The 41,151-nt window shown below is 56.0% G+C and carries 44 protein-coding genes, 1 tRNA gene and 1 CRISPR repeat array; of the genes, 18 read left to right on the top strand and 27 right to left on the bottom strand.

Annotated features, from left to right (window positions below):
• Positions 1 to 45 precede the first annotated feature (45 nt).
• Positions 46 to 738: a CRISPR direct-repeat array (repeat unit 37 nt; unit sequence GTCTCAAATTCCTTATCCCGGTATGCGGGATTGAAAC).
• A 31-nt stretch (positions 739 to 769) separates the two neighbouring features.
• Complete coding sequence (gene ntcA / locus NZ705_08800; GenBank protein MCS7293049.1) at positions 770 to 1,441, bottom strand: global nitrogen regulator NtcA; 672 nt, start codon at positions 1,439 to 1,441, stop codon at positions 770 to 772.
• Between the two features lie 148 nt (positions 1,442 to 1,589).
• On the opposite strand from ntcA, the gene fabI reads away from it, so the two are divergent.
• Genes fabI through clpB form a run of 4 tightly spaced genes read left to right on the top strand, consistent with a single transcriptional unit; the run spans position 1,590 to position 7,148 of the window.
• The gene (fabI, locus tag NZ705_08805; GenBank protein ID MCS7293050.1) at positions 1,590 to 2,381 is read left to right on the top strand and encodes an enoyl-ACP reductase FabI; all 792 of its coding nucleotides are present in this window, start codon (positions 1,590 to 1,592) and stop codon (positions 2,379 to 2,381) included.
• Positions 2,382 to 2,418: 37 nt separating this feature from the next.
• Positions 2,419 to 3,501 carry a hypothetical protein gene (locus NZ705_08810; GenBank protein ID MCS7293051.1) on the top strand — a complete coding sequence of 361 codons (1,083 nt, stop codon included), beginning with the start codon at positions 2,419 to 2,421 and terminating at the stop codon, positions 3,499 to 3,501.
• Positions 3,502 to 3,546: 45 nt separating this feature from the next.
• On the top strand, positions 3,547 to 4,470 hold the full coding sequence (locus NZ705_08815) for an AEC family transporter (protein ID MCS7293052.1): 924 nt from the start codon (positions 3,547 to 3,549) through the stop codon (positions 4,468 to 4,470).
• Between the two features lie 53 nt (positions 4,471 to 4,523).
• Positions 4,524 to 7,148 (top strand): ATP-dependent chaperone ClpB, encoded by a 2,625-nt coding sequence (gene clpB / locus NZ705_08820; GenBank protein ID MCS7293053.1) that lies wholly within the window; start codon positions 4,524 to 4,526, stop codon positions 7,146 to 7,148.
• On the opposite strand, the gene NZ705_08825 is transcribed toward clpB, so the two are convergent.
• The 8 genes from NZ705_08825 to pheA form a co-directional block, all read right to left on the bottom strand.
• Positions 7,095 to 7,553, bottom strand: a complete 459-nt coding sequence (locus NZ705_08825) for a phosphate-starvation-inducible PsiE family protein (GenBank protein ID MCS7293054.1) — start codon at positions 7,551 to 7,553, stop codon at positions 7,095 to 7,097. The genes clpB and NZ705_08825 overlap by 54 nt on opposite strands.
• Before the next feature lie 11 nt (positions 7,554 to 7,564).
• Positions 7,565 to 9,391 (bottom strand): NAD(P)H-quinone oxidoreductase subunit F, encoded by a 1,827-nt coding sequence (locus NZ705_08830; GenBank protein MCS7293055.1) that lies wholly within the window; start codon positions 9,389 to 9,391, stop codon positions 7,565 to 7,567.
• Positions 9,392 to 9,438: 47 nt separating this feature from the next.
• On the bottom strand, positions 9,439 to 9,984 hold the full coding sequence (locus NZ705_08835) for a hypothetical protein (protein MCS7293056.1): 546 nt from the start codon (positions 9,982 to 9,984) through the stop codon (positions 9,439 to 9,441).
• 426 nt (positions 9,985 to 10,410) lie between these two features.
• Positions 10,411 to 11,370, bottom strand: a complete 960-nt coding sequence (locus tag NZ705_08840) for a hypothetical protein (GenBank protein MCS7293057.1) — start codon at positions 11,368 to 11,370, stop codon at positions 10,411 to 10,413.
• Between the two features lie 52 nt (positions 11,371 to 11,422).
• A complete protein-coding gene (locus tag NZ705_08845; GenBank protein ID MCS7293058.1) occupies positions 11,423 to 11,896 on the bottom strand; it encodes an MEKHLA domain-containing protein in 474 nt (157 codons plus the stop codon).
• Positions 11,893 to 12,534 carry a uracil-DNA glycosylase gene (locus NZ705_08850; protein ID MCS7293059.1) on the bottom strand — a complete coding sequence of 214 codons (642 nt, stop codon included), beginning with the start codon at positions 12,532 to 12,534 and terminating at the stop codon, positions 11,893 to 11,895. Before NZ705_08850 ends, NZ705_08845 begins: the two co-directional genes overlap by 4 nt.
• Positions 12,535 to 12,547: 13 nt before the next feature.
• Positions 12,548 to 14,152, bottom strand: a complete 1,605-nt coding sequence (locus tag NZ705_08855) for a mechanosensitive ion channel (protein ID MCS7293060.1) — start codon at positions 14,150 to 14,152, stop codon at positions 12,548 to 12,550.
• A 42-nt stretch (positions 14,153 to 14,194) separates the two neighbouring features.
• Positions 14,195 to 15,043 (bottom strand): prephenate dehydratase, encoded by an 849-nt coding sequence (gene pheA / locus NZ705_08860; GenBank protein MCS7293061.1) that lies wholly within the window; start codon positions 15,041 to 15,043, stop codon positions 14,195 to 14,197.
• 41 nt (positions 15,044 to 15,084) lie between these two features.
• Here pheA and NZ705_08865 point away from each other — a divergent pair, with 41 nt between their 5' ends.
• Positions 15,085 to 15,660, top strand: a complete 576-nt coding sequence (locus NZ705_08865; GenBank protein MCS7293062.1) for a DUF1997 domain-containing protein — start codon at positions 15,085 to 15,087, stop codon at positions 15,658 to 15,660.
• Here the strand turns inward: NZ705_08865 and NZ705_08870 are convergent.
• Entirely contained in the window at positions 15,633 to 16,226 is a 594-nt protein-coding gene (locus NZ705_08870) for a ribonuclease HII (GenBank protein ID MCS7293063.1), read from the bottom strand. The two genes, NZ705_08865 and NZ705_08870, sit on opposite strands and share 28 nt — an antisense overlap.
• 24 nt (positions 16,227 to 16,250) lie before the next feature.
• On the opposite strand from NZ705_08870, the gene NZ705_08875 reads away from it, so the two are divergent.
• Entirely contained in the window at positions 16,251 to 16,871 is a 621-nt protein-coding gene (locus NZ705_08875) for a DUF1997 domain-containing protein (protein ID MCS7293064.1), read from the top strand.
• Here NZ705_08875 and NZ705_08880 read toward each other — a convergent pair.
• The 3 genes from NZ705_08880 to NZ705_08890 form a co-directional block, all read right to left on the bottom strand.
• Positions 16,829 to 18,181: a heterodisulfide reductase-related iron-sulfur binding cluster gene (locus NZ705_08880; protein MCS7293065.1), complete on the bottom strand. Its 1,353-nt coding sequence runs from the start codon at positions 18,179 to 18,181 to the stop codon at positions 16,829 to 16,831. The two genes, NZ705_08875 and NZ705_08880, sit on opposite strands and share 43 nt — an antisense overlap.
• Positions 18,182 to 18,247: 66 nt before the next feature.
• Positions 18,248 to 18,457, bottom strand: a complete 210-nt coding sequence (locus NZ705_08885; protein MCS7293066.1) for a hypothetical protein — start codon at positions 18,455 to 18,457, stop codon at positions 18,248 to 18,250.
• On the bottom strand, positions 18,454 to 19,206 hold the full coding sequence (locus NZ705_08890) for a hypothetical protein (GenBank protein MCS7293067.1): 753 nt from the start codon (positions 19,204 to 19,206) through the stop codon (positions 18,454 to 18,456). Before NZ705_08890 ends, NZ705_08885 begins: the two co-directional genes overlap by 4 nt.
• A 206-nt stretch (positions 19,207 to 19,412) precedes the next feature.
• On the opposite strand from NZ705_08890, the gene lnt reads away from it, so the two are divergent.
• Together lnt and NZ705_08900 are read left to right on the top strand one after the other, a co-directional pair.
• Positions 19,413 to 20,903 carry an apolipoprotein N-acyltransferase gene (lnt, locus tag NZ705_08895; protein MCS7293068.1) on the top strand — a complete coding sequence of 497 codons (1,491 nt, stop codon included), beginning with the start codon at positions 19,413 to 19,415 and terminating at the stop codon, positions 20,901 to 20,903.
• Between the two features lie 5 nt (positions 20,904 to 20,908).
• Positions 20,909 to 22,048 carry an aminotransferase class V-fold PLP-dependent enzyme gene (locus NZ705_08900; protein MCS7293069.1) on the top strand — a complete coding sequence of 380 codons (1,140 nt, stop codon included), beginning with the start codon at positions 20,909 to 20,911 and terminating at the stop codon, positions 22,046 to 22,048.
• On the opposite strand, the gene NZ705_08905 is transcribed toward NZ705_08900, so the two are convergent.
• Genes NZ705_08905 through NZ705_08945 form a run of 9 tightly spaced genes read right to left on the bottom strand, consistent with a single transcriptional unit; the run spans position 22,037 to position 28,255 of the window.
• Positions 22,037 to 22,159 (bottom strand): photosystem II reaction center protein J, encoded by a 123-nt coding sequence (locus tag NZ705_08905; GenBank protein MCS7293070.1) that lies wholly within the window; start codon positions 22,157 to 22,159, stop codon positions 22,037 to 22,039. The genes NZ705_08900 and NZ705_08905 overlap by 12 nt on opposite strands.
• Before the next feature lie 35 nt (positions 22,160 to 22,194).
• A complete protein-coding gene (locus tag NZ705_08910; GenBank protein MCS7293071.1) occupies positions 22,195 to 22,311 on the bottom strand; it encodes a photosystem II reaction center protein L in 117 nt (38 codons plus the stop codon).
• A 12-nt stretch (positions 22,312 to 22,323) separates the two neighbouring features.
• A complete protein-coding gene (psbF, locus tag NZ705_08915) occupies positions 22,324 to 22,458 on the bottom strand; it encodes a cytochrome b559 subunit beta (GenBank protein MCS7293072.1) in 135 nt (44 codons plus the stop codon).
• Complete coding sequence (psbE, locus tag NZ705_08920; GenBank protein MCS7293073.1) at positions 22,455 to 22,718, bottom strand: cytochrome b559 subunit alpha; 264 nt, start codon at positions 22,716 to 22,718, stop codon at positions 22,455 to 22,457. Before psbE ends, psbF begins: the two co-directional genes overlap by 4 nt.
• A 47-nt stretch (positions 22,719 to 22,765) precedes the next feature.
• The gene (gene holA / locus NZ705_08925) at positions 22,766 to 23,767 is read right to left on the bottom strand and encodes a DNA polymerase III subunit delta (GenBank protein ID MCS7293074.1); all 1,002 of its coding nucleotides are present in this window, start codon (positions 23,765 to 23,767) and stop codon (positions 22,766 to 22,768) included.
• A 2-nt stretch (positions 23,768 to 23,769) separates the two neighbouring features.
• Positions 23,770 to 25,350, bottom strand: coding sequence for an NAD(P)/FAD-dependent oxidoreductase (locus tag NZ705_08930; protein MCS7293075.1), 1,581 nt, complete (start codon positions 25,348 to 25,350; stop codon positions 23,770 to 23,772).
• 22 nt (positions 25,351 to 25,372) lie between these two features.
• Positions 25,373 to 26,272 carry an indole-3-glycerol phosphate synthase TrpC gene (trpC, locus tag NZ705_08935; GenBank protein MCS7293076.1) on the bottom strand — a complete coding sequence of 300 codons (900 nt, stop codon included), beginning with the start codon at positions 26,270 to 26,272 and terminating at the stop codon, positions 25,373 to 25,375.
• Positions 26,269 to 27,711 carry a dihydrolipoyl dehydrogenase gene (lpdA, locus tag NZ705_08940; protein MCS7293077.1) on the bottom strand — a complete coding sequence of 481 codons (1,443 nt, stop codon included), beginning with the start codon at positions 27,709 to 27,711 and terminating at the stop codon, positions 26,269 to 26,271. Before lpdA ends, trpC begins: the two co-directional genes overlap by 4 nt.
• Before the next feature lie 13 nt (positions 27,712 to 27,724).
• Entirely contained in the window at positions 27,725 to 28,255 is a 531-nt protein-coding gene (locus tag NZ705_08945) for an aspartyl/asparaginyl beta-hydroxylase domain-containing protein (GenBank protein ID MCS7293078.1), read from the bottom strand.
• A gap of 270 nt (positions 28,256 to 28,525) precedes the next feature.
• Between NZ705_08945 and NZ705_08950 the strand changes: the two genes are divergently transcribed.
• From NZ705_08950 to leuB, 4 genes are all read left to right on the top strand, one after another.
• A complete protein-coding gene (locus tag NZ705_08950) occupies positions 28,526 to 28,651 on the top strand; it encodes a hypothetical protein (GenBank protein MCS7293079.1) in 126 nt (41 codons plus the stop codon).
• Entirely contained in the window at positions 28,648 to 29,298 is a 651-nt protein-coding gene (locus tag NZ705_08955; GenBank protein ID MCS7293080.1) for a hypothetical protein, read from the top strand. The genes NZ705_08950 and NZ705_08955 overlap by 4 nt, the downstream gene beginning before the upstream one ends.
• 187 nt (positions 29,299 to 29,485) lie before the next feature.
• Complete coding sequence (locus tag NZ705_08960; GenBank protein ID MCS7293081.1) at positions 29,486 to 31,198, top strand: fumarate reductase/succinate dehydrogenase flavoprotein subunit; 1,713 nt, start codon at positions 29,486 to 29,488, stop codon at positions 31,196 to 31,198.
• Between the two features lie 41 nt (positions 31,199 to 31,239).
• Entirely contained in the window at positions 31,240 to 32,328 is a 1,089-nt protein-coding gene (gene leuB / locus NZ705_08965) for a 3-isopropylmalate dehydrogenase (GenBank protein MCS7293082.1), read from the top strand.
• 229 nt (positions 32,329 to 32,557) lie between these two features.
• Here the strand turns inward: leuB and NZ705_08970 are convergent, their stop codons facing one another.
• Positions 32,558 to 33,244: a hypothetical protein gene (locus NZ705_08970; protein ID MCS7293083.1), complete on the bottom strand. Its 687-nt coding sequence runs from the start codon at positions 33,242 to 33,244 to the stop codon at positions 32,558 to 32,560.
• A gap of 61 nt (positions 33,245 to 33,305) precedes the next feature.
• A tRNA-Phe gene (locus NZ705_08975) sits at positions 33,306 to 33,378 on the bottom strand.
• A gap of 77 nt (positions 33,379 to 33,455) precedes the next feature.
• Here NZ705_08975 and NZ705_08980 point away from each other — a divergent pair.
• A complete protein-coding gene (locus NZ705_08980; protein MCS7293084.1) occupies positions 33,456 to 34,697 on the top strand; it encodes a 4-hydroxy-3-methylbut-2-enyl diphosphate reductase in 1,242 nt (413 codons plus the stop codon).
• Here NZ705_08980 and purE read toward each other — a convergent pair.
• Positions 34,651 to 35,154: a 5-(carboxyamino)imidazole ribonucleotide mutase gene (gene purE / locus NZ705_08985; protein MCS7293085.1), complete on the bottom strand. Its 504-nt coding sequence runs from the start codon at positions 35,152 to 35,154 to the stop codon at positions 34,651 to 34,653. The two genes, NZ705_08980 and purE, sit on opposite strands and share 47 nt — an antisense overlap.
• 43 nt (positions 35,155 to 35,197) lie before the next feature.
• On the opposite strand from purE, the gene NZ705_08990 reads away from it, so the two are divergent.
• Positions 35,198 to 35,605 (top strand): DUF4359 domain-containing protein, encoded by a 408-nt coding sequence (locus NZ705_08990; GenBank protein MCS7293086.1) that lies wholly within the window; start codon positions 35,198 to 35,200, stop codon positions 35,603 to 35,605.
• 39 nt (positions 35,606 to 35,644) lie between these two features.
• The gene (locus NZ705_08995; protein MCS7293087.1) at positions 35,645 to 36,148 is read left to right on the top strand and encodes a TIGR02652 family protein; all 504 of its coding nucleotides are present in this window, start codon (positions 35,645 to 35,647) and stop codon (positions 36,146 to 36,148) included.
• On the opposite strand, the gene thrC is transcribed toward NZ705_08995, so the two are convergent.
• Positions 36,145 to 37,206, bottom strand: a complete 1,062-nt coding sequence (thrC, locus tag NZ705_09000) for a threonine synthase (protein ID MCS7293088.1) — start codon at positions 37,204 to 37,206, stop codon at positions 36,145 to 36,147. The genes NZ705_08995 and thrC overlap by 4 nt on opposite strands.
• A 3-nt stretch (positions 37,207 to 37,209) precedes the next feature.
• Positions 37,210 to 38,634, bottom strand: a complete 1,425-nt coding sequence (locus tag NZ705_09005; protein MCS7293089.1) for a TldD/PmbA family protein — start codon at positions 38,632 to 38,634, stop codon at positions 37,210 to 37,212.
• Positions 38,635 to 38,706: 72 nt separating this feature from the next.
• Between NZ705_09005 and ndk the strand changes: the two genes are divergently transcribed.
• The 3 genes from ndk to NZ705_09020 all read left to right on the top strand — a co-directional run.
• Entirely contained in the window at positions 38,707 to 39,159 is a 453-nt protein-coding gene (gene ndk, locus NZ705_09010) for a nucleoside-diphosphate kinase (GenBank protein ID MCS7293090.1), read from the top strand.
• A gap of 27 nt (positions 39,160 to 39,186) precedes the next feature.
• On the top strand, positions 39,187 to 39,942 hold the full coding sequence (gene tatC, locus NZ705_09015) for a twin-arginine translocase subunit TatC (protein ID MCS7293091.1): 756 nt from the start codon (positions 39,187 to 39,189) through the stop codon (positions 39,940 to 39,942).
• Positions 39,943 to 39,982: 40 nt separating this feature from the next.
• A partial coding sequence (locus tag NZ705_09020; protein MCS7293092.1) for a pyridoxal phosphate-dependent aminotransferase occupies positions 39,983 to 41,151 on the top strand: 1,169 nt, incomplete at its 3' end.

Consider the following 41,151-nt stretch of genomic DNA (forward strand, 5'->3'; position numbering starts at 1 on the left):
GGATTGAAACCAGCCTCCGCAGGCGGGGTCGTGAACACCAGCATCGTCTCAAATTCCTTATCCCGGTATGCGGGATTGAAACGCACAAGGAAAAGCACGCGATGGCCCGACAGTACCAGTCTCAAATTCCTTATCCCGGTATGCGGGATTGAAACAAGGGCATAGGGCGGGCGCTGGCAAGAGCGATAGGGTCTCAAATTCCTTATCCCGGTATGCGGGATTGAAACTTTGCCAGCGCTCTTGACAATTCGACAAATTTGTGCTGTCTCAAATTCCTTATCCCGGTATGCGGGATTGAAACTTTACAATTACATGCAAAAACTTTCTCAAATTGACTGTCTCAAATTCCTTATCCCGGTATGCGGGATTGAAACATCCCGTGGAGCGCCACCACGGTTAGCCTTAATGGTCTCAAATTCCTTATCCCGGTATGCGGGATTGAAACGACCAGGCCGCCACATCCCGCATGTTGGCCAAGGCGTCTCAAATTCCTTATCCCGGTATGCGGGATTGAAACCTGAAATTCGCCATTTTCCGGGCAGCGATTAACCTTGTCTCAAATTCCTTATCCCGGTATGCGGGATTGAAACGTAGTGGTGCACCAGGAAGGCGAAGAGCCACACCGGCGTCTCAAATTCCTTATCCCGGTATGCGGGATTGAAACGCCGTCGTTGCCCACCCGCACTTGCCCGAAGGCATCAGTCTCAAATTCCTTATCCCGGTATGCGGGATTGAAACACATTGTCAGCGGTAAATTCCCCATTAAATCTCAAGTAAACTGCTGGCTTAGACTCATCGGGTCGTGTACGGTAATTTTTTTCTTGTTAATCGAAATCATGCCGCTCTGGCGCAAATCCCCGAGAAGTCGCGTGACGGTCACCCGTGTAGAACCGATGGCTTCGGCAATCGCTTGGTGAGACAGTTTTAAGTCAATCATCACGCCGGCGCTGGTTGGTACGCCAAAGTCTCGACACAGGATGAGCAGGAAACTGGCCAGCCGCGCTCCCATATCGCGATGGGCTAACGTTTCAATCATCATTTCGGTTTGCAAAATCCGGGACGCCAGCCCCCGCAATAGGATCAGCGATAGCTCTGGGTCACTTTTGATGAGCGCTTCCACTTGTTCAATGGGTACCGAATAAAGCTGGGTGGTGGTAAAGGCAACGGCGTGATAAAAGCGGTCCGAGCGATGACCCGTGATGAACGATAGCACGCCAAAAAAGCTATTTTCCCGCAGCAGGGCAACAGTAATTTCTTCACCAGATTCATACACCCGCGAGAGTTTCACTGCGCCTTTAATCAAAAAATAAATCCGTTCTGCCGGATCGCCGGGAAAGAAAATGGTTTTGCCCCGCTCAAAGGTCTCCACGCCTTGGGGAAATGTGCCATGGGATAACCGGTGCAACAGGCCATAAAGGGGTTTGTCCTGCAGTACAGCCATTGGCAGAAAGCGACCAAATACTAATGTTCCACGCTATGGGAATGCTGCTAGCTCAATTGTATTCTCTATAACTATTTGTGCCCGCTTGTGCTGGGGAGCATTCCAGGCTAGGGTGGAGACAGTGTCCATACATGCCGGTGGGAGCGATATGTTGAGCTTGCAGGGAAAAAAGGCACTGGTGCTGGGAATTGCCAACGAATACTCGATTGCCTGGGGGATCGCCCAACAACTGCACCAGGCGGGCGCGACGCTAGGGGTCACTTATCTACCCGATGAAAAAGACCGTTTCAAGCAAAAGGTGGCCCAGTTGACCGAACCCCTGCATCCGGAACTTTTTTTGCCTTGCGACGTGCAGAAAGATGAACACATCCGCGACCTGTTCCAAGCTGTTCGAGAGCGCTGGGGCACCTTAGATGTGCTAGTGCATTCCCTGGCGTTTGTCCCCAAGGAAGGGCTAGAAGGGGATTTCAGCCAGATTTCGCGGGCGGGGTTTGCCCAGGCGCTCGACGTGAGCACTTACTCATTGATTGCCCTGTGCCGGGCGGCCAAACCCTTGTTCAGTCCGACGGCGTCGGTCATTACGTTGACGTACTTAGGGGGTGTGCGGGTCGTGCCGAACTACAACACGGCTGGGGTGGCTAAAGCTGCTTTGGAAGCCTGCGTGCGCTATTTGGCCTATGAGCTGGGGCCGCAGGGGGTGCGCGTCAATGCCATTTCCGCTGGGCCAATTAAAACCCTGGCGTCGTCAGCAGTGGGGGGGATTCGCGACATGATTCAACACGTGCGGCAAACGGCTCCCCTGCGTCGGTCCGTCACGCAACTGGAAGTAGGCAATACAGCGGCCTTCCTGGCGAGCGACCTAGCTAGCGGCATCACCGGGCAAGTGATCTACGTGGATGCAGGCTACGAGATTATGGGGATGACAGCGCCAGCGGATTGATATACCCTGAAATTGTCCCACGGCCCACCAGCAGTCAATGGCTCCGTTACACATCGCGGTCGAAGCGCCGGCCCACATTCTCATCGGCCTGGCAAGCGGTGAATTGGAACGCATCGGCGGCGTGATACGGAATGCCCAGACCAAACAGGTGGTGATGTGGCTGCGGGATGCAGGAGCGACACCAGCCCAGGCATTTTTGGGCATGACCACCGCAGCCAGTTGGTTGAATTTGGGGGTCGCAGCGGTTGGCTTTGCGCTTGTGATTGAAAAACTCAATAAACTAGAAAAAGCCCTGCAAAGTTTGCAACAGATTACTAAAGAGATCAGCGACAAAATTGACCTGAGTTTTTATGCCAACTTCCGGGCGGCAGTTGATTTGGCGCAAAACGCTTTTCGGATGCAGCAAACGCACAACCGGCGAACGAGTGCGATGACTGCGATTAATCGCTTTTTGGAAGCCCAACACATTTATAGCGACCTAGCGCGGCAGCAACTTCCTTACAAAACCAAAGCGATTGCCGCCTATCTTCACACGCTGTATCTAGCCTACGTAGTAGAAGCACGGTGTTATTTAGAACTGGAAGAACTAGACACGGCCAGACAACGTTTAGAAGCAGGCTACCGAGAACTGAACCAGCTCCTGCGCCAGTATGTGGATATTCTCTTGACGGACAGGCCGGTGATTTATCTCCATCCCAAACTCTCGCCCCAGGTGGATTTAACTCGTTTAACCCACATCTTCCGTTGGAAACATCAAAATTATCGTCTGACTGAAAACGAAGTGTTTGAGTTGCTACGCCGGACATGGCTTTTGAATGAGAACTACGATATTCATGTGGGTTACTGGATTGACAACTTACCCCCTGCTGTTATCTCCCAAACCGAAATTGACCGCAACTTGTTTGGTGTAACTCCGGCAGGTCGGGAGAAAGTGTTTCAGCGTCTTGCCGAAACCGTCAATCATATCGAGTCGCTGCTGGAAACGGACCAGCGGTTTCTAGGGTATCAGTTGGAGGTACAAGCGCTCCAGCAACAGGGCCTGAGTTTTCGGGCGTTTCAAGACCTAAAACCTGAAGGGACTTCCCTACCGCCAGTGGTCTATATTTATCCAGAATCCTGAGACGGTTGCCCCTATACTGGAAACGTTTGTCCCTGGCGCGGTGGAATGTCGCCTGAATCGCAACGGCTGGTTGAACTGTATATCACTTTGTCAGTTTGTACAGGTCTGGGCTGGCTGGTGGGGCCTTACGTGGGGCCGAAATTACTCGACCGGGTTGGGCAATGGCTGTTTTGGGTGGGCATGCCCCTGAGTGTGCTGGGTTTTGTCCTGAATGTGCAACTGACGCTGGATGTCTGGTGGGCGGGATGGGTGGCGCTGCTGGCATTTTGGGGAGCCTGGGGACTGGGTGAACTGTGGCTACGCTGGCGGGGCGCGCACTGGTCACTGCCACAGCGGGGGAGTTTCCTACTGACCGCTATGGCCGGCAACACAGGCTATGTGGGCTATCCAGTGTGTTTGTTCCTGGTCGGGCCGTCCTATTTCGGCTGGGCAGTGGTGTTTGATTTGATGAATACCCTGGCGGGTTCCTACGGGTTGGGTGTGTGGCTGGCGGCGAAACTGGGGGGACGACGGGCCAAACCCTGGCTGGCGCTGGTGCGTAATCCGATGCTGTGGGCGGCGTTGCTGGCGCTAGCGTTGTACCAGGTATCCCGTCCGGCTTGGCTCAATGTCAGCTTAAAAACGATTGCCTGGAGTATGGTCGTGGTTTGCCTGGTGCTGATGGGGGTGCGCCTGCGGCAAGTGCGGCACTGGGGGAAATTGAAGTCCGTCGCTGCCAGCTTGGGGATTAAGATGCTGGTGATCCCGCTGCTGGTGGGGCTGCTATTGCAAGGGTTCGGGGTACCAGCGCCGGTACGATTGACACTGGTGCTGCAAGCAGGGATGCCACCAGCCCTGGCCACTTTAGTTTTGACCGAGGCCTACGGCCTGGAACCAAGTTTCACCGTTAGTGCGATTGGGCTGGGGTTGGGATTGCTGCTGGTCACGTTGCCCCTGTGGTTAGCGCTGTTCGGTGGGGGCATCGGCTAGGGTCGTTAGAATTGATATGAAGTACTACATTGATGGCGAGCGATTGACCGTCTGTGCAACCAACTGACCCCAATAAATTCACCGAAAAAGCCTGGGAAGCGATTGTCAAGTCCCAAGACATTGCCCGCCGGTACCGCCAGCAGCAACTGGAAGTCGAACATCTCATGCTGGCGCTGCTGGAACAGAATGACTTTGCCGTGAAGATGCTGGTGCAAAGCGGCTGTGATCTAGTGCAATGTACCCAGCAGTTGGAGATGTTTGCGCGGCGGCAACCCCAAGTCAGCGCAGCCAACGGGCAATTGTACCTGGGGCGGTTTTTAGACATTTTGCTGGACCGCGCCGAAGCCCAACGCCTGACCTGGAATGACGCTCTGATCTCGGTGGAACACCTGTTACTGGGGTTTAGCGAAGATGAGCGCCTGGGACGCCGCCTGTTCCAAAACCTAGGGGTCACCACCGAGCAACTGATTACTGCTATCAAGACCATCCGGGGACACCAACGGGTACAGGACGCCACACCGGAAGCCCATTACCAGGCTCTGGAACGCTATGGCCGGGATTTGACCGAACAGGCGCGGGCGGGTAAATTAGACCCCGTCATTGGGCGAGACGAAGAAATCCGGCGGGTGATCCAAGTCCTGTCGCGGCGCACCAAAAATAATCCCGTGCTCATCGGTGAACCGGGCGTTGGGAAAACGGCCATTGCCGAAGGACTGGCGCAACGGATTGTCAATGGCGACGTGCCGGAGTCCCTGAAAAATCGCCGCCTGATTTCCCTGGATGTGGGGAGTTTAGTCGCCGGGGCGCGTTACCGGGGCGATTTTGAGAAGCGCTTGCAGGCGGTGTTGCGGGAAGTAACGGAAGCCGCTGGTCAAGTGATTTTGTTTATTGACGAACTGCACACCGTTGTTGGCGCCGGGGCGACTACCCAGGGTGCGATGGACGCGGGCAACTTGCTCAAACCCATGCTGGCACGGGGCGAGTTGCGCTGTATTGGCGCCACCACCCTTGACGAATATCGCAAGCACATCGAAAAAGACGCAGCACTCGAACGACGGTTTCAACCCATTCGCGTGGAAGAACCCAGCCAAGATGACACGGTGGCCATTTTACGGGGATTAAAAGAGCGCTACGAAGTGCATCACGGGGTAAAAATTGCTGACGCGGCATTGGTGGCTGCGGTACGCTTGTCTGTGCGCTACATTCCCGACCGGTTCTTACCCGACAAAGCCATTGATTTGATTGACGAAGCCGCCGCCAAGCTCAAGATGGAAATCACATCGAAGCCGGAAGAATTAGAAGTGATTGAGCGGCGGTTGATGCAACTGGAAATGGAGCGGTTATCGCTGGTAAATGACCGGGATGCCGCCAGTCAAGAACGCCTGAAAAAAATTGAACGGGAAATTGCGACCCTGAGTGCGCAACAACAGTCGCTCAACCAGCAATGGCAAAGTGAAAAACAACTGCTCGAAGCCATTAAGGCGCTGAAACAGGAAGAAGAGCAAATCCGCGTGCAAATTGAGCAAGCCGAACGGAACTACGACCTGAACCGGGCCGCCCAACTGAAATACGGTCGCCTAGAAGCCCTACACCAAGAGTTAGAAGCCAAGGAAGCAGCCCTGGCGGAAATTCAATCGCACAATGCCACGCTTTTGCGCGAACAGGTCACTGAAGCCGATGTCGCCGAAATTGTGGCCAAATGGACAGGGATTCCGGTGCGGCGGTTGTTGGAATCCGAACGGCAAAAATTGCTCCATCTCGAAGAATACCTGCATCAAAGGGTGATTGGGCAAGAGCAAGCGGTCAAAGCTGTTGCTGCGGCCATTCGCCGGACACGCGCTGGTTTGAAATCTCCCCGTCGTCCTATCGGTTCATTTCTATTTCTCGGCCCTACAGGCGTTGGCAAGACGGAACTGGCCCGCACCTTAGCGGAAGCCCTGTTTGACAGTGAACAGGCGTTGGTGCGTTTAGACATGTCCGAGTACATGGAAAAGCACAGTATTTCCCGGTTGTTGGGCGCGCCGCCGGGTTACGTGGGCTATGAAGAAGGGGGGCAATTGTCAACGGCCATTCGCCGGCGTCCCTATGCCGTGGTCTTGCTCGATGAAATTGAAAAAGCCCACCCTGATATTTTCAATGTGTTGTTGCAAATTTTGGACGATGGGCGGGTGACGGATTCCCAGGGGCGCGTGGTGGACTTTCGCAACACCATTATCGTCATGACCAGCAATTTGGGGAGCGAATTGATCTTAGAAGGCACCGAAACCCCCGCCTTTTTAGAACCCAAAATCCGGCAATTGCTAGCGGCTCACTTCCGGCCTGAATTCTTGAACCGCATTGATGAAATCATCATTTTCCACTGTCTCAACCGCGACCAATTGCGGGCAATTGTGCAATTACAAATCCAACAACTCCAGCAACTGTTATCCGAGCAACAAGTCACCTTGGACGTCACTCCTGTAGCGGTGGACTACTTAGTGGAAGCGGGTTACGACCCAGCCTATGGCGCGCGACCCCTGCGACGTGCGATTCAGCGGGAGTTAGAAAACCCCCTGGCCGACTTTCTCCTGGCGCAAGCGGCTGGTGGTCCGATGAAGGTCAAGGTGGATGTGCGCGATGGACGGTTAGTGCTCACGCGGCGCATGGGAACGCCGAATGATCCAATAGCTCACCGATAGCGCCAAAACGGCTGCGGCCAGGCCAATCAGGCTGAGACCCGTGGTTTTTTCCAAATCTAGAATGATAATTTTCCGGGCCACTGCAATCAAAGATGTCACAATCACCAACTCTACCTGCAACACATGCCGCTGCAAATAAGCCGTGATATTTTCCAAAATTTCTAGAGCAATCAACACATTCAAAAACGCCCCAAAAATGGTGAATAAATTTTGACCGAAAAATCCCTTGGGTTCGGTGTTCAATTCAATGACCAATAGCCGAATTAAATCAATGACGGCCACAAAAATAACCCCAATCATCGCCAGGGAGAGAAACCGGGCGACCCAGGATTCAACCGTAGCGACGCCTGCTAGGAAACGAGTTTCTTCCCCCACCTGTCCCAGCCAGCGCCACAGCCACTTCATCTTTTTTTGCCTTACCAACCGTTACCGAGAAACCACAGTCCGACCAAAACCACACCACCCAAAATAGTCAGCAGATAAATTTGGGACTTGCCACTGACACTGTATTTCAATAACTGACCGCTAAAAATTGTGGAAACCCCTACTAAATGCACCAACCCATCCACCAGATAACGGTCAACCCAGGCGGTTAAACGGGACATCACCCGCACCAGTTGCACCACTGTTGCCTGATAAACCGGTTCGATGTAAAAGTCGTAGGCGAGAAAATCTTCACCCAACCGCCACCAGCGCTGCGCTGAACGCACGCCCCGCCGTTTCAGTTCCAACGCTGCCCCTGCTCCTATACCCAGTGCGCCTGACGTGATGAGGAGTAGCACTTCTCCCCGTTGCCACGGACCCCACACCGGCGACAATTCCCACTGCCTGAGCACCACCGGCGTTAGTAAGGTGATAAAAATCATGGCAACCATCGGCACTGCCATTGGCCAGGCCACTTCCGGGGTGCGGCGAGTTTTTGGTTGCACTGGCCCGAGAAACACCAGACGGAACACGCGGGTCAGGTTCAACGCGCACAGGAAATTGATCACCAACACCAAGCCCAGCACCCACGTCGGCATTGTTACAAACCAGCGACAAAAGACCCAGAACATGCCCAAGGGAAATAGTCCCACTAAGCCCAAAGACCCAACCACAAAACTGGTGATGGTTACCGGCATCCGTCGCCCAATACCCCCCATTTCCGTAATATCTTGGCTAGATGTAGTAATGGTAATCGCGCCGGCACTCATAAACAACAAGGCTTTGGCGACCGCATGGGCAAATAACAACCAGAAAGCGACATCGGGCTGTTGCAAACCCACTGCAATAAAAACCAGTCCTAAGTACGCGCTCGTGGAGTGAGAAAGCGTCCGTTTCATATCAATTTGCGCTAGGGCCATCAAAATGGTGCCGACGGCTGTCATCGTGCCTAAAATGACAAGTGCATCGAGAGCGACCGGCGAGCGAGACAAGACCGGCTCTAATTTAATCAGCACGTAAGCCCCTGCCGCCACCACAATCGAATTACGTAAAACAGATGCTGGATTGGGGCCTTCCATCGCTTCGTCTAACCACAAATGCAAGGGGAATTGGGCGCATTTGCCAATGGGTCCAGCAATCAATGCCAAACCCAGTAACGTCCAAACTGCTGGCGGTAAATCGGCGGTTGCGGCCCAAGTGGCAATCTCTGGAAAGGTCAATCCTGACCCCAATCCCGACAGGGCTACCACGCCCATTAAAAACACTACATCCCCAACCCGTTTCGTTAAAAATGCATCCCGCGCTGCTTTTACCACCAAAGGTTGGGCATACCAAAAACCTACCAATAAATAGGTCGAAAGGGTGAGCATTTCTAGCAGCATATAGCTTAGAAATAAAGAGTCGCTTAAGGCAATCCCCCCCAACGCCGATTCAAAAAAGCCAATTAACCCATAAAAACGCGCCAGCGACCAGTCTTTTTCCATATACCCCAGCGCGAATAACTGGGCCAGCAGCGTAAAGCTATTCACCGTTGTGAGCGCCAGGAGCGACGGCACCGATAGATGCAGCGCCAGCGTCAAGTCCAAATCCGCAACGTGCAACCAGTGAAACATCAACTCCTGGGGAAGCTGTTCCTGTCCTACGAGCAACGCCGCCCCACTATGCAAAAACGCCAGCAGGGACGCCAGCATATTCAAATAAGCCGCTGGTCGTTGACCTGTGCGTTGAATCAACCCCAGAGACCACGGCAACGTGACAATCGCCCCTAGCAACCCATAGACAGGGCTAAACCAAACCGTATCGAAAATCCACTGCGGCATGGTCATCACCAGGAGTCACGCCGTACTTGATTGTCCCATGTCCGGCGCTACCAGTAGCAACCTTGTTCAACAACTTGACAATTCGGTGGGACTTCCTGGGGAGCCGGTCGTACCCAGTGTTCATTATATAGCTGCTGAAAAAAGGGCCGTTCATCCCATCGTTTACCTTTGATGCCGAATAGAATTTGCGTCGCTCCCCGCAGATGAATCACTTTTTTGCCTAGACGTTTTACATAAGCCGCTAAAGGTAATCCGTAAGCACCTGCTCCGATAATGGCAATATCAAATTCGATTTTGCTCACCTTGTCACACATCCAATCCAGCGCAGCAAACCCACAGTCATTGCCAGCAATAGATTGCACCGCCTTTAAGGTTTTCAACTCAAACTCGGGTAAAACATCAGGATTTTGAAAGAGTAATTCGCGCTTCTGATACTGCTGTTGAATCGTATCGGCAAAGGGATGGATAACTAACACAACTTTCCCCCGCAATGCCACTGACCATGGCTGTTCATGGTAATAGGGTTCTAAGTCTTCCAATTTCACTTTCACTGCTTGGGAGATGACGTCCCTAAAAAGTTGTTCATCGGGCAACCAGGAACCTAGAATGTCTATGAGGGGCCTGGAGTATGCGTTCACAAAAGCGCTCCAAATAGGGCGGTTCCGCTGGGAAAAATCCCGCATTGTAACGCATTTTTTGCCTAATCTTAGTATCCCACCAGAAAGGCCCTGATTGACCAGTAATGTAGCGCCAACTTTTCTGCAAAGGAAATGCATTTTTCTGGTGAATTCTGTAGTAGTGGACAAGCGCCCCTAGTTCCACTCCCCCAAATCGGGCAATCATGCAAGGTTCAGGCGCGAGAACTTTTGCTTTGATCACGTCACTGGCGGCCTGTCCAGAATAATCAACTGGCGGTCGGGATGGGGAAGTGTCAGTTAAGGTGAGTTTCTTACCCCAGCTATAAACGCGGCGACCAGTATTCAACAAGCGAATTACCAAAGGATGAACCGTCATTAACATCACCAATAAGCTTTCACGCGACCAATTTTGGGTGGAACTTCGTGGGGAGCTGGTCGCACCCAGTGCTCATTATACAGTTGCTGGAAGAAGGGCATCTCATCCCAGCGGCCCCCTTTGATGCCGAAAAGAATTTGAGTTGGCCCACCCAGATGAATGGCCTTTTTACCTAGACGTTTTACATGGGCCGCTAAGGGCAATCCATAAGCACCTGCGCCGATGATGGCAATATCAAACTCAATCTTGCTGATGGCTTCGCACATCCAGTCAAAGGCGGCAAACCAGTCAGGAAACCCGCAATCATTACCGGCAATAGATTGCACCGCCCTTAAGGTCTTTAGCTCAAACTCAGGTAAAATATCAGGGTTCTGAAATAACATTTCGCGTTTCTGATATTGTTTCTGAATCGTATCTACAAAAGGGTGAATCACTAGCACTGTTTTACCCTGGAGTGCTTTGGACCAGGGATGTTCATGATAATAGGGTTCTAGGTCACTAAAACGTATCAATTTGGCCTGGGTTAAAAAATGTTGGATTTGCCGCACGAAATAGTCCTGTTTCCCTTCCCAAAACGCCAGGACATCAATGAGTTGCATATCGGCAATCATCCGTTCCCCAAAACGTTCTAAATACGTGGGTGTCGCTGGAAAAAAACCCGCATCCATCCACATGGACTCCTGGGCGCTCTGGTCCCACCAAAAATGATGAATCTGACCGCGAATATAGTTCCAGGATTTTTCTCCCCAATACTGGGCATGGCGACGGATGTGATAGGCTCGCAAAGTTGCGTTTAACTCCACATTGCCAAAGCGGCAAATCATGCAGGGGCCAGGCGTTTCCAGGATTTGCTGGATGTAGTCACTTGCTGCTTGACCTGCGTAATGAACTCGAATGGGGGGTGCTGTCGCTGGATGGATTACCCCATAAATACGGCGTAATAATTTGAGCAGTAGAACACTCAACCGCTGCAAAATTGGCCCCCTGGAACCGCCATTGACTGGGATTCATCATATCTCAATCGAGCCACGTCCACTCACGAAACATGGCCGCTTGCCCGTAGTACTGTCCCTGGTCATCGAGCACGTTCCACACAATGGCATTTTGAAACTGAAACCGGCGCCCTTTGCGACTAATGCGCACACCCCGGTAACCCTGCGCCCAACCTTGCGTCTTGACCTGCTGTAACAACTGCGCGCGCTCCGGTTGATATTCATTAGCGGCGGACAGCCGTGACGGTAGGCCAATCCATTGATCCCACGTGGTTTCCCATAAATCTAGGGCAGCTTGATTACCGTAATTGAAACAGGGGTCAGGCTGAGTGTCGTGGGAAACCAGAACCCAGGGTGCATGAAATAAACCATAGGCTAAGGCTTCTAAATCAAGGCTTGCATCCATCAAGCGCTGCCCTGTCCAGTGGCGAAAACTGCTAATGAGTCGTTGGCTGTGGGTTTGCACATCAGGGCGTTGCCAAGGAGAAATGCCGCTCATGCCTTAGTTAATTGGTCCAGCCTGGCCCGCACGGCTTGAATGTCTTGCCACATGAGCCATTTGGGGCTGCCGACTTCCCGCGAGGGGTTGCGCAATAAAAAGGCCGGATGGAAGATGGGCATACATTCGTATCCTTGCCACTCAAACCATTGGCCCCGAATTTTTGTAATGCCCCGTTTGTCGCCCAAGATGGCTTGCACAGCGACCGCTCCCGCTAACAGGATAATTTTGGGATTGACCAATCGGATTTGGGCGAGCAGATAGGGTTTGCAGGCGGCCACTTCATCGGGTTCCGGGTTGCGGTTGCCAGGCGGACGGCATTTGATCACGTTGCAGATATACACGTCCCGCTCGCTGTCGAGATTGACAGACGCCAGGATTTTGTCAAGCAATTGTCCAGCTTTACCCACAAACGGTAAACCGGTTTCGTCTTCCTGTTGCCCTGGCGCTTCTCCAATCACCATTAAGGACGCCTGGGGATTGCCCCGACTGACCACCACATGGGTGCGGGTCTCCGCTAGACGACATTTCTGACAGGTTTGACAAGCGCGGTTTAATTCATCCAAACTGGCGTAATCCACCGGCGGGGGCGCAGGTTCAGGTGCGAGTTGAAATAAATCCATTTGTTCGCCGGCCATGGCTTTGCCCTATCTACGCCGCACTATTCATACCCGCCGCGCCATGGGATTCTGGGGACGGAGGGATAATCTTTTCCAACCCGTGGATATGCACGTCTCGCTGTGGGAATGGCACCTTGATATTGTACTTTTGAAAGCTCTCCACAATCCGGTAGTAGAGATCACTTTTGATACGGTACTGCTCGCGGGGTTCGCAAATCCACACCAGCAGGTCAAACATCATGGCGCTTTCGCCGAAATTCACCAACCACACCTGGGGCGCCGGATTGGCCAGGACATCCGGGTGACGGCGGGCGGCTTCTAGTAACGCAGTACGCACCGTTTCCACCGGCGAACCGTAGGCAACTCCCACCGGTACATGCAGGCGCGAGACTGGACTGCCCAAACTCCAGTTAATCACCTGGTTGTCCACAAACCGGGAATTGGGCACGATGATAGAGACGCGGTCCAGGGTGCGAATTTCCGTGGTGCGGGTGCCAATCCGTTCCACTGTGCCTTGCAAATCCCCGACGTTGATAAAATCTCCCACCTGAATCGGGCGCTCCAAGGTAATAATTAAACCGCTGATGAAGTTGTTGGCTGTGTTTTGCAACCCGAAGCCAATCCCCACCCCCAGGACACTGGCTAACAGGGTCAACGAGGTTACATCTAAGCCCCAAATTTGCAACAGAATGATTGACCCCAGCAACACCAGTGTGTAACGGGTTAAAACGGCGACCACTTCCCGTACCCGCTGGTCAGCACCGGCTACTTGTAGTACGCGAGATTTGAGAAGTCCGGCGACCGTGCCCGATAGGGTCCACAACAGCACAAATAAGACGAGAAATGTGAGTAGGTCGAGTAACGAATAGCCCCGATTTCCCAGCGTGACAATGGGTGTGGTTAACCCCACCACTAAAGACCGCACCAAGTAGTAACGGGCAATGCGAATGGTGGGGAATAAATCGGTGAGATAGAGCAAAACAGCCAGCCATATCCCACTCTGGATGCCAATAAATCCCATCTGGCTAATCAGGCGCAGGGTGCCTTCTAGATGGGGAGCGGTGGCATGGGTTAAACGAGTGAGATACCGCACAAACCAACGGCGGGCGGCGCTCAGCACAATATGCCCCAGTCCCGCTAGCACCAGGGTCACCACTGCAAAGACTAGCGCTTGGGAGTGATAGGCCGGTGTGCGCTCTAAACGCGCTTGTTGCAGGGCATTTTGAATTTCCTGTTGCCAGATTTCCGCTTGCACCCGCGCAGACCGACCGCCTTGGCCAATATCTGCCTGAGTCACAGTGAGGAGATGCTGGTCGTTGAGGCGCAAGGTCCACTGATTGGTACTCGGGTCGGCGACAATTTGGACGACAGGGGGTTGCTCGGGGTTGGCTTGCCACTGGTCAATGGCTCGAGCCAAAAGTTGGTTAGCCCAGTCGGCTCGCTCTACGCCACTCAAGCTGCCCGAATCCCGCAGGTCAAACAGGGGCCGACCATCCACCACCACTGCCGCGACGCGCCGGGACAACCACTGGGGTACAGGCCGAAGTTGCGCGTTCACGGGCGTCGCCATCAGGAGCCACCACACGCCTACCACTACGGTCGCTACCGCCAACCAGCGACGGATTTGCCCCACCATGATGGACGGTTGTTATCAAACGCACGTTATTCCCAGTGTAACCTAGCCGGTTGCGGCTGCTGGTATCTCGACGGTGGTAATGGTATAGCTGCCGTAATTACACAGGCGACTGGTTTCGGGCAACAGAGCGCGAATCGCTTCCTGGATGACGGGTTGGGTTAGGGAACCTTCCAAATCGACCGAAAAAAAGTACTCCCCTAGCCCCCGCCGTGTCGGGCGTGACTCAATCCGGCTGAGATTGATCCCCCGCTGGGCAAAATGCGTCAAGGCCCGCACCAAGGCCCCTGGCCGGTTCTCCGGCACGCTAAAGGCCAAGGTGGTATGGCTGCCCGCCGTCTGAAACTGGGAACCCACGACCCAAAACCGGGTGAGATTGTCGGCTGCTAAATCGGTTGCCAGGATGGGTAAATTGAGGGACTGGGCCGCCCGTGGCGAAACAATAGCTGCCGCTTGGGGGTCTTTCTCCACGTACTGCAAGGCTTCGGCGGTGGAACGTGTCGGCAACCAGGGGATGTGGGGCAAATGGTCTTCCAGCCAGTACTGGCATTGACCCAGCGCCTGGGGATGGGAGTACACCCGCTGAATCTGTTCAAGCTGGGCGCAACGGCTGACCAGGACATGCAGGATGGGCAAGATTAACCCCTGCTGGATGTACAGGTTGGGAAGTTGCCAGAGCATGTCCAACGTGATGCTGACGCTGCCTTCCAGGGAGTTTTCCACTGGCACGACCCCATAATCGGCTTCCCCCCGCGCCACGCTGTGCAACACCTGGGCAATGGTACTGGTGGCTAACCACTGGGGTTGGGGCCACTGCTGACCAAAGGCGTGGGCAACCGTTTCGCTGTTGGTGCCCGCTGGACCGAGATAGGCAATGCGGGGGGAGAGAACCATTAGTGTTAAGATAAGTTACAACATCACCGGTCAAATGACCTATGCTAGTCCATTTTCAGGCGCAAGAATCCGTGACGATACCGGTGCCCCGCCAGCCGATTCCGATTGAACACTACCTGCGGCAACCCCAGCGGCTGGTCTATGCGATTGCCGACCCGCGCCAGGTGGAGGAGTTGGGAGAGCAAATCTATCGCCTGAAGATGCGCCCCCGCAATTTTTTTTCGTTCACGATTCAGCCAGTGGTGGATGTCCGGGTGTGGACGGAGCCGTCGAATATCCTGCGGTTGCAGTCGGTGGGGTGTGAAATTCGGGGCGTGCCTTACATTGACCGGCGGTTTCGCCTGAATTTGACAGGGACGTTGCAGGCGGTGCGTTCATCCCGCTGTTCGTCGCTGGTGGGTCACGCCAACTTGCAGGTGGATGTGGATGTGCCGCCCCCGCTGAACCTGATGCCCAAGCCGATGGTGGAAGCCGCGGGCAACAGTCTGCTCGCCAGTGTGCTGGGTCTCATCAAGCAGCAATTGACGCGCCAGTTGATGGCCGATTACCAGCAGTGGGTGGCTAGCACAATGCAGGCAGAAGCAGAAGCTCACGGGACGTTGGCCTGGGAAACCTGACAGGGGCGAAACGACAGCCGGTGGATGCTACTGGGGCCATAACGCTGCAATGCCCGGCGATGGGTGGGACTGGCATAGCCTTTGTTGCGGGCTAAGTCGTAGACGGGGTATTCGTGGCTCAACTGGTCCAAGTGCTCATCGCGCCAGACTTTGGCAAGGACACTGGCGGCAGCAATGGGAATTTCCGTCTGGTCACCGTCTACGACTGTCTGCTGGGGATAGGGCAGGTCGGGAATGGGGTGGTTGCCATCCACTAGACAAATCGCGGGCGCGAGGGAAATGGCCATGACTGCCCGGCGCATGGCTAACAGCGTGGCTTGCAGGATGTTGAGAGTGTCAATTTCCCAGGGGTCGGCCCAGGCAATGTGCCAAGCTTTAGCAATTCGCTGAATGCGGGGAACCCAAGCCTGTCGCTGGCGGGGGGAAAGTTGTTTACTTTCGCGCAGTCCCAAGCGGCGGAGTTCGGCTTCCCCAGCGGCATCCAGAACCACCGCTGCACAGACCACCGGACCGCAAAGGGCACCCCGACCGACTTCATCCACGCCCAGGCGCAGGTGGGTTAGCATGGGGCACAGCGACCCGTCCAACGTATGAGTGAGTTTACCGCCTTTCACAGCACGTTTAGCGACTGTATGCCCATGTATGCGCCAGCGGCGGTGGTGGGGAGGTATTTGGACGCGCATCAAGCCTGGTTCCGGCGCTGTGCTGACCCTATGCAAGCGGAACCCATCGGCCAAACCGGTTACGCCCTGAAATTAGGTCGCTTTGGTGCGCTGGGTTACGAGCTGGAACCTTGCATTGGGTTGGATTTACTGCCAGCAGACCAGCAGACCTACCGCATTCGCACCATCCCCGTGCCAGGCTTTGAACCGGAGGACTACCGGGTGGATTTTCAGGCCCGTTTGACGCTGGTGGAAACGCCAGTGCCTGCGGATGTGCAAGCAGAATTGCCCAATCTAACTGTGATGACGCGGGTGGAATGGGTGCTGGACCTAGGCGTGGAGGTGCGCTTCCCCCGCTTTATTCAGGTGTTGCCAGAATCCTTGATCCAACGGACGGGCGAGGCGCTGTTGCGGCAAGTGGTGCGGCAAATTTCCCGGCGATTGACCCGTCGGGTTCAGGAGGACTTTCACCGCAGCCAGGGGTTGCCCATGCCCCGTCCCGTCCATCAATTCCGCTGGTATCGCCGTCGTCCAGCACCGACCCGTTGAGACAGTTCCAGCGGTTGGTTGCGAATCGCGTGGTCCAGCAACTGCACAGGATGATAAACGGGTGTGGTTGCCCCTCGTTCCCGCAAATAGTGTTGAATCTGTACCGTGCAACCAATGTTGGCAGACGCTATGACCTGGGCGCCGGTGTTGAGTAAATTCGTGACCTTTTGGCGACCCAATTCCGCTGCGGTTTCCGGTTGCAAAAAGTTATAGACGCCAGCGCTCCCACAACACAAAGCAGCATCGAGCGGCTCGCGCAATTCGATGCCTGGAATGCGGCGCAACAATTGCCGGGGTTGCAGGCTGATTTTTTGACCGTGAATCATGTGGCAAGCGTCTTGGTAAACGACGGTCAGGGGTTGGGAACTCAGTGGGTGCAAGGGCACTGGAAATTCGATGGTTGCCAAAAACTCCTGGACATCCTTGACCTTGCCACTAAAGGCAGCGGCCACGTTGCGGTACTCCTGGTCCTCGGCTAGAAGCCGCCCGTATTCCTTGAGCGTGTGCCCGCACCCCGAAGCGTTAATCACAATGGCGTCCAGGTCGTAGGGGCGGAAGCAGTCAATCATCCAACGGGCCAGGGTTTGGGCTTGGCGGGTTTCCCCCTGGTGACAGGGCAAAGCGGCGCAACACCCCTGCTGCGGCGGAATCACCACTTCACACCCAACCGCTTGCAACACCCGCACCGTCGCCGCATTGACCTCCGGGTTGAATAACCGCTGCACACAACCTAGGATCACGCCCACCCGGTAACGCCGTTCCCCTTGCGCCGGTAGCACGGTGGGCCAAGGCCGGGGCAACAGTTGATGGAGCGTCAAAGGCGGTAATAGTTCGGCCATCGCCGCCAGTGAAGAAGACACACGGCGCAACCATTGAGGCAACCAGCGGTTCAATCCCAGGCGTTGATACAACCACAGGGCCGGAGCCACTAGCCGTAGTCGTTCTGGGTAGGGCAACAGTTGAAAGAGCACTGTGCGCACCAATCGTTCCGACCAGGGCCGCCGGTAGTTGCGCTGGATTTGCGCCCGCGTTGCTGCGATTAACTCGTCATAACGCACCCCCGATGGGCAAGCCGTGACACAGGCAAGACACCCCAAACAACTGTCGAAGTGACCAACGGTTGCAGTTTCTAAAGCAATCTCCCCTTGAAGAATGACATTCATCTGGTAAATGCGCCCGCGCGGGGAGTCCATTTCCGTTCCCAGCACCCGGTAACTCGGGCAAGTTGTCAAGCAAAACCCGCAGTGAACACAAGTGTCAATGATGGCCTGCGATGGGGGATGCTGGCTGTCAAAACCGGGGGATGGCATTAGCAAATAACGCAACCGTGTCTTCTTCCGTTGTACCTTGCCCCCGGCGGCAGCGCTAGGAAAAGTTCAGCCTTTGATGTAGACCACGTGGGCGCGATAGAGCAGAAAACTCTCCTGCTGACCCGTGACCAGCCGGAAATAGTGGGGGTCTTGCCAAACGATTTGACCGTGGAGAAGGTCGCCGGTCGTCAATTTCACTTCCACGCTAGTTTTGTCTTTGATAAATGCTTGTACCTGCCGCACGCTGGGCAAGCCGGTGTCCAATTCGTTGGTCATTGGGATTCCACCACCACTTGGAAACCGCGAGCACGCAGGTACTGCGCCAGTTGTTCCGCTCGGCTCCGCTCGTGGAACCGTCCCACCTGCCACAACAATTGCCCACGATACATAGCCCGGAACGCTTCGGGCACCAATTGCTTGAGGACCTCTTCCTTGTGGGCAGGAATGGCCGGTCGCACAAAAACTCGCACCGTAGGCCGGTGACTGGGCATGGTATTTTGCCGCAACGATTGCCAGGTGGCGATGCGCTCTAGGTCCCCCAGTTCACTGCTCTGAGCTGGCGGACTCAACACCATTTGCACCTGAGCGTCGCGCTGCGGGTTCACAGGTCCCACGACTTGGGCGGGCAATCCATTCTGTCGGAGCTGAGCCGCAAACTGTTCAGCTTCCTGAAGCGACTGAAAAACGCCTGTTTGCATAGCGATTTGCCCCTGATGTCGCACGGGAAACGCCTGGGGAGCCAGTTGCCGTAACACGTGCAGGCGAACCGGATGCATCCCCACCACCAACACGCGATAAGACTGCTCAGGATTCACCAGCGCCCCAGGGGCTGGCGGTAAAGGGCTGCCTTGACCAATGGGGGCCATGCCTGGAACCGGAAGCGGGCGATGCTGAGGAGGCACGGCGCGCCGCTGCTGGCGTTGTTGCCAATCCGCCGGCGGGGGTAATTGCGTACCCAACTGCGCGAAAACCGGCGTTGTCCAAAGCGTGAGTATCAAACCCAAACTTGGTAGTGTGTGTCGCATCGTTCCACTCTTCAGCTTGCAATGGTAGGCAAACACCTATAGGGATAACTTTGGGGTAAGCCAGTCTCGTATCTGTCCAAATCAAGCTGCGGCAAACCTTACCCCTGGGAGCGAATAGTTCAGCCAGCCTGACACCTTTACAATAAACAGGTTCGGCGGGGATGTCAACCCGCAGGCGGCTGTGCTTGAATAGGAAGCCGTTGGCCATGGCAAAACAGCGGTTATCTCCCCTGCTTGTGGGGCTATCGGGACTGGCGCTGGGTGGAAGTCTGGGGGAAAGCTGGGCTTGGCCCTTGGCTTGGGTGGGACTGGTGCCCCTGTGGTGGGTGACGGAACGACGAGACGCCTGGAAATGGGGGATGCTCTGGGGTGCGGCTTACCACGGCGCGGCCTTGTCCTGGCTGGTGCACCTGCATCCCCTGACGTGGCTGGGCATTCCCTGGAGCCTGAGTTTGGTCATTGCCCTGGCCATCTGGCTGTTTGTGACGCTATGGGGCGCTGTGGGCGTTGGTCTCTGGGCGGGACTCACTAGCCGGGTGATACAACCCTGGGTGCGTTTATGGGTTGGCCTTGCCCTGTGGTGTGGGGGAGAAACGCTAGCCACTCGCACCTGCCTGTGGTGGAGTACGCTGGCGCTCACCCAAAGTCCTGGCAATCCCACGTTTTTGCACTTGGGACAACTGTCTGGGCCGGTCACGCCGGTGGCCTGGCTGTTGCTGGTCAATGGGGTGCTGGCGTTGGCGATTCGCTATCCACTGCCAATCGTTTTACCCTTGGCGCTGGGGTTGTTTGGCCTGGGACACAGCCTGGGGTGGTTCTTGCAGGTGACGGCCCCGCCGGAAGGGTTTTTGGCGTCGCTCACCGTGGGCATTGTTCAACCCAACATCCCCAACCCCGTGCGGTTTACGTCCCAGGGGCAGGCGCAGATGCTGGAACGGTTACAGGCCGGTTATACCACCTTGGCGCAACGGGGAGCGGATATGGTGCTCACGCCGGAAGGGGCGCTAGGAGGGGAGTTTTCCCCCAATCATGCCTTGGTAGGGTTGGTGCAACGCTGGCGCATTCCCCTGGTGCTAGGAGCCTATGGGCGACGCCAGGGACGCTTGACCAACAGCTTGTTTGTTTTAGACGGGCACGGGCAGGTTGTCGGGCGCTACGACAAAGTAAAGATAGTGCCGCTGGGGGAATTTATCCCGGGGGAACGCTGGCTAGGGCCGTGGGTGCGGCGGATTTCCGCATTACCAGAATCCCAAACCCCTGGCCCCCTGTCCCAATCCGTCCAGACCAGGATGAGTCCCGTGATAGCCGGCATTTGTTACGACTCAGCGTTTGCGCCGGTGTTTCGGGAACAAGCGCGCCGGGGGGGCGAATGGATTCTCACAGCGGCCAACAACGACCCCTATCCCCCCCGCATGATGCGCCAACACCAGGCTCAGGATGTCTTGCGCGCGATTGAGACCGACCGTTGGCTAGCACGGGCCACCAATACCGGCATTTCTGGCGTCATTAGCCCCCGTGGTCGCATCGTTTGGCAAGCGCCGCCCCGTACAAACGTGGTACATTTGGCGCGTATTTACCGCCGTACCCACTTGACGCCCTACGTCCGTTACGGGGATTGGTTAACGCCTCTGTTACTGGGAATCAGCGGTTTAAGCTGGTGCATGGACGGACGGTTGGCGCAGCCTAGAAACGGTTAGCGAAGATGGATATTCACACCCAACGGCAGCATTTTCCGGCGTTGGCCAACAAAATCTACCTCAACTTTGGGGGGCAAGGGCCATTGCCAACGCCGGCGCTCACCGCTATGATGGCAGCCTATGAGCAGGGGCAAATCAAGGGGCCGTTTAGCCGGCAGGCATTGACCTGGGTAGAGGAACAAGAGCATCTGACCCGCCAGGCGTTTGCCCAGTGTTTGCAGGTGGCTGTTGCCGACATCACGTTAACCAGTTCCACCACCCAGGGCTGTGCGATTGTGCTGTGGGGATGGCCGTGGCGTGGGGGTGAGCATCTCCTGCTGAGCGACGGGGAACATCCCGGCGTGGTGGCGACCGTTGCCCAATTAGCCCAGCGCTTTGGTTTGACCTGGAGCACCTGTCCTCTGAGCGACCCAACCGCCGACCCCATCACCGTTCTGGAACAACACGTCCAACCCCACACGCGGATGCTGGTGCTCAGTCACGTGCTCTGGCATACAGGACAAGTCCTTCCCTTAACTGACATTGCCGCCTTCTGTCAGCAACGGGACATTCGCTTGCTCGTGGATGGGGCGCAATCGCTGGGGGTTTTGCCGTTGGATTTAACGGGCGTGGATTTCTATGCCGCTACCGGGCACAAATGGCTGTGCGGCCCAGCAGGTTTGGGTGTTCTGTACATTCACCCGCAGTATCGGGATGTCATTCAACCCACCCATTGCGGCTGGCGGGGTTTACAGGGATTTCGGCAGCAGCGCCCGTGCTGGTCTGACGATGGTCAACGCCACGAGATTGCTACGACCGCTTGGGAACTGGGGGCTGGGTTACGGGCTAGTCTGGCGCTGCACGATGCCTGGGGAACTCCCGTTCAACGGTACGAGCGCCTGGTGCAACTGGCTCAAGACCTCTGGCAGCAATTGGGTGACCTCCCCTACCTCACCCGCCTGTTGCCGGAACCGCCCCGTTGCGGCCTTGTGAGTTTCCGTCACGCTTCGGTTCCACCAGAAACACTCGCCCAGCAATTGGAACAGCGAAACATCCTCGTGCGGTCGGTGGCTGCGGGTAATTGTGTACGGGCGTCTATCCACTATCTCACCGACCAGGACGAACTCACTCAGTTAGTGCGGGCGCTCAAGGAACTACAGGGATGAGCCGATGCCCACGTAAGACCCCCAGAAAAACAGCCCCACCAGCGCAATCACGCCAATTCCGACTACTGTGCCCACTAACCACAGGGGAATGCGGCCCGAAGACATGTTCATTTTTGCTCACCTCCCAACAACAGCCTTGGTTGCCATTAGTTGAAGAAATAGCTAGAGAACAGAATCGCCAGCACAAAAATCAACAACAACCCCAGAAACAGGGATGTCCGATTTAACTCCACGGGCTGGGTATTGGGATTTTTACCCGTCATGGTCAAACCTCCCTAACGACGAATAAATTGCATCGCGGCGATGGCACCCAAGAAAAACACCGTGGGAATCGCCAAGGTGTGTACCGCCAACCACCGCACGGTGAAAACAGGGTAAGAGACTGGTTCGTTCGGACGATTGGTCGTCATTGCTTCGCTCCTAACTGTTGTTCAAAGGCTTCGATTTGTTGCCGTGCTTCATAGCGTTGAGTCACGACCGGCGGTTTTTCCTGCGCAGGTGCGAAATAGCTATCGGGGCGCGGCGTACCGAACACATCGTAGGCCAGGCCCGTACTGACAAACAACCAACCCGCGATAAACAGCGCCGGAATCGTAATGCTGTGGATGACCCAGTAACGGACACTGGTGATAATGTCCGCAAAGGGGCGTTCTCCCGTGCTACCAGCCATCGAACCAACCTCCTCTCAAGGATGCGTTTCCACGTGTCGAACTGCTTCTATTGTGCCGGTAAACGCCCCCGACTGTACAGGCGACATAGGGAAATAATCAGGCCAGGCACGAGAACCGCCGGCGATGCGCCCTGCTTGATCCCCATCTCCAGCCGCCACAGGAGTTCTAACGTTTGCGTCAACGTCGCTAGCGGCACACCCTGCACTTCTTTGACCAAGAAATACAAGCGTTTGGGGTTGCCCAAGTTGGTCATTGCGGCGACTTTTTCCGGTGTCACGTGCGGGTCTATTTGGGACAACTTCACCCACAACCACAAGCGGAATTGACTCACCAGCGTCGCCGTGATCCGCAGCGGGGGTTCCGCCATCGCCAGTAGGTCGTGCCATAGCTGGAGCGCCTTCTCCACGTGACCTTGCCGGATGGCTTGCGCCAGGGCCAGGCTGGTTTGAGTGGTGGGGGGCACCAGGGGTTGAATTTCCGCCGCTTGCAAGGGACGGGGGTCCTCCGGTCGCAACAGGGCAATTTTCTGCAACTCCTGCTCCAGGCGATAACGGTCGTTGCCCACTGCTGCGACTAGGTAATTCACTGCGGCTTCGCTCAGCGCGACCGGAATTTCTGCGGCCATTTCCCGCACCATCTGGGCCAATTCCTCGGTTTTCCAAGGGGGAATCGGGTTGAATTCTCTGACCACGCCATATCTTTGAAACAACTGGCCCAGGGGCGATTTAGTAGGTAACGGGTTGGCGTTGGTAAAGAGCACATGGGAGCTATCGGGTAAATGGGGAATTGTGTCTAGCAAAAGTTCTAGTAATTCGTCAGGGCATTGACTCCCCAGCGGCGCATCTGTAATCCAGGTCAACCGGCCACCGGTGCCAAAGGGCAAGGTGCGACTTTCCGCCAGCGCATTTTCTATCGCTTCTAGAGAATCACCCGCGACTTTTTGATAGTTAAAACTCAGCCAGTTCGGGTCAACTACCTGCTGGACCAAACGCTGGACTGCTCGCTGAATTTGATGCGTATCGTCCCCCCAGTAGTAATAGACCGGCATGGTTATGTCTCTCGATAATCCAACCCGCTACCGTAGCGATATTGTTCTCGTCGCCGCGCTTGCCAATAGTTTTCTGCTTTATGGGTAGGAGCGTGCTGGGCCAAGAAGGTATAGAGCGCCAGCATCCCGTAATGCCCCGTCCAATCCACCAGTGAACCAAGGCCTAAACGTTGCATCACACGCAGGATTAAACCCGGATTTTGGCGCATCATTCCCAGCAGGATGTGACTCAAACTTGAAAACTGGATGACATCTTGCAAAAAGGGTTTCATCACCGCATCGCCGGCTGCAGCCATCACCTCAAACGCCGTTCCCAAAACTTCATTCACTTCATTGGGGGCCATATCGGCAGCGAGCGGCACCCGCATCACCTGTTGAAACAGCCATGTCACCGACAGATTGGGTTGATAGGGTTGCAATAAACGCAAACTATCGCGGTCTAGCGCGTCCCACTGCAAGGCCTCCGCAATGCCCTGGACCAAGCGGCGCAGATGACGCAAAAATGTCCCAAATCCCCCAAAACTTAAGGGTGACTGCATCCCACTGCTATCGCCGACCGGCAAGATACGGGGCCAATGACTCCCCAAGGGACTGCGGCGATAACTCGGGAAAAACCCAAACACAAACCGTTGCCAGGTTAACTGCTCTAAATCCACCCCCTGATAGGCCGGCAACTGCTCAAAATAAGTGGCAAATAAATCGGTTAAGGCCGGGCGCTGGGGATGGCAATCCACATAGGTAAACAGATACGTCGTGCGACCATCCTGGGCCGGAAACGCCTCCCAAAAATACTGGCAATGGTTAATGATAGGCGTAGTTGTGGCCATTAAGTCACCATATTCCCTGGCCGGAAAACCTTGAGCGCATCCCCCAACCACGAGACAAATGCCATCCGGTTTTTCGCCCCGTCGTGCCAGTTGGGTCAAGGGGGAAAAATGCCCCATCATGTCAATCAACAACCGGCCAGTGTAGTGGGATTGGGCCGTGATCACTTTAACTCCGTCTGGGGCAATTTCAATCGCTTGAATAGCTTGATGTTCACCAATGTAGCCCCCGTTATCTGCAAACTTTTGTTTGCATATCTCCAGCAGTAGATCCGGCCGCACCCCCAGATTCAGCACATCCCGTGTCCACCACTCCCCCACCTGATGCAACGCGATGCGCACCGGGTTATATTCCGTGACAATGACCTGGGTCAATTCGGCTGGGGTGAGCAGTTCCAAGTCCACTAAAACCTGCAATTCCACCCGCGAGATATTCCACTCTTGGCGTCGTCCTTGCACCGGTCCCCGTTCCAGCAGCGCCACCCGATACCCCCGTCGCCGCAAACCCCACGCCAGCAACAACCCCAGCGTGCCACCGGCCACTACCACGTCCCAATCCACCGGCCCGACAGCATTGGCCGTCTCCGTGACCTGAATCGCTGGACGTCCGACTTGCCAAGTGCCTTTGCCAGCGCCGCCCACGGGTATTGCTTGCATTGCCTGTCCCTGGCGCAGGGCCGCCCATGCCCGTTCCGCCCGTTGCAACTGTTGCCAAAGGTCGTCGGAAACCTGGCGCAATCGTGCTTCAACCTGCTGCACGGCTGTAGGGAAAAAACCGGCTCTATTCTAACGACTCGTCAACCCCCGTGAGCAAATGCCGCACCGCCTGTTCCACATCCGGTTGTTTCATCAAAGATTCCCCCACCAAAATGGCGTGAGCGCCGGCGTGTTTGACCCGTAAAACATCCGCTGGCGTATGGATACCCGATTCACTCACAATAACTATCTCGCGCTCTTGCAGGGCAGTTAATTTTTGTGCCAATAGCGTTTCGGTCACCTGCAAATCCGTGTGAAAGTCCTGCAAATTGCGATTGTTGATACCTACCAAACGCACCCCTGGAATTTGCAGCACCCGCTCCAATTCCCCCAGCGTATGCACCTCCACCAGCGCCGTCATCCCCAACCCCTGAACGATTCGCAAAAAATACCGCAAATCCTGGTCCGATAGGATGGCCGCAATCAGTAAAACAGCATCCGCCCCATGACACCGGGCCAGGTAGATTTGGTAGGGATAAAGGATAAATTCCTTGCACAACAACGGCAGCGAAACCACCTGGCGAATTTGCCGCAAATACTCCCAACTACCCTGGAAAAATTCCTGGTCGGTTAGCACTGATAAACAACGAGCACCAGCGCGGGCGTAGGCTTGGGCAATGGCGACTGGGTCAAAATCAGCGCGAATCACCCCTTTGCTGGGCGATGCCTTTTTCACTTCGGCAATTAGCGCGGGATGGGGGGGAGATTGCAACGCGGCTAAAAAATCACGGGGTGGGGGCGCGGTCAAGACTTGCTTTTGCAACTCCGGTAGGGGCGTCTGTTCCCGCAGCCGTTCCACCTCGGCCTCCTTGGCCCAGACAATCGCTTCCAGGATGTTTTGGGCACGGGCGTCTGGGTCGTTCAAGTGATACCCCAAGCGAGCCAACTGTTGCGAAAACGGCGCATTGCGACGAACCGGCGTCATGGTTGATGGCGTGATTTCATGACATCTAAACTTGCCCGCTTAAACGCTTCGTCCAACACCTCGGTGAGCGTGGGATGGGTATGCACAATGTCTGCGAGTTGATGCACAGGCGTTTGGGTGGCAATGGCCGCTGCCGCTTCCTGGATCAAATCCGCCGCGTGTGGCCCAATCACATGCACCCCCAACAGTTCCCCCGTATCGGGCCGGTAAATCACTTTCGCTAACCCCTCCGCTTCCCCCTCGGCAATCGCTTTGGAATTGGCCTTGAAATAACTGCGCACCGCCTTGACCGGGAATTGTTCTCTTTCCCCTAATTCCTGCGCCTGCGGTTCCGTCAAGCCCACGAAACTGATTTCGGGATGGGTAAAGGCCGCCGCGGGAATCGCCCGGTAGTTCACCGTTTTACTGGCCCCGACCATGTTTTCCACCGCCACCCGTCCTTGGGCTGCCGCCGCGTGGGCCAGCATCATCGTCCCAATCGCATCCCCAATCGCCCACAAGGTGGGAATTGGCTCCCCATTTTTCAATACATTAAAGTGTTCATTCACCGGAATAAAACCGCGTTTGTGGCGCTCGATGCCCAGGTTTTCTAGGCCTAGATTGTCTGTAGCCGGCAAGCGTCCTGTCGCCACTAGCGCTGCATCCACTTCCAGGACTTCTTTGAGTTCTTTGGTCTGGGCGTCGGCCAGTTCCACCACCACTGGGCGTCCCGGCGTGATTTTTTGGGCCAGCATCCCCACACGGGTGTCCACATCGCGCTCCTCCAGTAGCACCCGTTGCGCCAGGCGGGCAATATCCGGGTCAAAGGTGGGCATCAGGCGGTCGAGCGCTTCAATCATCGTCACTTCGCACCCCAGCGCCGTGTAAATGTCGGCAAATTCCAGCCCGATGTAACCGCTGCCGATGATGGCAATCCACGGGGGCAACCACCGCAGTTGCAGCGCGTCATCACTGGTGAAGACCGTTTCGTGGTCAATCTCAATCCCCGGCGGCACCCAGGGGTAGGAACCGGTAGCCAGCAACACATGCCGAGCGGTCACCACCGTCTCTTGCCCCCCTTGGGTCACGCTTACCTTTTGCGGTTCCAGCACCTTTCCCCAGCCGTGCAGTATGGTGACGCCCAGCCGTTCTAGCGAGCGTGTCAAATCCCCCCGAATTTTCGTTACGATTTGCTGAGCGTGCTGTGCCATCCCTTCCCGGTCGACCTGCACCTGGGATACGGAAATCCCCAGCGCTTTTAGGGTCTGGGCATCCTGCAATTGCCGTAACCGTCCCGCCGCCGCCAGCAACGCCTTGGATGGAATACAGCCGCGGTTGACGCAGGTGCCCCCCATCTCGGCAACTTCTACAATGGCCGTCTTTAGGCCCAGTTCCACCGCCCGCAGAGCCGCCCCATGACCGCCGACACCGGCGCCGATAATTACCAGGTCAAAGTCCATAACCTCTATTTTCTCACCGTTGCCACCATTGCCACCAGCGTTTCTGGTTTTTTGGTGCTTGGGGCTGGGGATAGAAATCCAACAGCAAAACCAAACGCCGCTCCTGGCCGCGATGCCAGACCTCGTGTTCCACCGTGTCATCGAAAACCAGGCACTTGCCCTCCTCCCAGGTTCTGATTTCATCGCCAACCCGGATGGCGCAACCAGCGCAACCGGCCAATGCCAGGTGACAGCGCAGAACACCGTCGTTATAGCCGGTATGGGGAGCAATGTGTGTCCCCGGTTGCAGCGCCGAAAAACCCGCCGTCACTAGACCGGGAATATCCCGCACTAGGCGAGTGGTTTGGGGACAAAGGCGCGTATTACCAGCAATTTCGACGCCAAAGGCAAACAGGCCAAAAACTTCCCAACCCTTGTCGTAGAGATGCTTTTCCGGCCAGGCCAAAAATCGCTTATTTTCGAGCGCTAGCGCCTCGTCCCGGATCACCCGCCAGTTGGCTTCCAAAACCGCCGTAAAAGGAAAATCCTGCGGTCGCTTGAACACCTCCTACCCTCGCAGCGCTCGCCCAACCAGGATGGTGATAGTTCTCCCCAGCGCCCGACCAATGCCACCGATACCCCCCATCTGGCCGAGCAATTGTACGAAAAACACAACTCAATGCCAGGCCTTGACGACTTCTGTGCCAATACCTCTGCCGAAGCCGCGCATCTTTGGTGTCCTAATTGGCCCAAGGGGTCATTAATGCCCTGAACTGTGAACGCCAGGCAAGCAGGTCAGGCTAGAATGCTGTAGGAGCCAATATCCAACCGCGTCATGCAGCCCCAACGCCGGCGACCCTCCAACTTCCCCTATATCCGCTGGTTGGCCGTCCTTGGTCTGGCGTTTGTACTAACGGTTGTCGCCACCGGGCGGGCCATTCTCGCAGGAGCTGGGCGATGATGGTTCATTCAAGTGTGAGTGTGCCGTTCAACCGCCTGCTGCAGAAAGGGTTGATTGCCGTCTCAGGACTGGTTGGGGTAGGGTTTTTGCTATTTCACCTGGGGGGCAATTGGCTGCTGCTGGATGCGCCGGGGAAATATAACCAGCTAGCGGCGGCATTAACCAGCTGGCGGTGGTTGTTTCATAGCGTGGAAATTCTGTTGTTGCTGCTTTTATTGATCCATATTGGCTTGAGCATCCTAATTCGCCTGTATCAACGCCCCCTAGCACTGCGCTACCAACACCGCCCCCAGCACCGGCGCTGGCTAGTTTCCTCGACTTCCCGCTGGATGTTGTTCACCGGGCCACTGATTTTGTTATTTCTCATCGTGCATCTCCAGAATTTTCGTTTTCAGGGAGCAGAACGGAATTTGGAACATCTGGTGTACCAGTTGTTTCACTCACCGTTCTGGGTCGGTTTTTATGAATTGGCCTTGATCCCCTTGGGGTTGCACTTGGCACATGGGGTGGGGAGCGGCTTGCAATCCCTGGGTTTGGGTCATCCCAACCTAACTCCTTGGTTACCCCGGTTGAGCGTCCTGGTTGCGCTCCTGCTGGTTGCGGGGTATGCTCCCATTCCTATCGCTATTTATCTGCAATCGCGATGATGTTTCCCCACAGCATTCCCATTCCGAGTGGCCCTTTGCCCCACAAGTGGGATGAATTCAAAAACCACTGTCGCCTAGTGAGTCCGGCCAATCGCCGCAAATACACGATTTTGGTGGTGGGCACCGGACTGGCGGGGGCTTCGGCGGCAGCTACGTTGGGCGAATTGGGGTACAACGTGGTGGTGTTTTGTTTACAAGACACGCCCCGACGCGCCCACAGCATCGCCGCTCAGGGGGGATTAACGCTGCTAAAAACTACCAAAATGACGGGGACAGTGTCTGGCGCCTGTTCTACGACACGATCAAGGGGGGCGATTTTCGCGCGCGGGAAGCCAACGTTTATCGCCTGGCCCAGGTGAGCACCCAGATCATTGACCACTGCGTGGCTCAAGGGGTGCCATTTGCGCGGGAGTACGGCGGGTTGCTAGCGAACCGGTCGTTTGGGGGCACTCAGGTGTCTCGCACGTTCTATGCGCGGGGGCAAACAGGTCAGCAGTTGCTCTTGGGGGCTTACGGAGCGTTGCTGCGCCAGGTTCATCGGGGCACGGTGACGCTCTTGCCGCGCCGGGAAATGATGGATTTGGTGCTCATCGGCGGCCAAGCGCGGGGCCTCATCGTGCGCAATCTGGTGACGGGGGAACTGGAGCGCTACGCGGGCCATGCGGTGGTGCTAGCTACCGGCGGCTATGGGAACATCTACTACCTGTCCACCAACGCCAAGAGTGCCAACGCGTCGGCGGTCTGGCGCTGTCACAAGCGGGGAGCGTACCTGGCCAATCCCAGTTTCGTGCAAATTCACCCCACCTGTATTCCAGCGACGGGGGAAGGCCAATCCAAGCTCACGCTGATGAGTGAAAGCCTGCGCAACGACGGGCGCATCTGGGTGCCGAAAATTCCTGGCGACCCTCGCCCGCCCCACGCGATTCCCCCCGAAGAACGGGATTACTTTTTGGAGCGGCTCTACCCCCGCTACGGCAACCTGGTGCCACGGGATATTGGGTCGCGGGCCATCAAGCGTATCTGCGATGCAGGCTACGGCATTGGACGTTCGGTGTACTTAGATTTTCAGGACAAGTTGGCGCACAATCGCGCAGAAATTGAGCGCAAGTACGGCAATGTCTTTACCATGTACCAACGCATCACGGGCGAGAATCCCTACGAAACGCCCATGCGCATCTATCCAGCGGTGCATTATGTGATGGGGGGTCTGTGGGTGGACTATGGCTTGATGAGTACGATTCCAGGGTTGTTTGTGCTGGGAGAAGCCAATTTTTCGGACCACGGCGCCAACCGGTTGGGGGCCAGCGCGTTGATGCAAGGGTTGGCCGATGGGTATTTCATCTTGCCCTATACGCTGGGGCATTTCTTGGCTGGTTTCAAGCCCGACCCCCTGACCACCGACACTCCCGAATTTGTCCAGGCGCACCAGCAAGTGCGAGAGCGGCTGGAAGCGCTGCTGGCTATCCAGGGCAACACGACTGCCATGACGTTGCACCGGGAATTGGGGCTGCTGCTGTGGGACCAGGTGGGGATGAGTCGTTCAGCCCAAGGGTTAAAGACGGCGCTGGAGAAAATCCGGGACCTGCGCAAGCGTTTCTGGGAGGAGGTGCGGGTGCCAGGGACGCTCACGGGCTGGAACCAAGCGCTGGAGTACGCAGGACGTGTGGCCGATTACTTAGAACTGGCGGAAGTGATGGTGTGGGATGCCCTGTTGCGGGAAGAATCCTGCGGGGCGCATTTTCGGGAGGAGTACCAGACGCCTGACGGCGAGCCACTGCGGGACGATGAACGCTTTTGCCATGTGGCGTTGTGGGAGTGGCGCGATGGCGAAACACCCGTGCGTCATGTGGAACCCTTGCAGTTTGAAGCCGTTCGGCCCAGCGTGCGAGATTATCGCTAGTTTTCTGATACAATCCCTGTGCCGACGTTGCGGGAGGGGGCATGACCCGTCGTAGCTATCAAATCGCTGTGTTGCCAGGGGATGGCATTGGGCCAGAAATCATGGCTGTGACCTTGACGGTTTTGGAGAAATTGGGGCAAAAGTTTGGCATTGATTTTGTGTTTCAAGAGGCTTTAATTGGTGGTGCAGCGATTGACCAGATGGGCCAGCCCTTGCCTCCCGAAACCCTGGAATTATGCCGCTCCAGCGATGGGGTTTTACTGGGTGCCGTGGGGGGACCCCAATGGGACGAATTGCCCAGCCATTTGCGCCCAGAACAGGCGTTGTTGGGGCTGCGCTCGGGATTGGGGTTATTTGCTAATTTACGTCCGGCCAAGGTGTTTCCGGAACTGGTGAATGCTTCCCCTTTGAAGCCAGAAATTGTCAGCGGCGTGGATATTCTGGTGGTGCGGGAATTGACGGGGGGTGTTTATTTCGGACAACCTAAGGGCATTTTTACCACCGAAACCGGCGAGCAGCGAGGTGTGAATACGATGGCCTACCGGGCGAGTGAAATTGACCGGATTGGGCGGGTAGCCTTTGCCGCAGCGCAAAAACGCCGGAAACAACTTTGCTCTGTAGATAAAGCCAACGTTTTAGAAGTCTCCCAACTGTGGCGGCAACGAATGAATTTACTTGCCCAAGCCTATCCAGACGTGACTCTCACCCATTTATATGTGGACAACGCAGCGATGCAGTTGATTCGCTGGCCTAAGCAGTTTGACGTCATTGTGACCGAAAACTTGTTTGGCGATATTTTGTCTGACGAAGCAGCAATGTTGACTGGCAGCATCGGGATGTTGCCGTCAGCCAGTTTGGGTGAAAGCGGGCCAGGCGTCTTTGAACCTGTGCACGGGAGCGCCCCAGACATTGCCGGTAAAGACATTGCCAATCCCCTGGCACAAATTCTGAGCGCTGCGATGCTCCTGCGTTACGGATTAAACGAGCCGGAGGCCGCCGATGCCCTGGAAACTGCCGTGTCCTGCGTTCTGCAGCAGGGGTATCGCACCAGCGACATCTATACGGAAGGCACCCAGCGCGTCGGGTGTCGAGCCATGGGCGAGCAGGTTGCCGCCGCACTTTCCGTATAACCTGCCAAGATTTTACAAAGGTTTAACCCCTTCTTAGCCTGAAAAGGGCTGGGGCAGCTAAACTGGAGGTACTCCGCGCCTGAGGTTGGCCTATGTCTCCAGACACGACGGAACCGCCGGTTTTATTGGAGCCAGAAGCCCTGAAGGCTGCCCGCAGCGTTTATCGAGACTACCAAGCTCGCCGCAGCTATAGACCCCTGGTGGGCGTGGCCGTTAACTGCGATACCTATCACACGACGCTGATTTTTTCTCGGAAACCGGTGCTCTTACCGTGTGAGTTTTTTGTGCCAGGACAGTTGTTGGGTGGAGAGGCAAGGTGAATTTCCTCACACTCCCGAAGGATGTAATTCAATCCCCCAAGTACGGTGGCCATGTCGCTAAGCGCGTATAAAGAAGTTTCATAAACGGTGTTGTGGGTAGTGAGTCTGTAATACTTCCATCCTTCGCCGTTGGTTACCACCCCAAAAATATCAAAATCTTTGTTTGCCTGCCAGTTTTGCCATTGGCACACATGCATTTCTGTAAGACACTGGGCTAAACCCTGCAAGAAGTCATCCCGCTTCGCTTCCACGACACAAACCATGGGGGTATCCAGATAGGCCTTATCTTCGGCAACGAGGTAGTCTACGACCCCTTGAAATTCGTTGCTTTCTAGGTTGACCCCCTTCCATATCTTGAGCTTGGGAAATTCGGCAATGACTTCCAGCAAGATGGCATCAATGATTAATTTCCTGCTCTCTTCTGAGCTTTGGAGGTCAAAACGCTGCAATCGCTCGAAGTGCTGCTGCAAGAACTGGCTGGGGGACTTCGGAACGATGGGCAATTCCCAGGGTTGCAGGTGGGTAATGCCAAGACGCCGAAAGACCTCAGTGTAGGTGACGGTGGAAAAACTTTTTTTCTTGGATTTCAGCGTCATGGTGTACGGGTAACTGCAATAGCGCTTCCCCTAGTGTAGGAAACCCGCAAACACCACTTAGTGCCAGGAGCCAGACTTGAACTGGCGACACGGGGATTTTCAGTCCCCTGCTCTACCAACTGAGCTATCCCGGCAGGCGATAAACCATTATAACCTACCCCAAAGGGGGTCAACTCCATTATCATGCAGAGTGTAGTCATTCCCTAAACCCATGGACCCCCGCACCCTCCGGCAAACGTTGCGTGATTCCGACCGTTACTTCCGCATGGGCTTCGGGCGAGAAGCGGAGGTTGAACCAGTTTTGCAAAAGGAGTACCAAAGCGCCCTGATCCAGCGCATCCGCAGCCAGGGCAACACCCTGACCCAAGGAGACGTGACCATTCGCTTGGCGAGCGCCTTTGGGTTTTGCTGGGGGGTGGAACGAGCGATTGCCATGGCCTACGAAACCCGCCGCCAGTTTCCGGACGCCCGCATTTGGATCACTAACGAAATCATCCATAACCCGTCAGTGAACGAAAACCTGCGCCAGATGCAGATAGAATTTGTGCCGGTCGGCAAAGACGGCAAAAAAGATTTCAGCCCGGTAGAGCGGGGTTCTGTTGTGATTCTGCCGGCGTTTGGGGCCAGTGTTCAGGAAATGGAACTGCTTTATCAAAAAGAATGCATTATCGTAGATACGACGTGCCCCTGGGTGTCCAAGGTCTGGAATCGCGTGGGCAAGCACCGCAAGGGGGGCTACACCTCGATTATTCATGGCAAGTATCAGCACGAGGAAACGATTGCCACCAGTTCCCATGCGGAGCGATATTTGGTTGTGTTAAACCTGGAGGAGGCCCGCTATGTGGCCAATTACATCCTGCACGGGGGCAATAAAGAAGAATTCCTAGAAAAATTCCGCAATGCCTGCTCCCCTGGCTTTGACCCGGACAAGCACCTAGAGCGCATCGGCATTGCCAACCAAACCACCATGCTCAAGGGGGAAACGGAGGCGATTGGCAAATTATTTGAACACACGATGTTGCAAAAGTATGGGCCAGTGAATTTGCATGAGCATTTCCTAAGTTTTAATACAATTTGTGATGCCACTCAGGAACGGCAAGATGCCATGTTTGAGCTGGTGAAACAGCCGTTGGATTTGATAGTGGTTATCGGCGGGTTTAATTCGTCGAATACAACCCATTTGCAAGAAATTGCCATTGAGCATGGGATTCCTTCCTACCACATTGACAGCGCCGACCGGATTGGGCCAGGCAACCGCGTGCAGCACAAACCTCTCGGTCCGGATTTGCATCGCCTAGAGGTGACCGAACCCTGGTTGCCCGAGGGACCCATTACCGTGGGCATTACCTCGGGAGCGTCCACGCCTGATAAGGTGGTGGCGGATGTGATTGAAAAAATCTTTGCCCTCAAGGGGGTAAGCGCCAACCCTGTTGCTGAAGCTGTTCCTGCTTAGCAAGGACCTGCTGGCTCAAAGCTTGCCGATAGTCCTGGACCCGGCGTAGGAGTGCAGGGTCGTGACTGGCGAGGATTTGCACAGCAAGCAACCCAGCGTTGGTGCCATTGCCAATGGCGACGGTGGCGACAGGAATCCCCTTGGGCATTTGCACGATAGAGTACAGAGCATCCAACCCCTGCAGATGCGCGGTGGGAATCGGCACGCCAATCACCGGTAAGGGGGTCAAGGCCGCGACCATGCCAGGTAAATGGGCGGCTCCGCCAGCGCCAGCAATAATCACCCGCAAGCCCCGCTCATGGGCCGATTCGGCGTAAGTGACCATGCGGTGGGGGGTGCGATGGGCCGAGACAATCGCCAGTTCGTAGGGCACGTCAAAGTCAGCGCATACCTGGGCGGCCTGCTGCATCACCGGCAAATCCGAATCGCTGCCCATAATGATCCCAACCTGTGGCACTTGGTTCCTCAACGCAGCGTCTTCATCATACTGGATTGGTAGCATGGGTCTGACGGGCGTGCAGGGAAATCCAGCGGTGGTCAAGGTCGGTTGGGGCGTATTAGCAACTGTGGGACTTGCCGCAGTGGGGTTGGCGGTCACCAATCCGTCGGAGCAACAGTTTCTGGAATACGCCTACAACACGCTGCGACAAGAACTGTGCCCCCGTTTGCCGGAAATGCTCAAGGAAGCCAGGCAGGAAGACAAACTGCTGCAATTTTTCACGCCTTACTTGCAGCAATCCTGTAGCGAGCTGCTGTTAGCTCTCAAGGAGCCGACCAAGGAATTTCTCCGCCGCAATACGAAAGTACAAAATTACCTGGTGTTTAGCATCTATACGACGGATTTGTTTGGCACTCGTTATCGCACCCTGGGCGTTGCTCGCCAGTTGATCACCATCCCACCGCAGTAGCCCGCTACAATGGCAGTAAAGGCGAGAGAATGAGTACCGGTGGTGGCACCCAGTTGGCAATATCCCATCTTTGGCCCGGAGATTCCCTGCCCCCATTGCCGGCAGATGATTCCGGCGTTGACGTTGACGGATACCTATTTGTGTCCGCGTCACGGGGCGTTTGAAGCCAACCCAGAGACGGGGGAACTGGTGCATTTGCAATCGGGACGACGCTGGCGCCAGTGGCAACAACAGTGGTACCGGCAACACACCCACCCGGACGGCATTCGCTTTGAAATTCACGAAGCCCTGGACCAGCTCTACAGCCAGGGGTACCGGGCGACGAAAGTGACGATTGCCCAGCGCTATCAGGAGTTAATGACGGGATACCTAGAAAAAACCACTCGCCCAGGGGAAGATGGCTGTCACTATCGCCTGTACGGGTTGCCAGTGGTCTTTAGTCCTCACCCCAGCGAAGACCCCTGCTGGGAAGTGATTAACTTTGTCCTAGACAAGGAACCAGGGACGCCGGTGCGGTATCCCTACCTGCGGTTGTTTGATTAATGCTCCAACCCCATCGCCTGCGCTAGGGCTGTACGTTCCGGGGGAATGCCTTGGGTGAGATGGTGTGCATCGCTGTGCAGGGCGTTATCCGGGTCCTTTAACCCATTGCCAGTAAGGACACAGACGATAGTGGCGCCTTCAGGAATCTGGTCTTGCAGGTGAAACAAACCCGCAACCGATGCTGCGCTTGCTGGTTCACAGAAAATGCCCTCTTCCCGCGCCAGCAGATGATACGCCTGCAAAATTTCCTGGTCGCTGACGGCGTAAAATCCCCCTTGACTGGCGTCCCGCACGGCTAGAGCGCTTTGCCAATTCACCGGGTTACCAATGCGAATGGCGGTGGCGATGGTTTCCGGGTGTTCAATCGGGGTTCCCCGCACCAGGGGAGCTGCGCCCGCCGCCTGAAACCCAAACATCCGGGGTAGGGTTTGACATTTCCCGTGCTGTAGGTACTGGCAAAACCCCATCCAGTAGGCGGTGATATTGCCCGCGTTGCCCACCGGGATACATAACCAATCCGGCGCCCGCCCCAGTTGGTCCACCACCTCAAACGCCGCCGTTTTTTGGCCCTCTAAACGATAGGGATTGAGTGAATTCACCAGGGTAATCGGGTAGTGCTCGGCCAATTCCCGCACCAGCGCTAGGGCCTGGTCAAAGTTGCCTTGAATCGCCAGCACCTGCGCCCCGTACATCAACGCCTGGGCCAGTTTCCCCAGGGCCACATATCCATCGGGAATCAGTACAAACGCTTTCATTCCGGCGCGGCGGGCATAGGCGGCAGCAGATGCGGATGTATTGCCCGTGCTGGCGCAAATCACCGCTTGGGAGCCCTGTTCTTTCGCCTTGCTGATGGCCACCGTCATGCCCCGGTCTTTGAAACTACCGGTGGGATTCAGGCCGTCAAATTTCACCCACACCTGCACGTCTTTTTTACCTAAGTAACTGCTGATGCGGGGGACTGGAATCAAGGGTGTGTTGCCCTCATACAACGTGACCACCGGCGTGCGTTCGGTGACGGGCAAATACTCGCGGTAACCATGAATCAAGCCTTGCCACATGGGTCAACCGCCCCCAAAAACGTCCACGTTGGCAAACACAGCCACTGGCGACCCATGTCCCACCCGAATGGCCTGGTTGGGTTCTCCCTTACCGCAGTAGGGTGAGCCGTACATTTCCCAGGTTTCCGGGCCACCCACCCGCACCAGATTGCGCCAGAACTCCAGCGTCACTCCCCGGTAGTTGGGATTTTTCAGCGTTTTGGTGAACCGGCCATTTTCAATCAAGCGGGCATACTCGCACCCAAACTGGAACTTGCGCCGGTAGTCGTCAATGGACCAGGAGCGATTGGATTCCATGTAAATGCCGTGTTCAATTTCACTAATCACCGCCTGCAAATCACCGCTACCAGGTTCCAGGTTTAGGTTTGCCATCCGGTCAATGGGGGGGCGATTCCAGGAACAGGACCGCCCGCAGGCGACGCCAGCAATACCGGAGCGCATCTGGCTCTCGCGGCTTCCCAACCCCCGCAGCAGTTTGCCTTCTTTAATCAAATACAGCCGTTGCGCCGGTTCGCCGGTATCGTCAAAGGCATAGGTTGCAAATTCCCCGGGCACAGTCGGGTCAAACGTGATATTCATCAGGGGGGAGCCGTACTGCAAACGCCCAAAGTCTTCTAACCGCACAAAACTCCAGCCGGCGTAATTGCGCTCATCCCCTAAAATCCGGTCTAGCTCCAGGGGATGCCCCACGCTCTCGTGAATCTGCAACAGCATTTGGTCGGGGGCCAACACCAGGTGCGTGCGCATGGTAGGGCAATTTTCCGCGTGCACCAACTCCACCGCCTGCGCCCCAATGCGTTCCACCCGCGCCCACAGGTCATCGGTCAGTAGCCACTCCAGACCCCCCTGGTAACACCGGGCTAGTGTCCCGTGGTCGGTGCGGGTTTGGGTTTCCGTTCCCACCTGGGCCGTTGCCGCAAAGTGATTGGCGACGTAATAAAACGTTTGGTGCACCTCAGCGCCGTTGCTAGTCACCCACCAGGTTTCTGTTTCGGTCAGAACCAGAGCGGCGCGGGTGCAAACAATGGCCTCGCTGACCTTGAGCGTATGACACACCTTGACCAGCAGTTCCGCCAATTCTTTGGGGTGTAAATCCCACCAGGGCTGGCGCAAGGGACTGGTGTAGCGACCGGTCACCGCCGGCGGTTCGGGAAACGCATGGGTGTGGGGAATGGCCGGATTTGCTGCGTATGTATAGGCCCGCTGGGCGGCGCGCTGTAAACCGCTGGGGGAAACGTCGCTGGTGGCGCTGTAAAAATGCCGGCCCTGGACGCTCACCTCCACCATCGCTCCCCAGGTGTCCTCGCGGCCCTGCTGTTCGGGATGGCCGTCGCGAACGTGGTAACGGGTCGCGGTTTGCCGCACCAACCGTAAACCCAGCCAGTCCGCCGGAACTGCAATCGCCTGGAGTAGTGTTTTCGGATTCATGGGCATCGCCTCACCTGTCTTAATCTAGCGCAGGCTTGGCTACAATTCAGAAGGACGTTGGGGAGATTGCCCATGGAACGGACGTTTATTGCCATTAAACCAGACGGGGTGCAGCGGGGGTTAGTTGGGGAAATCATCCGCCGGTTTGAAGCCAAGGGATTTACGCTGGTGGGGCTGAAAATGGTGCGGGTTTCGCGGGAGTTAGCCGAAAAACACTACGACGTTCACCGGGAGCGCCCCTTTTTTCCCTCGCTGGTGGACTTCATCACCTCTGGCCCGGTGGTGGCAATGGTGTGGGAAGGTGATGGTGTGGTCGCCGCAGCGCGGAAAATGATTGGGGCCACCAACCCCCTGAGCGCAGAACCGGGGACGATTCGGGGTGATTTTGGCATTAGCATTGAGCGCAATCTCATTCACGGCTCGGATGCCATTGAAACGGCCCAGCGGGAAATTGCCCTGTGGTTTACGCCGGAAGAACTCGTCGCCTGGCGACCGGCAGTCCAGCCCTGGTTGGTAGAATCGTAAAAACCCTGTTTTCTGTGCCTATAGCCGATGTCTGCTGAACCACCGACCCCGGTTTTGGACCCGCTGGATGAAACGCCGGATGACGTGGAAATGCCGCTGTTTGATCATCTAGAAGAATTGCGCCAGCGCATCTGGCGGGCCATCGCTGCATTTGCCGTTGCGACCGTCATTTGCTTTATCGGGGTCAAACCCATTGTCCGGTTTTTGGAAGCGCCGGCGGGGAACGTGAAATTTTTACAGATGGCGCCGGGGGAATTTTTCTTTGTCTCCCTGAAGGTGGCGGCCTACAGCGGTCTCATCCTCAGCAGCCCCATGATTTTGTACCAGATCATCGCCTTTGTGCTACCGGGGTTGACACGGCGGGAGCGACGATTACTAGGGCCAGTGGTGCTGGGGTCAAGCGTGCTGTTTGTGCTGGGGATGGCCTTTGCCTATGGGGTGTTGATTCCGGCAGCCTTGCGTTTTTTCCTGAACTACGGCGCGGACGCAGTAGAACCCCTATGGTCCATCGAGCGCTATTTTGAGTTTGTGTTGATTCTGTTACTGGGGACGGGACTGGCGTTTCAAATCCCGGTGGTGCAGTTTGTGTTGAGCGCCTTGGGGCTGGTCTCTCCCCGGCAAATGCTGGCGGGTTGGCGCTATGTGGTGCTGGTTGCGGTGGTGGTGGCCGCCATTTTGACTCCTTCGACGGACCCCTTGACCCAAATTCTACTGGCGGGGGCCATGGCCGGTTTGTATCTGAGCGGCATCGGGTTGGCCGTATGGTTTTTGCCGAAACGGTGATGCCTTATCATGAAACAATACGTGTTTGAGTGAAGGAACGATGCAACCGGCCCGTCGTCTGCAGCAGATTCCCCCGTATTTATTTGCTGAAATTGACCGCAAGCGAGATGCCTTGGTGGCGCAGGGGGTGGATGTCATCAACATGGGGATTGGCGACCCCGACCAGCCGACGCCCGCCCATGTGGTCCAGGCCATGCACCAGGCGATTGACGACCCCAGCACCCATAATTACCCCCCCTATCAAGGCACCAAGGAGTACCGGCAGGCAGCGGCGGCGTGGATGCAGCGGCGGTTTGGGGTGACGGTGGACCCGGACCGGGAAGTGGTGTCTTCTATCGGTTCCAAAGAAGCTATCCACAACACGTTTTTGGCGTTTGTGGACCCCGGCGACTACGTGCTCATCCCTGACCCGGCCTATCCCGTCTATCGCACGTCCACGTTGTTTGCTGGTGGCGAAAGCTATGTCATGCCCCTGAAACAAGAGCGGGGGTTTTTACCGGATTTCACAGCGATTCCCACGGACGTGGCGCGGCGGGCCAAGTTGCTCTGGCTGAACTATCCGAATAACCCAACGGGCGCCATTGCCGATTTGGACTTTTTTGCCGAAGCGGTGGCCTTTTGCCGAGAGTTTGACATCTTGTTGTGCCATGACCACGCCTACTCAGAAATGGCCTACGACGGCTACAAACCCCCCAGCGCGTTGCAGGTGCCAGGCGCCAAGGACGTGACGATTGAATTTCACAGCCTGTCCAAGTCCTACAACATGACTGGCTGGCGGGTGGGGTTTGTCTGCGGGTCAGCGGTGGGCGTCCAGGCGCTCGGTCAGGTAAAAACCAACGTGGACTCCGGCGTCTTCAAAGCCATTCAACGGGCGGCGATTGCAGCCTTTCAGACCACGGAAGCGCAATTGCAGGCGCTCATGCAGGTGTATCAACGGCGGCGGGACTTAGTGGTCTCGGGGTTGCAATCCTTGGGCTGGCCGATTACCGCTCCCAAAGCCACCTTGTACGTCTGGGCGCCAGTACCTCCTGGTTACACCTCCACCGAGTTCGCCACTTTATTGCTAGAAAAATGCGGGATTATTGTGCCGCCGGGGAATGGTTATGGAGCCGCTGGGGAAGGCTTTTTCCGCATTGCCCTGACGGTGCCAGAAGAGCGGGTGAAACTGGCCATTGAACGGATGCACCAGGCGGGGATTCGTTACCGCTA

It is taken from the genome of Gloeomargarita sp. SKYB120, from assembly GCA_025062155.1.
Lineage (GTDB): Bacteria > Cyanobacteriota > Cyanobacteriia > Gloeomargaritales > Gloeomargaritaceae > Gloeomargarita.

Bases quoted from the DNA above. Each gene is read 5' to 3' on its own strand.
- NZ705_08970 (MCS7293083.1), bottom strand. From the start codon at position 33,244: ATGACGCTGAAATCCAAGAAAAAAAGTTTTTCCACCGTCACCTACACT.
- NZ705_08885 (MCS7293066.1), bottom strand. From the start codon at position 18,457: ATGACCAACGAATTGGACACCGGCTTGCCCAGCGTGCGGCAGGTACAA.
- fabI (MCS7293050.1), top strand. From the start codon at position 1,590: ATGTTGAGCTTGCAGGGAAAAAAGGCACTGGTGCTGGGAATTGCCAAC.
- holA (MCS7293074.1), bottom strand. From the start codon at position 23,767: ATGCCGGTCTATTACTACTGGGGGGACGATACGCATCAAATTCAGCGA.
- NZ705_08905 (MCS7293070.1), bottom strand. From the start codon at position 22,159: ATGAACATGTCTTCGGGCCGCATTCCCCTGTGGTTAGTGGGCACAGTA.
- NZ705_08815 (MCS7293052.1), top strand. From the start codon at position 3,547: ATGTCGCCTGAATCGCAACGGCTGGTTGAACTGTATATCACTTTGTCA.
- leuB (MCS7293082.1), top strand. From the start codon at position 31,240: ATGACCCGTCGTAGCTATCAAATCGCTGTGTTGCCAGGGGATGGCATT.
- NZ705_08855 (MCS7293060.1), bottom strand. From the start codon at position 14,152: ATGGTGGGGCAAATCCGTCGCTGGTTGGCGGTAGCGACCGTAGTGGTA.
- psbE (MCS7293073.1), bottom strand. From the start codon at position 22,718: ATGGCTGGTAGCACGGGAGAACGCCCCTTTGCGGACATTATCACCAGT.
- NZ705_08870 (MCS7293063.1), bottom strand. From the start codon at position 16,226: ATGCTAACCCACCTGCGCCTGGGCGTGGATGAAGTCGGTCGGGGTGCC.
- NZ705_08900 (MCS7293069.1), top strand. From the start codon at position 20,909: ATGGATATTCACACCCAACGGCAGCATTTTCCGGCGTTGGCCAACAAA.
- NZ705_08955 (MCS7293080.1), top strand. From the start codon at position 28,648: ATGATGGTTCATTCAAGTGTGAGTGTGCCGTTCAACCGCCTGCTGCAG.
- NZ705_08865 (MCS7293062.1), top strand. From the start codon at position 15,085: ATGCTAGTCCATTTTCAGGCGCAAGAATCCGTGACGATACCGGTGCCC.
- NZ705_08950 (MCS7293079.1), top strand. From the start codon at position 28,526: ATGCAGCCCCAACGCCGGCGACCCTCCAACTTCCCCTATATCCGCTGG.
- NZ705_08875 (MCS7293064.1), top strand. From the start codon at position 16,251: ATGAGTGAGTTTACCGCCTTTCACAGCACGTTTAGCGACTGTATGCCC.
- NZ705_08845 (MCS7293058.1), bottom strand. From the start codon at position 11,896: ATGAGCGGCATTTCTCCTTGGCAACGCCCTGATGTGCAAACCCACAGC.
- NZ705_08890 (MCS7293067.1), bottom strand. From the start codon at position 19,206: ATGCGACACACACTACCAAGTTTGGGTTTGATACTCACGCTTTGGACA.
- NZ705_08850 (MCS7293059.1), bottom strand. From the start codon at position 12,534: ATGGCCGGCGAACAAATGGATTTATTTCAACTCGCACCTGAACCTGCG.
- lnt (MCS7293068.1), top strand. From the start codon at position 19,413: ATGGCAAAACAGCGGTTATCTCCCCTGCTTGTGGGGCTATCGGGACTG.
- NZ705_09005 (MCS7293089.1), bottom strand. From the start codon at position 38,634: ATGAATCCGAAAACACTACTCCAGGCGATTGCAGTTCCGGCGGACTGG.
- NZ705_08910 (MCS7293071.1), bottom strand. From the start codon at position 22,311: ATGACGGGTAAAAATCCCAATACCCAGCCCGTGGAGTTAAATCGGACA.
- tatC (MCS7293091.1), top strand. From the start codon at position 39,187: ATGTCTGCTGAACCACCGACCCCGGTTTTGGACCCGCTGGATGAAACG.
- pheA (MCS7293061.1), bottom strand. From the start codon at position 15,043: ATGGTTCTCTCCCCCCGCATTGCCTATCTCGGTCCAGCGGGCACCAAC.
- thrC (MCS7293088.1), bottom strand. From the start codon at position 37,206: ATGTGGCAAGGCTTGATTCATGGTTACCGCGAGTATTTGCCCGTCACC.
- NZ705_08980 (MCS7293084.1), top strand. From the start codon at position 33,456: ATGGACCCCCGCACCCTCCGGCAAACGTTGCGTGATTCCGACCGTTAC.
- psbF (MCS7293072.1), bottom strand. From the start codon at position 22,458: ATGACGACCAATCGTCCGAACGAACCAGTCTCTTACCCTGTTTTCACC.
- lpdA (MCS7293077.1), bottom strand. From the start codon at position 27,711: ATGGACTTTGACCTGGTAATTATCGGCGCCGGTGTCGGCGGTCATGGG.
- NZ705_08880 (MCS7293065.1), bottom strand. From the start codon at position 18,181: ATGCCATCCCCCGGTTTTGACAGCCAGCATCCCCCATCGCAGGCCATC.
- NZ705_08810 (MCS7293051.1), top strand. From the start codon at position 2,419: ATGGCTCCGTTACACATCGCGGTCGAAGCGCCGGCCCACATTCTCATC.
- NZ705_08990 (MCS7293086.1), top strand. From the start codon at position 35,198: ATGGGTCTGACGGGCGTGCAGGGAAATCCAGCGGTGGTCAAGGTCGGT.
- NZ705_08825 (MCS7293054.1), bottom strand. From the start codon at position 7,553: ATGAAGTGGCTGTGGCGCTGGCTGGGACAGGTGGGGGAAGAAACTCGT.
- ntcA (MCS7293049.1), bottom strand. From the start codon at position 1,441: ATGGCTGTACTGCAGGACAAACCCCTTTATGGCCTGTTGCACCGGTTA.
- ndk (MCS7293090.1), top strand. From the start codon at position 38,707: ATGGAACGGACGTTTATTGCCATTAAACCAGACGGGGTGCAGCGGGGG.
- NZ705_08830 (MCS7293055.1), bottom strand. From the start codon at position 9,391: ATGCCGCAGTGGATTTTCGATACGGTTTGGTTTAGCCCTGTCTATGGG.
- trpC (MCS7293076.1), bottom strand. From the start codon at position 26,272: ATGACGCCGGTTCGTCGCAATGCGCCGTTTTCGCAACAGTTGGCTCGC.